The following is a 55692-nucleotide window of genomic DNA, read 5'->3' on the forward strand; positions in this document are numbered from 1 at the left end:
TGGCGTAATACAGCGCGTCGCCACGCTGTTGCCAGGCGGGGAAGGCCGAGAAGAAGACCAGCGTGGTGGCGTGAAACAGGAAGATTGCTTCGTTCGTATAGGCAGGCCAGGCCAGACGCAGCATGGTGGGCCAGATGATCCGACGGAACCGCGACCAACCCGACATGCCATAGGCATCAGCGGCCTCGATATCACCCTTGGGGATCGAGCGCAGAGCGCCATAGAAGATCTCACCGGTATAGGCGGCGGTGTTCAGGAACAAAACGATCAACGCCCCGAGCCATGCCGACGTCAGGGCGTCGAACATCGGGTAAGATTTCTTCAGCGACAGGAAGAAGAAATAGGCAAAGAAGAACTGGATGAAAAGCGGCGAGCCGCGGAAGATAAAGATGAACCACTCGGACGGTTTGCGCAGCCACTTGTTTGTGGATGCTTTGCCCATTGCCACGGCGGTGGCCAGAAAGAACCCGGTGACCAGTGCCATGATGCCGAAATAGATATTCCAGATCATGCCTGAACCGATCAGGGTGAATTGCTCGCACAGGGTAAAATCGTTGCGCGGCAGTAGCCGCTCGCCAAGGCCCAGGGAACGCAGGCCGTAATCTTGGATGGTCTGGATGCAGCTCATGCGGTGGTCTCCTTGCGCAGAAGCTCTCCGCCTGATGTGGCCTGTCCGTGGGACAGACGGCGCATCAGCTTTTCAAGCCCGATTTCCGAGACGCGGGTCATGCCGAGGTAGAAGATCAGCAGAGCCAGGAAATACCACATGCGCCAGTCGCCATGGGGGTATTGCGTGAATTTCGTGGTCTTGGTCCCGCCCAATTCACGGGCCCAATAGACGATGTCTTCGATGCCTAGCAGGAATAGCAGTGGGGTGGCTTTGATCAGCACCATCCACAGGTTCGACAAACCGGGCAGGGCGTAAACCCACATTTGCGGCACGAGGATGCGCCAGAATGTCTGGCTGGGGGACAGACCATATGCGGCTGCTGTTTCCAGCTGCGCATGGGGAACCGCCCGCATGCCACCGAACAGCACGTTGGCCGCAAAAGCGCCGAAAACGATCGAGAATGTGATGACTGCAAGGAAGAAACCATAGGTCTCATGCACAAATTCCGGCGCGGTGCTCAGCGGCAGTTTTGCCGACTGGCAAACGATGAAGTCGTTGCCCTGGCGGATCGGGTCCGGCCAATCGGGGCAAAGGATCTTATGGCGGGTCCATTCAAAAGCCTGATCCAGAGCGATCACGAAGAACATGAAGAAGGCGATGTCCGGCACACCCCGTACAATCGCGATATAGCCTTTGCCCAGCCAGCTGACGGGAGGGATATGCGAGCGGGCGGCCATGGCACCGAGGAACCCGAAACTCAACGCTACGGGCGCTGTGACGGCCAGCAACAGCAGGACCTTCAGGAACGACAGGTAGAACGACCAGTGTACGCCGTTGGTCAGGTAGCAGGAAAACCAGCGGAACGTGCCCAGCGTATCGGGATCAGTGCAAAACGAGAAAATGGCGGGCCTCTTGAGGTGCTAAGGCTCAGGGGCGGCGCGCCCCGGTATTGGGGCGCACAACCTGATTCAGATCAGAAGGTCGAGGACACTTCCCATTTGGTGATCAACTCGTTCAGGCTGCCGTCGTCCTTCATGGACTGGATGGCAGTGTTGAGCTTCTCTTTGAGATCACCGTCCGACTCGCGCACACCGATGCCGACACCACCGCCCAGCGGGACATCTTCGGCGACAAAGCGCAGGTCCGCGTCTTCATCTGCAATCGGCGCAAGGAAAGACTTATCGGCCAGAACGGCGTCAGCTTCGCCATTGCGCACGGCTGCGATGGTTTCTTCGGGGCTGGCGAACTCGACCAGAGTTGCGCCGGATTCAGCAATGTAACCTGCCTGAATGGTGCCGGTCTGTGCCGCAACAATGCCGTTCGCGACATCTACGTCGTCGGAGGTTGCAACATAAGCCGACGGATCCGGAGGCGTGTAGTTCTGAGTGAAATCAATCACTTCGTCGCGCTCGTCAGTGATCGACATGCCCGCGATGATGACGTCATAGTTGCCCGACACCAGGTTGGGAATGATCGAATCCCAGTCGTTCTTGACCCATTCGCATTCCAGGTTTGCGCGCTTGCACAGCTCGTCACCCAGCTCACGCTCAAAACCGTCGATCTCGCCGGCGTCATTGATGAAGTTCCACGGAGGGTAGGCGCCCTCGGTGCCCATGCGGACCGTATCGGCCATGGCCATACCGGCGCTCAGCGCCAGTGCTGCTGTGGTCAGAATCAGGTTTTTCATTGTTACTCCCCTTTTTGGTTCTGTCCTGAATTTATGCCGCCATGGTGGCGGAGAGAAAACCCTGAAGTCGCGTGGATTCAGGGGTCGTAAAGATGTCTTCCGGCAGGCCTTCTTCTTCGATGAGGCCTTGATGCAGGAACACCACATGGCTTGAGATATCGGCAGCCATTTTCATATCGTGTGTCACGATGATCATGGTGCGGCCTTCTGCGGCCAGATCCTTGATCACTTTGATCACTTCCTGTTCCAGTTCGGGGTCCAGCGCCGAAGTCGGTTCGTCGAACAGCAGGGCCTGAGGCTCCATGCACAGGCCGCGCGCAATCGCGGCGCGTTGCTGCTGACCACCTGACAGTTGCGCGGGATATGCGTCGCATTTGTCGCCGATGCCGACCTTTTCCAGATACATACGGGCGCTGTCTTCAGCCTCGGCCTTGTCGCGGCCCATTACGGTCACGGGGGCCTCCATCACGTTTTGCAGGATGGTCATATGGGCCCACAGATTGAACTGCTGAAACACCATCGACAGGTTTGTGCGAATGCGTAGGACCTGTTTGGGATCGGCCGGACGGCGGTTATGTGCGTTGCCAGTCCAGCGGACAGGTTCGCCCTTGAACAGAATCTCGCCCTCTTGGCTGTCTTCCAACAGGTTGCAGCAGCGCAGAAGCGTCGATTTGCCAGAACCGGACGAACCGATAAGTGAGACGACATCACCGCGTCTGGCGGTGATATCCACCCCTTTCAATACCTCAAGATTGCCAAAGCTCTTGTGTAGGTTCTTGATCTCGATGACCGGAGTGGAATCTGTCACGGGTGGTCCAGCTGCTATTGGTGTTGGTGCGGTACTAGGGCTGAAATTTCAGAGCAATGCAATGCGCAAATGACACGGAACGGGCCACAAACTGTCAAAATGACCAGACGTTCTGACCAAAGTGGTCACGGATCGATCAATTTGGCAGCCTCAGGGGACGGGTCGGGAACGGCAAGGTAATGCTCGGCTGGAATGTCGATCAGACCACGCAAGTGCAGCATCTTTTGGTCGGCGGGGGAAAGATCGTTGATGGCTGCACGAACCGCCTTTGCAATTTGGGGCGCATCCTGACCATTGGCCGTGATGTAGGGCAGGGCGGGCGAAGGTTCGGTTGCTGCGACCTCGCGAAGCTCAGCCCCCAAATTCGAGTGTTCCTTGAGTAATTCCCACGTAAGCGCATCCAGCGCGGCATAATCCGCGCGGCCTTCCGCAACAGCGGCTGCCGAAAGGGCATGACCGCCAGTTTCCAGCACGGAACTTGGAAGGCGGCTGTGACGTGACAGATGGACCATGGGCGCAGCCCAACCGGACTGAGAAAGCGATTCATTGTAAGCAAAGGTGCCGTCGGCAAGCTGGTCCAGATCGCGGGTATCGTCTCTTCGGGCCACGATAACAGACCGGTAGTACCCGGGCGGACAGCCTGCCAGACCGTAGTCCGGCGTGCCGACAAGCTGAACCTTCCCATACAATCGGGTGCGGTAAGGCATGCCACACGTCTGAGAAAAAACTAGGTCGGGGCTATGCCAGACATCCCAAACGTCAGCGCCACGTGTCAGATGCGCGGGGCCAAATCCAAGATGCGCCCGAATCGACGACCAGAACCGATCATTGGCTGGTTGCAGCGCGGGCATGTCATACATGCCCAGCATTGCAATCACGATTTGGCTGCCTTTTGCCGGGCCAGGGCAGAATCGACATCGCTGACACCCAGCAGGCTGACCACCAGACGCAACAGCGAATCTTCTTCGCCGGTCCGATGCCCATCGGCCAGTGCGACCGACCACATCGCCTGAACCACGGCCAGACGATCTTCGTAAGCGACAGCCTCTTTGATCGCGCGGGTAAAGCGGACGGTATCGGGGGCTTCGGCTTCTAGATCCTCGGCGCTGGCGCGAAGGGCTGCGGCCTCAAAAGGGGACAGGCCATAGCGTTCCGCCGATATCCGGTCGATTCGTGCCATCTCCGTGTCGGCATAGTCGTTGTCGGATCTGGCGATGCGCACCAGAAGGGCCGTTAGGGCCAAACGGGCGTCGTTATCGGCAAGTGGGTCGGGCTGCGGCTGCGTGAGCCGGGAAAGAAAATCGCTGAACATGAATTGGTTATAGAAGCGGACTACTTCTGTTCCAAGCGCGTTTGTACCCGTTCATGCGCTTCTTGGCTGTCTTTAAAGCTCAGGCCCATGGCGATGCGGGCTTCTTCGACGATCTTCATTTCGCCTTCGTCCGAATTGCCATCGGCCAGAACGACCTCCCACAAAGCGTCCAGCGCGGCCAGACGTTCCTGCAGGTCGGTTGTTTCGCGGATCAACTTGCCGAATGTATCGGTGTCTGGCGCGGCGGCGTGCAATTTTTCGCAGGTGGCGCGGACTTTGGCGGCCTCGATCGCGTTGTGCTGATAGAGCCGCGCAAGAATACGGTCGATCAGGCTGATTTCTTCCAGCTTGTAATCCCGATCCGCCTGCGCCACGCGCACCATCAAAGCACCCAAGGCCAGTTCGGCGTCAGGATCGGGCAAATGGTCGTGCTGTGGCGGGCGAAACGCCTGTAGGAATTTTTTCAACATGTCGCGAGGTTATTCCATATTTTGTGGCCCGCCAAGCGCTGACTACCCGTCATAGCCGTGAATGGTCACAACTTTGCCGGTATCCGCTTGTATCGGTATCTACCCGCTGGCTAGGCGCCTGACTGCAGCGCCTGTTTCGCTTGTTCCTGCAGCCAGCCCAGCATCTTCCGGTACGGCACAGGCCCATAACTGATCCGGGCGACGCCCAGTGACGCAAGCGTCGCGGTATCCGGGGTCCCGGGCAGGGCAATGATATTCACAGGTAGATCAGTCGATTCGCAAAGCCGGGCGATCATGTCCTCATCCTTGAGGCCGGGTGCAAAGAATCCGCTGGCACCCGCGTCGGCATAGGCTTTGGCGCGTGCCATCGCATCGTCGAGCATCGCCTCGTCATGCGTTTCCGGCGCAGCCTTCAGGAAGATGTCCGTTCTGGCGTTGATAAAAGCAGGGACGCCAGCGACGTCGCACCCTTCCCGCATCGCACCAACGCGAGCCGCCTGGGTTTCGATGTCGTATAGGTCTTTGGTGCCGACAATCTGGTCTTCGAAGTTGAAGCCGACGACACCTGTTTCAAGTGCACTTTGGACATTGGCGATGATTCCCACCGCGTCCTCGGCATAGGCCCCCTCGAAATCCAAAGAAACAGGAAGGTCTACGGCGCTGACGATTCGGCCGGCGTTGTCCAAAGCGACATCCAGCGGGATGTTCTGGCCGTCGCCAAACCCCTGCGCCATTGCAACGGGTGCGCTGCCGGTCGCCAATGCCATGGCGCCTGCATCCCGCACGGCACCGGCGCTGCCAGCGTCCCAGATGTTAAAAAGGATGACCGGATCGCCCTTTTTGTGCAGGGCCGCAAAGGTTTCTGCGTTTTGGATTTGATCGGTCATTTGGGCCTCTCCTGTCATCATTTGCCCAACAGTAACCACGTGGAACTGTGCGCGAGTAGTATTTTTTGGCCCCACGCCGTCACTTTGCGGTGACGAAAGAAAATGGGCCAACAATTGTTGGCCCGAATCCTGCGACATGGTGAGATCAGTTGAAGAGGATTTAGTCTTGGCCGGCAGTGCCTGATACGTATCTGGCGCTGAACGCCGACTCGCCTAGCCGCTTGAGAAGTGACAACTCGGTCTCCAGCCATGCTTTGTGGCCTTCTTCCTCCAGCAAAATTCGTTCAAACAATGTTCGGGTTCCAACGTCGCCAGCCTCGGCCGCCTGTGCTGCGGCTTGGGTGTAGAAATCGATGGCTTCCATTTCATCCTTCAGGTCTGCGGTAAACATCTCTTCCAGGTCGTCCGCCGCCTTTGGGTTTTTCTGAAGCTCAAGCTCTGGCTTTGCGCCAAGGAAAAGAATGCGTTCGATATAGGCATCAGAATGCCCCAGTTCTTCCTGCATTTCCCCGCGCATTTTTTCGGCCAGGATGTCCAAGCCCCAGTCATTCAGCACATGCGCATGCAACTGGTACTGATGCGCAGCTGTCATTTCCATGTGAAGCGCTTGTTGGAGGTTTGTTATCGTTGTCGCATTGCTCATCGGAATACTCCTGAATCTTTGAACTGCATCAAATTACGCGGCACGCGGGCCTGCTTGTTCAAATAGTTAGGAGGTTACACCCCACAAAACAATGCGGGGTGACAGTCCGACACAGATAGCTCTTAAACGAGGCGAGAGGTGTCTTTCGCTGCACGCACGAAGTCGCGGAACAGCGGATGCGGTTCAAATGGTTTGGATTTCAGTTCCGGATGGTACTGGACGCCGATGAACCAAGGGTGGTCAGACCATTCGACGATTTCGGGCAGACGACCATCGGGCGACATGCCCGAGAAGTTCAGGCCAGCTTTTTCCAGCTTGTCGCGATACTTGATATCCACCTCATAGCGGTGGCGGTGGCGTTCTTCGATATTGGTGCCGCCGTACACCTCTGCCACTTTCGAGCCATCGGCCAGTACCGCGTCATAGGCGCCCAAACGCATGGTGCCGCCTTTATCGTCACCGACCTTGCGTTCGACCTTGTGGTTGCCCTGAACCCATTCTTTCAGGTGATAAACAACAGGCTCAAAACGTTTCTTGCCTGCTTCGTGGTCAAACTCTTCCGAGCCCGCCTCGGTGATGCCAGCGGCATTGCGGGCAGCTTCGATCACAGCCATCTGCATACCAAGGCAGATTCCCAGATAGGGCACTTTGTGTTCGCGCGCGTATTGCGCGGCTTTGATCTTGCCTTCGGTGCCGCGTTCGCCAAATCCACCAGGAACAAGGATCGCGTGGAAGCCTTCCAGATGCGGGGCTGCGTCTTCGGTATCAAACACCTCGGCATCGACCCATTCGACCTTTACGCGAACCCGGTTGGCCATACCGCCATGGGTCAGCGCCTCGGCAATCGATTTATAGGCGTCTTCAAGCTGCGTGTATTTGCCGACGATGGCGACTTTGACTTCGCCTTCGGCATTGTGGATGCGGTCGCTGACATCTTCCCATTTTGTGAGATCAGGCTTGGGGGCAGGGCTGATCTGGAACGCATCCAGAACCGCCTGATCCAGACCTTCGCGGTGATAGGCCAGCGGGGCGTCATAAATCGTTGACAGATCCTGTGCCGCGATCACGCTGTCCGGGCGCACGTTACAGAACAACGCCAGCTTTTCGCGTTCTTTGACCGGGATCGGACCCTCGGAGCGACAAACAAGAATGTCAGGGGCCAGACCGATCGAGCGCAGCTCTTTCACCGAGTGCTGGGTCGGCTTAGTTTTCAATTCGCCCGAGGCTTTGATGTAGGGCAGCAGGGTCAGGTGCATGAACAGGCATTGGCCGCGCGGCTTGTCCTGGCTGAACTGACGAATTGCTTCAAAGAAGGGCAGGCCTTCGATATCACCGACGGTGCCTCCAATCTCGCACAGCATGAAATCGACCTCATCCTCACCGATCGAGATGAAGTCTTTAATCTCGTTGGTGACGTGCGGAATCACCTGAATGGTCTTGCCCAGATAGTCACCGCGGCGCTCTTTCTCGAGCACGTTGGAATAAATCCGACCTGAACTAACCGAGTCGGTCTTGCGGGCCGCCACGCCGGTGAATCGTTCGTAGTGACCAAGATCCAGGTCGGTTTCGGCCCCGTCATCGGTCACGAACACTTCGCCATGCTCGAACGGCGACATCGTGCCGGGGTCAACGTTCAGATAGGGGTCCAACTTGCGCAGACGCACCGAATACCCTCGGGCCTGCAACAGCGCGCCCAAAGCCGCCGAAGCCAGTCCTTTGCCCAAAGACGAAACCACACCACCAGTGATGAAAATAAAACGCGCCATGTTTTCGGCTGCTCCCGTGAGACGTCAAAATCAGCTGCCCGACGGTTCCGAAAAACCGCTGCACCACGGGACTTCACATATAAAGGATTCGCGCCAATAGCGCAAGAGAACCGCAAGATGCTGTTGCAGTTCTCTTTCAGGTTTCTAGGTTTTGTGGATCAGTTGGCTTGTGGGATCAGCGGCGCGTTGTCGCCATCTGCCGGAGGCAGCAGATCGTCAGCCGACGGAACCGCAGGTGTGCTTTCCTCGGTTGGTGCCGGGGCCGGAACGCCCAAACGGTCGATCACCGAACTGCCCGAGGATTTCTGTGCGGCCAGAATGGTCAGCGTGATTGAAGTCACGATGAAACAAGCAGCCAGGATCCACGTCACCTTACCCAAAGCAGTCGCTGCGGCGCGTCCGGTCATGGCGCCGCCACCCCCGCCGCCCATGCCAAGGCCACCGCCTTCGGACCGCTGCATCAGAACGACGGCGATCAGGCCCAGAGCCAAGAGGAGGTGGATAATGAGAACGACGTTTTCCATGGTGTTCCTGTACAGCGTGGCGTGTATCGCGTGGTACTTATGCAAGTTTTCCAGCGGGGGCAAGGGAGGAGTTGGCATCAAGAACGGTGATGTTTCAGATCACGGCAAAGGGACTGGACAGCATGGCCGCACCTCGCGCAGGCTGCGGCCATGCCACATGATGATCACGACTACCCGCACACCCTTTTGCCACCTGATCCTGCGCTGCGGGTAAAGGCGCTGGAAACGATTCTGACTCGCAAGGGCCTGATCGATCCGGCGGCGCTGGATGAAATTATTGATACCTATCAGAACAAGATCGGCCCGCAGAACGGCGCGCGGGTCGTCGCCAAAGCCTGGACTGACCCGGACTTCAAAGCCGCGTTGCTGAAAGATGCCACATCGGTTGTCGCCGATCTGGGTTATTACGGGCGTCAGGGCGAACACATGGTTGTCGTCGCAAACACACCTGAACAGCACAACATGGTCGTGTGCACCTTGTGCAGTTGTTACCCGTGGCCGCTGCTTGGTATTCCGCCGGGTTGGTACAAATCCGATGCCTATCGGGCGCGGGCTGTGCGTGAGCCGCGCAAGGTTCTGGCTGAGTTCGGGGTGACCCTGCCCGAGACGTCCTCGGTTCGCGTTTGGGATTCGACGGCCGAGGTGCGGTACCTTGTGCTTCCGATGCGGCCAGAAGACACGGATGGCTTAACCGAAGACGAGTTGGCGGCACTTGTCACACGCGACAGCATGATCGGAACCGGCCTGCCAAAGGTGCCGTCATGACCAGAGTTCACGATATGGGGGGGCGGTTCGGCGATGGACCTGTGCACCCCGAACCCGATGATGCCCCGGTTTTTGCTGAAGACTGGCATGCGCGGGCATTGGCAGTCACGCTGGCTGCTGGATCGCTGGGCCAATGGAATATTGATATCTCACGTCACGCGCGCGAGAGGCTCTCACCCAAGGACTACACGCGATTTTCTTATTATGAGAAATGGATTTCAGCCCTGACGGACCTGCTGGTCGAAAGCGGCGTGCTGACCGAAGAAGACCTACGTGGCGAGGCAGACAAAGAAGAACACCCGCTGGCGGGCCGTAAGATGAAGGCCGAAGCGGTTGCTGGTGTGCTGGCCAGTGGTGGTCCTGCAGATCGGCCCTCGAACGTGCCGGTGGGATTTGAAGTGGAGCAGGAGGTCGTTACGACCCGCCCCGCTGCCAATCGCCTTGTCGACGGCGGCCACACCCGGTTGCCCGTTTATGCTGCCGGAGCGAAGGGGCGCGTTCTGATGGTACACGGAACGCACGTTCTGCCGGACTCCAATGCCCATAGGCTGGGCGAAGCACCCGAGCCGCTTTATGCGGTTGTGTTCCCGGCGTCTGAACTTTGGGCCAACCCGGAACATCCCAATGACGAAGTGGTTCTGGATCTTTGGCAAAGCTATCTGGGCCCCGCATGAGTGAATGCATTTCGCATACGGCACCAGAACCTGTTTTTGCCGAACCATGGCACGCGCTGGTCTTTGCTGTGACGGTCGCGCTGAACGAGGCCGGACAGTTCGATTGGTCAGATTGGGCTGCGCGCTTCTCGGCCACCCTGAAACGGAACGGTTTAGATCGTGAACTGAATGGCGGGGACGATTATTTTACCGCGTGGCTGGAAACGCTCGAGGCCCTGTTGACCGAACAGGGGGCCACAGCCCCAGGTGATATCAGCCAATTGCGCGACAAGTGGGAAGAGGCCTATCTGATGACGCCCCACGGACAGCCTGTGCGACTGACCAAGGGATAGGGGGCTTTGCCCCCTCGGCCTGCGGCCTCACCCCTAGGATATTTTTGGCCAGATGAAGAGGCGGATCAGCACTTGAGCGGATTGTTTAGGCTTTGGGGCCCGGTGAATGCGCCGAAGTCAGTTTTGGTCCAGCCATTTTGGTAGGAGACGCTGATAACGCGTGTCCAATTGCCGTTGGCGAGGATCAGTTCCGGAGTGCCGCCGCAATCGCGCAGACCGCCGGAGATGAAATCTTCTCCAATACGGTGATTGGTGAGATTGGGCAGCGATGCGATTTCGGTCAGCTCGCCGTCTGCAAATCGCCATATGCGCAGGGTTTTGGCCAAGTGAGGGCGATCGACATAGGCGATCTCGACGTTGCCGTCGCCATCCATATCGGCCGCGCCGACCGGAGCGAGCCAGCGAAAGCGGGTTCCGATGTAGGGCGTAGCGGCAATCAGGCCGCCGCCATTGTAGATTGCAAGCCGTGCACCTTTGTCACGATGGCTTTCAACCACCAGAGCTTCGCGACGGCCATCGTTGTCAATATCAATCAGGCGCGGTCGGATATCTTCGAAAACGCGCTCTTTTGGCAGCCGGATTGTGTATTTCGCCCATTCCGGCGCATATTGCAGGATCAGGGCGCCGTATTCAATCTGATCACCGAGTACCCCGTGCGGGTATCGCGCAGTGGGTTCGGAGTACTCTGCCGAACCCAGCGGCTCATACTGCCATGGCTGCTGAGATCTTGTCTGACTCGGAAAGATTCCAATTGCGATCGCGGCAGCCGCGATCGCTTTGAAAAGCATCAGATCTGCTTTTCGGGCATTTGAACAACCAGCCCGTCCAATTCGTCAGTGACCTTGATCTGGCAGGTCAAGCGCGAGCGGGCCGGGTCGGGTTCAAAGGCGAAATCCAGCATGTCCTCTTCCATGTCGTCCTTGGCCGGAACCTTCTCGACCCAGTCGGGGTGGATATAGACATGGCAGGTCGAACAGGCGCAGGCGCCGCCGCAATCGGCCTCGATGCCGGGGATATTGTTGTCACGGGCCCCTTCCATGACGGTCAGGCCGCTGGCGACTTCGACTGTATGTTCGGTACCGCCGTGCTCGACATAGGTAATCTTTGCCATTGCGTGCGTCTTCCTCTTTCGCTTGTCGAATTCTTCCATAGTGAAGGCATTTAGGTCTTTCCAGCCTCATTTGCGACTCGTCACGCCGCCTATGGACTTTCCTTGCATTTGTTCTATTTTTGTTCTCATGATTGCGTTACCTACCCGCCCTGTGTCTTCGGACCGGAACTGGCCGCGCCCGCCCGCGTGTCTGCCCGCCAACCGGTTGAACGACCCGCCCGAGGGCGCGCTGGTGGCGGTCGCGGGGCTGGTGATCCTGCGGCAGAGGCCCGGGACGGCCAAGGGGGTGATCTTTGTCACGCTCGAGGATGAGACCGGTATCGTGAACGTGGTGGTTTGGCGCAAGATCTATGAACGTTTCCGCCGGGCGGTGATCTCGGGGCGGCTGCTGCGGGTCACGGGCAGGATGCAGCGGGCGCATTCGGTGACCCATGTGATCGCGGAAGAGGTCGAGGATATCTCGGGCATGCTGGATGTGCTGGTGCGGGGGGAGGGGTAGTCCGTCAGCGGCAAACGGGTCCACTACGGCGGCGCGCTGTGTCAAAATGGAAGTGCCCTTTGTGATAGCGGTCGGCGTCAGGCCCCAGCACGGTGCCAAACAGACCGCAGGCGCCTGCGTGCAGCTCGTGAATAACATCGCTCGTATCTTCCGCTGTCCATCCGTCGCGTACGGTGATCACGGTGCCATCCGTGAGTATGAAGGACGAAATATCAATTGCGCGACCCCGGGCATGTTCCGATATCCGAGCGCGAGGCTGATTGTTTTGCGTCTTGCAGGCATAATGGCCAGAAAGACGTAGCCCTTTCAGGCCGCCGCCTTGATCAGCAAAGGCCGGTTTGGCCGAATTCTCCAGCCAAGTCTTTAGTGTGACGGCCGTTTCGCAATCCATCAGGGCAAACTGACTGAGGAAAACGTCAGAAACCATGCGGATGCGCACCGGTTCCACAATACCGCATCCCCGGTACTTTCCCCTAAATGACTTTTGGGCCTCGCCCACAATAGTCCAATCACCACACACTGCACCGCGATCGCGCATCCGTTCGCGACCGACCTCGATCTGACGGAATTTGCAGGGCCGCAACCGTGGCCTAAGCGACACAGTCAGCTCTCGTTTAGGGGGCGCAGGTGAAGTGTCTTCCTCCAAGAGTACGTCCAGTTCAGCAGACGGTTCATACGCCACAAGCTCGTGCGCTTGAGCAGGTTCTTCGCAATCCGGAGCGGCACTCGCCATACCTGCGCATAAAACAAACAAAGGGGCCAATACTCGCATAAAGTAACTCGTTCCCTTTCAGGTTCGACCGTTTTTACCATGACCGGCCACGATACATCTATTGAGGCGCGGATCGGCGGGGTTTTGCAAAATACTTTTCCTATTAAGGCCCGAGTATAGCAGGGAATTCCATTCACTTAAACAAATTGCTCTGCGCTTGCTTGGTCCCGCTATTTGAGCGTAAATCGGCGTGTAGCGGGCGTATTCGGTGGCTCATGTGATTGCGGATGAGATCGAGGATATCTCAGGCATACTGGTACTGCTGGAGCGGGGAGAGGGTAGGTCTGTTTCCCGATAACGCGAAGCCTTGCTGCTGCTTTGCGACCGCAAAACTCACGTTCCGAGGAGCGCCGCTATGCGCTCCTAAACCCACCCGCGAGTCTAAGCGCTTTTCCGCCACTTTGACGCCGGTTGGTCGACTCTCCGCTGTCGGGCGGGTACTGGCAAGCGTCTTTGCGCGTCGGTCTTTGTCAGAACTTAGACTTGATTGCGCACTACTCAACGTCTTCTAAGAGACAGCCCGGATGCCCAACGTAACACGACATGGATCGCTCAAAAAAGCCGCCTTGCGGGATGAGAGCCAGATCTCCGATCAACTGGCTGAGCTCAGGGAGTTCACGCGCTCAAAGGGATATGTACACACTGCCAGAATGATCGAGGAGGCATTGAGCGCTTACTCCTTGGAACGCAGGCACTTTGGGACCGCAAAAAAATACCTCTCAAAATTGCAGCAACTCAAGGGCATCGAATTGTCACGGTCGGCGGAAGAAACAGGCCGAAAGCAGCATCCGGTTCCAAACTTTCGCTCCGTGCGGTCGAAAAAACCGCATGTCTTGCCTTTCGATACGGCGGAGCGAGCCAATGGCCCAGTTCAGAAAGCAAGCCCAAAGCAAAGGAAAGCGACTTTTGTCCTAACAGCCCTGATGCGCGTTGACGACAGGAATGTTGCGGCACTGCGCAGTAAGCTTTGGAAAGGCAAGCCGGTGCCTTTCCATGCGGAGCCTGAATTCCAATTTCGCTAACGATACTAGCCGTAGCCAAAGCACCAATGACGGAAGATCATTGTGGGTCCAAGTGGTTTTTTGGATGCATCACCGCTTAAACAAAACCCCCTGTGCCTGCTTGTCCCGGTGGTCCCCACGTAACTCTGCATTCAGCGCGCGCCCAGTCTGGACGCCGGGGCGAGCGCTCACCATCTCAAGCCAGCGGGCGAAGTGGGGTTTGTTCTCCAGCACCTGCTGCTGACCCTCCCACAGGCTGGCCCAGCCCCAGATTGACATGTCGGCGATGGAATAGAAATCGCCCGCGACGTATTCGTTTTCAGACAGCCGACGATCCAGCACCCCATAAAGGCGCGCAACCTCTGACCGGTATCGGTCTTTGGGGTAGGGCAGGTCCTGTGGCGGGTTCAGTTGCGGCGCGTATTTCAGGAAATGATGCGCCTGACCAGCCATCGGGCCGACGCCGCCCATCTGCCACATCAGCCATTCCTCGACCGCGATCCGGTCACGCTCGGTGTTGCCGTAAAAACGACCTGTCTTGCGGGCGAGATACATCAGGATCGCTCCGCTTTCGAACACCGAGATAGATGTGCCATCCGGGCCGTCCGGGTCAACGATGGCAGGCATCCGGTTGTTGGGCGCAATTTTTAGGAACTCTGGGTCGAACTGATCACCCTTGCCGATATTGATTAGGTGAGTGGTGTAGGGAAGGTCCATCTCTTCCAAAGCGATGGACACCTTCCAGCCATTCGGCGTGGGCCAGAAATACAGATCGATCATGGTGCCTCCTCAGATTGAGGCGATCATGCGGTATTCTGCGCAATCGGCAAGAGGCGGTTACGAAAGCGTGACACAGGGCAACCGGGCTTGACGGCCAAGAATGCGCGGCGTATTTGCATCGCAGAAGCTACGTGGCGATTTGTTACCGGATTGCGGGCCACGCTAAACAACACCGCTAAAAGGTCAGGATGAAAGGCCCCTTTCGCTTGACCGCGTCTGGGGTTTTTTTGATGCCCTTGCCAGACAAGGGACGAGAGGAATGAGATGAGCGAGAGCTGGAACAAACGCACCCAAGCCGTCCATGGCGGCATCCGTCGCAGCCAATACAACGAAGTCAGCGAAGCAATTTTTCTGACGCAGGGCTTTGTCTATGAGACAGCAGAACAAGCCGAGGCGCGGTTCATCGAATCCGGCCCGGATGAGTTCATCTATGCCCGCTATGGCAACCCGACCGTTTCGATGTTCGAACAGCGCATCGCGGCGCTGGAAGGTGGCGAGGACGCGTTTGCCACAGCATCCGGCATGGCTGCGGTGAACGCGGCGCTGACCTCCATGTTACAGGCGGGCGACCATGTGGTGTCGGCCAAGGCATTGTTCGGGTCCTGTCTGTATATCCTCGAAAACATCCTTTCCCGTTATGGTGTGGACGTCACCTTTGTTGACGGCACCGGTCTGGACGCCTGGAAAGCGGCGATCCGCCCCGAGACCAAGGCGGTTTTCTTCGAATCCATGTCAAACCCGACGCTTGAGGTCATTGATATCGAGGCGGTTGCCAAACTGGCCCATGCGGTTGGCGCGCTTGTCATCGTGGACAATGTGTTTTCCACCCCGGTTTTTTCGCGCGCGATCGAACAGGGGGCGGATGTCGTGGTCTATTCCGCGACCAAACATATCGACGGGCAGGGGCGTGCTTTGGGCGGTGTCATCATTGGTACTAAGGATTTCATCCGGGGTACGGTTGAGCCCTATCTGAAACATACCGGTGGAGCGCTGAGCCCGTTCAACGCCTGGGTCATGCTGAAAGGTCTGGAAACGATGGCACTGCGCGTTAACGCTCAGGCCCAGACGGCACAGTCCATTGCAGAAGCGCTTGAGGGGCATCCGGCGCTGGAACGGACGCTTTATCCGGGTCTGAGAACCCATGCGCAAAACGCATTGGTCCAAGCCCAGCTGGGCGGCAAAGGCGGAACTGTTCTGTCGCTGGACATCAAGGGCGGCAAAGACGCGGCGTTTGCGTTCCTGAACGCGCTGACGATCCCTGTCATTTCGAACAATCTGGGCGATGCCAAGTCGATTGCGACACATCCGGCCACAACAACGCACCAGCGTCTGAGTGACGATCAGAAGGACGAATTGGGCATCACACCCGGCCTGATCCGCTTTTCCGTCGGGTTGGAGGATGCGGGCGATCTTCTTGCAGACATCAAGCATGCGCTGGACGTGTCGCAACGTTAACTAACGGCAGCGGTTTACTGACAACCGGGTCGAAACTAGGTGAAAATGACGTAAGTCATGCGATTTTCGCCGAATTTCGATCCGGGCTGTGTTTTTCAGCGTATAAAGTTACACTGGAAAGCAAGTCGAACACGAATAAGGTTCGGCGACCAACCGAGGAACCCGATCGATGAACGTGCACGCCCGCGACATTGAGGACACGCCCGACAATGACGAAGCCGCAGCCGCTCTGAAGACCCTGCGCAAATGGGCCGAGTCCGCAACCGAGGCCGAGATCAGCCAGCTCGACCCGGCAATTGCGCGCCTTGTGCCCGGTCTGGTGCCCGTAAACTATCCGTCCCTGTCGCGCGAATACCCCGAGGGGTTCACCGTTGACAGCGCGTACCGCGCGACCTTGCCGGATCTGCAGAATGGCCCGTCCAGTCTGATCCGGGGCGCAAAGCAGCAAATCCAGCATGTTGGTATCTCGAACTTCCGTCTGCCGATCCGATTTCACCGCAAGAATGGCGATGATCTGGCGCTTGAGACATCGGTTACTGGCACTGTCAGCCTTGATGCCGAAAAGAAGGGCATCAACATGTCCCGGATCATGCGCTCGTTCTACAAGCACGCCGAACGGACATTCAGCTTTGAGGTTATGGAGGCCGCGCTGGATGACTACATGACCGATCTGGACAGCTTTGATGCGCGCATTCAGATGCGGTTTTCTTACCCCGATCGGGTGCAAAGCCTGAGGTCCGGCCTGGAGGGGTACCAGTATTACGACATCGCGTTGGAGCTGGTCGAACAGGGTGGTGTGCGCCAGAAGATCATGCATCTGGACTACGTATATTCCTCAACATGTCCCTGTTCGCTGGAACTCAGCGAGCACGCACGCGCAACACGTGGACAGCTGGCCACACCGCATTCGCAACGCTCAGTGGCGCGGATTTCTGTTGTTGTAGATTGCGACACGGATTGCCTTTGGTTCGAGGATCTGATTGCCATGTGCCGCCGTGCCGTTCCGACAGAAACGCAGGTGATGGTCAAACGCGAGGATGAACAGGCCTTTGCCGAGCTTAATGCGGCCAATCCGATCTTTGTCGAAGACGCTGCCCGTTTGTTCTGTGCTGAATTGCTGGCCGCCGATCACCATATCGGCGATTTCCGCGTGGTCGCAAGCCATCAGGAAAGCCTGCACAGCCACGATGCGGTGTCGGTTCTGACCAAAGGTCCGACCTTTGTGTCACCCAGCCTGGACCCGCGGCTGCTCACCACCCTGTTCCACGTTGGGTGACGGGGCAGGGTGGATCAATAAAGTATCATTTTTAGACCAAGAGCGGTTTTCCGCCGCAGCGCGGCAATTCGTGCTGCATTTGCACGGTCCTTCAAGTAACACTGGTGTGGAATGCAGCCGTGGCAGGCGAATTTCTGTTCGTGCGTCTGCCACTCTGAAAGGAAGCTGAGACGTGCGACGCTCAGGACTTCGTGACTGCTTGATCCGCCCGAAAAATCGGGACGGGCAGCTCAATTCACTCTTTTGCAGGCTGCATCGCTTTCAGAGGAGAACTAAAGTATGAATCCAATTTCCCAACCGCTGGAATTTCAGGCTGCGGCCATCCGAATGGCCGGCTATGCGGTTAGCAACCAAATGAAAATTATGCAGATTTTGACCCGTTCGGCGATGGAGCTGCCGTTTGTGTCGGTTAGTGCCTTGCACGCGTCGGCTGCTGCTCCGGCCCCGGCTGCACCCTCGGCAAAACCCGCGCCCAAGGCCAAATCGGTTGCCAAGGCAAAACCTGCGGTGGTGGCCAAGCCCAAGCCTGTAGCCCGCAAGAAAGCCGCCGCAAAACCTAAGGTCGAATCACCCAAGCCCACCGCGCCCAAAACGGTGGCTGCAGTAACCAAACCCACCCCGGTAGCAGCCAAATCGGCCGAAGTTGCAGAAAAGCCTACCGCCAATCCTGCCGTCGCCAAAGGGCAGCCAGCGGCCAAACCCGCAGCGGCAGCCAAACCAAAGCCTGCCGTTGCTAGAAAAACACCTGCGCCAAAACCGGCAGCGGTTGCCAAGCCGAAACCTGTGGCAGCGAACACCACTGCGCCAAAGACACCGGCCAAACCAGCCGCACCCAAGCCGGTCGCGGCGAAACCTGCACCCGCCAAGCCGGTCGCGGCGCAGCCTGCGCCTGCAAAAGCCGTTGCCGCAAAGCCCGAGGTGGCACAGGCAACTCCGGCGCGTCGCCCGCGCGCCCCGTCTAGCCCGCCCGCGATGCCAACAACGGCACGCAAAACGGACGGGTAAAACCCGACACCGGCTTGACACAGTCGTGCAGGCGCGCCAACGCTGCGCCTCATGACGGATATGCGCCCGGTTGGATATGTGATTGGCCTATTGGTAGCCATTCTTGGGGCGACCATGCTGCTGCCTATGCTTGCGGACTTCATCGAAGGCCGAGGCGAGTGGCACGTTTTTCTCGAAAGCGGCGTCATCACGATTCTGACCGGCGTCGTTCTGGCAATGAGCTGCTCGAACGGAGTCGGCGAAGGTCTGACGATCCGTCAGACCTTTTTACTGACTACAGGGGTCTGGGTCGCACTGCCATTTTTTGGCGCCATTCCGTTTCTTTTGGGCGAGACCGAACTGCGCTTTGTCGACGCGTATTTCGAGGCGATGTCGGGCCTGACGACGACAGGCTCGACAGTGATTTCCGGCCTCGATAACCTGCCACAGGGGTTGCTGCTTTGGCGTGGCCTGCTGCAATGGTTGGGCGGCATCGGCATCATCGTCGTGGCCATGGTTTTCTTGCCCGAGCTTCGCGTCGGAGGGATGCAAATCTTCCGCTCGGAAGGATTTGAAACCATGGGGAAAATTCTGCCGCGTGCGCAAGAGATCGCGGGCCAGATTTCCCTGATCTACGTCTTTCTGACGATTGTTTGCGCGCTGGTCTATGCAGGTCTGGGGATGGGCTTTTTTGATGCCGTGGTGCACGCCCTGACGACGATCTCAACGGGCGGGTTTTCAAATTATGACGCGTCCTTTGGCACGTTTTCCGGCCCAGCAGAATATGCGGCCGCTGTCTTCATGATCCTCGCTGCACTGCCTTTCGTGCGCTACGTCCAATTCGCCAATGGCAATACGAGGTCCATTTTCCGCGACAGCCAGATACGGACCTTTCTGGCGACCATTCTGGTGCTGGTGGTCATTATGGCGGTCTTTCTGACCTCCGTTTTCCCGCATCATTGGGAACAAGCTGTTCGGGAATCACTGTTCAACATCACCTCGATCATTTCGGGTACAGGGTATGCCAGCGTAGATTACATGGGCTGGGGCAGTTTCCCGATCATGATGTTCTTTCTGATCGGTCTGATTGGCGGCTGCGCGGGTTCAACCGCCTGTTCTATCAAGATCTTCCGGTATCAACTGCTGTTTGCTTCGATTAAGACCCAGATCCGCCGCATCCGCTCACCTCATGGTGTTTTTAAGCCGCAATATGATGGCCGTTCGATTGGTCCGGACGTTCTGACCTCAGTCATGAGCTTCTTCATGTTTTTTGTGCTCTCGTTGGGCGTGCTGGCCTGGGCGCTGGCACTGACGGGATTGGATTTCATAACTGCCGTCTCCGGTGCAGCCACAGCGCTGGCCAATGTAGGGCCGGGGCTGGGGGATCAAATCGGACCGGCCGGCAACTTTGCAGGGCTCAGCGACACCGCGAAATGGCTGCTTTCAATCGGTATGCTGGTAGGGCGGCTTGAGCTTTTGGCCGTTTATGCACTCTTCACTGTCCAGTTCTGGAGGAATTGATGAAAAGACCCCTTGGTGCGCAGATTTCGCATATGCTGCGGGATCGCGGAGTGGATGTGATCTTTGGTATTCCCGGCGTGCACAATCAGGAAATGTATCGCGGGATCGAAGAGGCCGGAATCACCCATGTGCTGGCCCGGCACGAGCAGGGGGCAGGGTTCATGGCCGACGGCTATGCCCGTGCGACCGGCAAGCCGGGTGTTGCATATGTCATCACCGGACCGGGGTTGTGCAATATCATGACACCGATGGGGCAGGCCTATACGGATTCTGTCCCGATGCTGGTGATGTCCTCGTGCCTTGATGAAACGCAAGGCGTGCACGGGCAGTTGCACCAGATGAAAGACCAACGCGCTGCGGCTGAAACCGTGACTGACTGGTCGCATCAGGCGAATACCGCTCAGGCCGCTTATGGTCTGGTCGAGCGGGCGTTTGAAGAGTTTGAACTCAGCCGTCCACGTCCAAAGCACATTCAGGTGCCGATTGCACAGCTTGAGGCCGATGCTGATCCCGCACCGTTTCCCAACCAACCTGGTTTGCGCTCAAAAGTTCTGCCGCCGGACTTGGCTCCGGTAATGTCCATGCTGAACATCGCACGGCGCCCGTTGTTTATTCTGGGTGGTGGTGCGCGGTCGAATCTGTGGCGGCAAATCCTGACGCAGTTGGGTGCGGCCTGTTTTACCACGTATGCCGGGCGCGGAATGGCGGGGTTGGGCTATGCCTTGGACTACGGAGCCATGTTGCCACGACCGGGCAGCGCCGATGTTATCGCTTCCGCCGACCTTGTGGTCGTCGTGGGCGCGGAATTGGGCGAGGTCGACCTGTGGCGAAATGCATTGGGCCACACGGGCAATCTGGTGCGTATAGATGTGGACCCGAAGGTTCTGTCCGATCACCATCGCGCCGCAGTGAAATTACAGGCTGACGGGGAAAGCTTTGCCCATGCACTTTGGGCGGCTATCGACCATGTTAAACCTTCGACGGGCTGGACAGCGGAGGAAGTCGCTGACACGCGCCGCCGTTGGCGGGCCGAAGTGGATGCGGAACGACCGGGTATCGTCCCGGTGCTGGATGCCCTTCGCGCGGCGATGCCCGGCGACACCATGATCTATTCTGACATGACCCAGTTCGCTTATGTCGCCAAAGAGGTTTGGGATATGGGCTATCCCTATCACTGGCACCATCCGACCGGATTCGGCACGCTTGGCTATGCGCTGCCGGCCGGAATTGGCGGGGCTGTGGCGCGCCGAGGTAAGCCTACAGCGGTGATCGCCGGGGACTACGGTTTTCACTATACGATGCAAGAGCTTGGTGCAGCAGTCGAACTGGGCCTGTCTCTGCCGATTATTCTTTGGGACAACGGAAAGCTCAAAGAGATTGAGGACAGCATGGTCCGAGGTCAGATCGCCCCAAATGCGGTTGTCGCGCGGAACCCGGATTTCTGCAAACTCGCCGAGGCCTTTGGCGCGTTGTCCTCTGCGCCCTCCAGTTTGCCCGAGATGCAAGAGGCGGTCCGAGCCGCCTTTACGGCCCCGGTCCCGACACTGATCCGTGTCACGCCGGATATCCTTTAGCCAACAAAAAAGCGCCGCTCGGACGAGCGGCGCTTTGTGCGATTTGGCGCAGAGATCAATCCCAGCAATGAACCAATACGGTCATTCCGGTCGCCCGGCGGCTGAGTTCATTGGGCGAGATTTGCGCTGTCGGCTGACCCGATTGACCGGACACGCCCGCCTTGGCCAGAACTTCGTTCAGACTGTTGGCCGTTGCAGCAAGGCTGACAGACGCGGGCAGGGTGCGTCCTTCGGTCGGGGTTGGCAGCAGCATGCCAACAACCTGGCCATTGCCGTCAAAAACCGGTCCGCCCGCATCGCCGGGCTGGGCCGCCAATGCCAGACGTTTCACGCCGTCTTCTCCGTTCAGGCCGCGCACATCAGCGATCTGACCAAAGGTGAGTGTCGGTGCGCCCAAGGCGCCTTCATACGAGAAGCCCGACACCGCGATCTCAGATTGAATACGCGGCGCATCGGCGCTGAATTCTGCCACGTTGACCGGAACCAGATTGCGGCTGGGGCGCAGAACCGCCACGCCCAGATCTGCATCAGACGAGGCGAGCTGGAACTCCTGATCGTCATCAAGCGTGATGCGTGTGCAGCTGTCAGCGGCCTCAAATACGGTAAGGACCGTGCCGCTGGTATCAGCGAAGAAGCCCGAACGGGACAGGCGCGGTGTGCGTACCTGCAGTCCGGACACCAGATCAATCCGCTGCTCGGCATTGGCACCCGCTGCGGCGTCCAGCACCGTGCCAGTTGCGGTAAAGCTGGTCTTCATTGCGGCCAGCACTCTGGCGCGCCGGGCATCGTCACCCTCGGGCCAAACCAGTGCAAAGCCTTTGATCTGGCCATCGTCCAGCCGTGCTTCGCTATAGGTCACGATCCCATTACCGCGCCCTTCCAGCGTAAAGCTGTCGCCGCGCAGTTGCCGTGGGCCATCGAGCGGAACGATTTCCAGCGATTGCAGCACCTCATAAAGGGCGCGCAGCGTGGCTTTGTCGCCTTTTTGACTGATCAACAGGGCCTTGGCGCCCAGATCGGTTGTGCTTTTGAAGTGAACAAACGGGGCCTCATAACGGTCGAATGCGATGACACCCAGCGGCAGATCCAAATCGATACCGGCCTGCGGGTCGGAGTGACGCTCCATCCCAACGCTCAGAAGGGGGGCATTAAAATCGTCAATCAACGCCTTGCGCTGTGCGGTCGTCAGAACGCCGGTTGCTTCAAAGCCGTTGAACCGTTGCCAGTCGCCCATGGAGCGCCGCGTGCCTTGGCCAAATGCGCCATCGATCGTTGAATTGTAAAAACCCGCGGCCTGCAGGGCGGTTTGCAAATTCATGCGTTCCTGCGTGCTTAGAAGACGTTCGCTTTGCAACGCTTGTGAGCGTGTCTCGTCAGAGGCCTGCGGTGTTACGCCAACAACCGGCTGTTCCGGCTGAGGTTCAACTGGTGGCGTCACGACGCCCCGATCCAGAATGTTCTCTCCGACCGGCCAGAATTGCTGACCCAGTGCACTAGAAAACGCGATATAGCTGTCCGCAGGGATTTGCCCCTCGGCGCGGTAAACGCTTAGAACCTGTTCCGCATCTGTGCGCAAATACGGCCCGATAACAATGGCATACCAGCCAGAGTTCAATCGAAACCCGTTTACGTCCGGCAAGGTACCGGCATAGGCCCGCGCACGTTCCTGCGCTTCGCGCAGCGAGGGCTGCGCTTCGACCTGCACCCAGACACCTGCGTCCTGCTGTGCAAAAACAGCGCGCGCGCCGATGAGAAAAAGAAACAAAATTGCCGTAAATATGCGAGTCATTGTCTGCCCGTGTCTGCAGTGTTTTATCTTTGCCGGACCCTACGCGAAACAACGTACCGAAAGCCATGCCCGGAATACGGGGAATTTCCAGTGTGGCTGCGCAGTGACAGCATAGGCTTTGCCGCCCGTTGACGCCCAACGGCCCCTTGCATAGGAAGGACAAAACCCAACGGAACCGGGCGCAGTGGCGTCCAAAGGGAATGTCATGACCGACCAGTCCAGCGCACCACGTTCTTTTCAAGAGATTATCTTGCGGCTTCAGACCTATTGGGCCTCAAAAGGCTGCGCCATTCTGCAGCCCTATGACATGGAGGTTGGTGCAGGTACGTTCCACCCGGCGACCACCTTGCGCGCGCTTGGGTCGAAAACTTGGGCCGCAGCTTATGTGCAGCCTTCGCGCCGCCCTACGGATGGGCGCTATGGTGAGAACCCCAACCGGTTGCAGCATTATTATCAGTATCAAGTGCTGATCAAACCCAGTCCGCCGGATTTGCAGGGCCTGTATCTGGGCTCGCTTGAGGCGATTGGCATCGACATGACCCTGCATGACATCCGGTTTGTCGAGGATGATTGGGAAAGCCCCACCCTTGGCGCATGGGGTTTGGGTTGGGAAGTTTGGTGTGACGGCATGGAAGTCAGCCAGTTCACATACTTCCAACAGGTCGGTGGCCATGATTGTGCGCCGGTCTCGGGCGAGCTGACCTATGGCTTGGAGCGCCTGGCGATGTACGTGCTTGGCATCGACCACGTGATGGACATGCCATTCAACGATCCGCAGTCACCAAGCCCGCTTTCCTATGGCGACATCTTCAAGCAGACCGAAGAAGAATACGCCCGCTGGAACTTTGACGTGGCCAACACCGAAGTGTTGTTGCGCCACTTCGAAGAAGCCGAGGCTGAGTGCGCCGCCATTCTGGCACAGGAGCATGACGACCCAAAAACTGGCAAGCGCATCATCATGGCGCACCCGGCCTATGATCAGTGCATCAAGGCCAGTCACGTGTTCAACCTGCTGGACGCGCGGGGTGTGATCTCGGTAACCGAGCGTCAGGCCTATATCGGCCGCGTGCGGGCTTTGGCGAAGCAATGCGCAGACGCATTCCTGCTGACCGAGGCCGCCGGGTTCCAGGCCTAATGCGCCGCTCAGGCCAGTCCGGGCAGCAAGACCTTAAGGCCAGCCGCGATCATGCTGATTGCGATGGCCGACAGGATCATGCCCATGAACCGGCTCATGATAACACGAGCATTGTCAGACAGACGTTTGGCAATGGCTGCGGCGTTCCAGAATGTCACGAACAGCAACAGCAAGACGGCCAGGAAAACGCCAGCGTAAACAATGGCATCTACCGGTTTATGGATGTGACTTGCATACAGGATCAACGTGGTAATTGTGCCCGGTCCGACAAGGATCGGAAAGGCCAGCGGATAAAAGGCAACCGTATTAGGTTCAGGATAGGATTGCCGTTCCCCCTCGGTTCCGTGATGCGACGTGCTGGGCTTTCCGTTCAGCATATTCAGGCCAATCATCAGAACAACCAGACCACCCGCGACGCGCAGGTCATCGACGCTGATGCCGAACAGGCTGAGCGTTTGACTTCCCACAGCCGCAAACGATGCGCCGAGGATCAGGCAGTAGAGCGCCGTCTTTGTAGCCACTTTGCGTTGCTCAGCCGAGGCAAGGCCGTCGGTGACGCTAAGAAACACTGGCAGGTTCGTGATTGGATTCATGATCGCAAAAAGCGCTCCGAAGAATCCTACGGCAAGGGTGCTGTCCATTTCAAAAGTCTCTTTCCGGCCTGTAATCAATTGGAACCTGTCCTATTTTTACCGATCGTGAAAGAGGCATCGTGAGCAAAAGGAAAAGACAATGACAGGAAAAGTGCTTGCGATCATAGTGCTGATCTCGGCGGCAGTAGCCGGTTTTGGGATGTATTACCTGCAGATCTACGGATTTTATTATGACGTGGAATCCAAGCCCGGGCAGGATGTCATGTTGATGACGGAAGGGGCCGAGGCGCCCACGCCTATATCCTACAGTGCGTTTCAGGCGATTGACGCGGACAGCTCACCCATCCGCTACCGTGCCTGTTTCGAAACGGATATGACGCTTGCGCAGATTGAGGAAAACTATGTCGCGGTCGAGAATGCAGAGCCGCTGACCGCGCCCGGATGGTTCGATTGCTTTGACGCCGTGGCGGTGGCGGATGCCCTGAAATCAGGCGAGGCCAAAGCCTTTCTGGGCGCAAAAAACATCCACTTTGGCGTTGACCGAATTGTTGCCGTTACAAATGGCGGCAAAGGCTATGTCTGGCACGCGCTGAACAATTGCGGCGAAAAGGCCTATGACGGCACCGTGATTGGCGAAGAATGCCCGGACCGGCCACAGAATTGAGGATAAGATGACCGCCGAGACCCTCCAGATACCTGATTTCCTGACCGCTACGTTGGGTTTTGCGGTGTATCTTTTGGGGGTAGAGATCAATGCGCGCGTCGCCGCATTGCGCCAGTTTAACATTCCCGAACCTGTCACGGGTGGCCTGCTGGCCTCACTGGTCGTGCTGATATTGTATCTGGCCTTCGATCTTGAGCTATCCTTTGACCTTGCCACACGGGATTTTCTGTTAGTGGTGTTCTTTGCGGGCATCGGGTTAAACGCGCGACTCTCTGACCTGATATCAGGCGGCAAGCCTCTGTTTTTACTTCTGATCCTGACTTTGGCGACGATTGTTGCGCAAAACGGGATCGGGGCAATTGGGGCGTCTATGTTCGGGTATCCGGCGCAGGCTGGGGTTCTGTTCGGCTCGGCATCTCTGATCGGCGGGCACGGAACTGCGATTGCCTGGGCCCCCGAGGTTGCCGAGGCCACCGGCCTGGACGGCGCAACTGAGCTAGGCGTTGCCGTTGCAACTCTTGGGCTTGTTCTGGCTGCTTTGGTTGGTGGACCGATAGCGCGGCTTCTGGTCGAAGGGCGCAACCTCAGCCCTGCACGCCCCGACGAGGATCACACAGTGGGGCTTCCCACTGACGGCGATGACGTGTCCAGCAAAATCGATCATCTGTCGATCATGCGCGTTCTCCTGTTCCTCAACCTGGCGATCATTGCGGGGTATTCGCTGGGCGAGGCGATCAGCGCTGCCGGTTTGAAGCTGCCGCTGTTCGTGCCTTGTCTCATCATGGGCATCGTCATCGCGAACCTGCGCGCATGGCTTGCACCCAGCCGCCCACCAATTGAACGCACCCCCTCGCTGGCGTTGATTTCGGAATTCTCGCTGGGTGCGTTTTTGGCCATGTCATTAATGAGCCTGCAGCTTTGGACCATCGCGGAACTCGGCCTTGCCATTGTGGTCATCATGTCGGCCCAGACCTTGTTCGCAGTGGCATTTGTGATCTGGGTTCTGTTTCCTGTCATGGGCAGCAATTACCGTGCCGCCGTTCTGGCCGCCGGTTTCGGAGGCTTCGCCCTAGGCGCCACCCCGACCGCTATTGCAAATATGACCGCTGTCACCAAACGATATGGCCCATCGCCTATTGCTTTTATCGTATTGCCCCTTGTATCCGCATTCTTTGTGGATATCGCTAATGCCATCGTCATTCAGACGATCGTCAATTTCTAAGGACCGAATATGCCCGACCTGCTGATCGAATTGTTTTCCGAGGAAATCCCCGCGCGCATGCAGACTCGTGCCGGCGAAGACCTGAAAAAGCGGATCACCGATGGTTTGGTCGAGGCTGGTTTGACCTACGCATCTGCTGCTACGCTGACAACGCCGCGCCGCCTGACGCTGGCGGTCGAAGGGTTGCTTTCGGAAAGCCCCATGATCCGCGAGGAACGCAAGGGTCCGAAAGTCGGCGCGCCGGACAAAGCCATCGAAGGTTTCCTGCGGGGCGCAGGTCTGACCCGCGATCAACTGGAAGAGCGTGAAACACCCAAAGGCGCGGTTTATTTCGCCACCGTCGAAAAACCGGGCCGTCCCGCTGCCGAGATCATCGCCGAGGTACTCAAGGCGACGATCCGCAACTTCCCCTGGCCGAAATCCATGCGATGGGGCAATGGCGGTCTGCGCTGGGTGCGTCCGTTGCACTCGATCCTGTGTATTCTGACCGATGAGGCTGGCGCGCAGGTCGTGCCGATGGAGATCGAAGGCATCAAGTCCGGCGATACCACGGAGGGTCATCGTTTCATGGCGCCGGGTCGGTTCGCCGTGTCGTCCTTTGAGGATTACGCCGCCAAGCTGAAACGCGCATTCGTTGTGCTGTCGCCTGCAGAACGCGCTGAGCATATTTGGAACGACGCCCAGAACCTTGCTTTTGCGGCGGGTCTGGAAGTAGTCGATGACAAGGGCCTGCTGGCCGAGGTCGCGGGTCTGGTCGAATGGCCAGTTGTCCTGATGGGGCGGATCGACGACGAGTTTCTGGAACTGCCTCCCGAGGTTCTGCAGACCTCGATGAAAGAGCATCAGAAATTCTTTTCCGTGAAAAACCCCAAGACGGGCCGGATTGAGCGGTTCATCACTGTTGCGAACCGTGAAACCATCGATAATGGCGCGACCATTTTGGCAGGGAACCAAAAGGTGCTGTCGGCCCGTCTGGCCGATGCCAAATTCTTCTGGGAGAATGACCTGCGCGTTGCCAAAACGGACATCGCCCAATGGACCCGCGCGCTGGAGAATGTGACCTTCCACAACAAGCTGGGAACTCAAGCCGAGCGGATCGACCGTATCGCGGCGCTGGCCCGCGAACTGGCCCCTGTGACCGGAGCGGATGCCGATCAGGCCGAGAAAGCCGCGCGTCTGGCCAAGGCTGATCTGAGTTCTGAGATGGTCTATGAATTCCCCGAACTTCAGGGGCTTATGGGCCGGTATTACATTGAGGCCGCCGGTGAAGATTCCGCCGTAGCCGCCGTAGCGCAGGACCACTACTCGCCGCTTGGTCCGTCGGACGATGTGCCGAATGCGCCGCTCTCGGTGACTGTCGCACTAGCTGACAAACTGGATACGCTGACCGGGTTCTGGGCGATTGATGAGAAACCTACCGGGTCAAAAGACCCGTTTGCCCTGCGCCGCGCGGCGTTGGGAGCTGTTCGGTTGGTGCTGAATAACGATTTGCGTTTGCCTTTGGGCGATACTACCGCGGCTGCATTGAACGTCTTGTTGAAGGTGCCGGAATGGCAAGCGGCCTTGCTTGGGGCCAAGGCCGAGCAAGCGCAGGCTGATGCAGAGGCAGCAGAGGCCGCCGCCAAGAGCGTTCATGATCTGGCACATCAAGTAGAAGCAGCCAAAGCTATCATCGAGGCCGTGCCATCAGATTTGCTCTCTTTCTTTCACGACCGCCTCAAAACCTTCCTCCGAGATGAAGGCATCCGTCACGACATCATCGACGCCTGTATCGAGATGGACGGCAATGACGATCTCAACCTGCTGGTCAAGCGCGCCCGTGCTCTGAACGCGGTAATCGCGACCGAGGATGGTGAGAACCTCGTGCAGGGTTTCAAACGCGCCAACAACATTCTGACCCAGGCCGAGGAAAAGGACGGCGTAGAGTATTCATATGGCGCAGATATCAAGTTTGCGGAGACCGACAGCGAAAAAGCTCTGTTCGGCGCATTGGAAGCAGCACAGGCCAAGATCGACCCGGCGCTGAAAGCTGAGGATTTCCCCAGTGCGATGTCGGCCATGGCCGACCTGCGCGGCCCGGTGGATGCGTTTTTTGAGGATGTTCAGGTCAATACCGACAATGACATCCTGCGCCGTAACCGCCTGAACCTGCTAAGCCAGATCCGTCAGGTCTGCTCCAGTGTTGCTGATCTGAGCCGCATCGAAGGCTGATCCAGAACGCCCTTGCGCCATTGGTGCAGGGGCTTATGCTGCGGTGAAATCAAAAGGTGCCGCAGTGCAGAATAATCCGCATACTACGCTTATCACGTCCGAAGCGCCCGTTGCCGCCAACACGCATGGCGGGCGGGCGAAATGTCTGCAACGTCTGGTTCGTCTGGAACTGCCGGTTCCACGAACGGTCGCGTTGTCATTTGATGCGGTGCATCAGATATCGGACGGGCAGGTGCCGGATTTAGCTGCTGTTCTTGAGCAGTTTGAACAGGCCGCGCTGCTTTGTGTACGGCCCAGTTCCGAAGATCCCGATTGGGGCGGCCCGGGTGCTATCCTGAACATCGGCATGAATGACGCGCGCTATGTCGATCTGTCGGATTCGATGGGGGTCGAGGCCGCGGCTGCGTTGTATCTGCGCTTTGTCCAAAGCTATGCCGTTCATGTTGCGCGGCTGGACCCGGATGTGTTTGACGAGATCGATGCAGACGGCCGTGAGGGGCTGCAGGAATCTCTGAGGGCTTACGAAGACGAGACGGACGAAGCCTTTCCACAGGATCGCGGAGAGCAGCTGATTGCCGTGCTGCGTTCGATGGCACGCGCATGGGAGGGCACCTCGGCCCGATTGTTGCGTCAGGCCAAGGGTGCGCCAGCGGATGCCGGTCTGGGGCTGGTGATCCAAGAGATGATCCCCGGCGTCGGGCAGGGGGAATGCGGATCGGGCGTGCTCCAACTGATTGATCCGACCACTGGATTGCCTCAGATAACCGGCCGGTATCTGAGCCAAAGTCAGGGGCGGGATGCGCTGGGGGAAGGCGTCGCGGCGCTCTATCTGGAAAAGGATCCGCGCGGAAAGTCTCTGGAGGAGGTCGCGCCCAAGGCATTTGCGGACCTCAAAACGCATGCGGCGCTGATGCGGGTCAAGCTGCGCGAGGAAATGCAGGTCGAGTTCGTGATTGAAAACGGCCACGTTCACATTTTGGATGGTGTCCGGGTTCAACGCAGCGCACGCGCGGCGATGCGGATCGCTGTGCGCCTGGCCGAAGACGGGATCATTCCGCCGCAAGAGGCTGTAATGCGGGTTGATCCACATTCCCTGAACGAGCTGTTGCACCGGCAGGTTCACCCTGATGCGGAACGGGACACCCTGACCACCGGAATTGCCGCCAGTCCGGGTGCTGCGACCGGCAAGATCGTTTTCACCTCGGCGGAGGCTCAGGCAAGCGCCGCGCGGGGAGAGCCGTGCATTTTGGTGCGCCGCGAAACCTCCCCGGAAGATGTGCGCGGTATGCATGCCGCCGTCGCGGTCCTGACGGAAAAGGGCGGCATGACTAGCCACGCGGCCGTGATTGGTCGGGGTTTGGGCCTGCCGTGCATCGTCGGCGCGTCCGAGATGCGGTTTCAGACAAAGAAAAAACAGCTGATGGCTCCCGACGGGCGGGTTTTCAAAACAGGCGACACATTGACCATCGACGGTAGCTCGGGTCAGGTGTTGGCGGGGAGGCCGACGATGCTCGAGGCCGCACTGGATGATTGTTTTCAGACGCTGATGGGTTGGGCGGACGCAGAGCGAGACATTGCAATTCGCGCCAACGCGGACACACCCGCAGACGCACAAACAGCGCGGAACTTCATGGCGCAAGGGATCGGGTTGTGTCGGACCGAGCACATGTTCTTTGACCCCGGTCGTCTGATCGTAATGCGCGAAATGATCTTTGCGCAGACCTCATCCGGTCGCGAAGCGGTGTTGGAACGCTTGTTGCCGATGCAGCGCGATGACTTCGCGCAGCTTTTCCGGATCATGGAGGGACAGCCTGTATGTATCCGTCTGTTCGACCCACCGTTGCATGAGTTTCTTCCGACCACGCGCACCGGCCAACGCGAACTTGCCGAAGCGCTAGACCTGCCTGTCTCAGATGTCGAACGCAGGGTCGACGCCATGACCGAATATAACCCGATGCTGGGCCTGCGCGGCGTACGTCTGGGTGTGACGGTTCCCGAAATCTACGACATGCAGGCGCGTGCGATTTTCGAGGCGACGCTTGAAGCCAGCAAAGACGGAGCGCCGGTGGTGCCCGAAGTGATGATCCCGCTGGTATCCGCCAAGCGCGAGGTCGAGCTGGTTAAGGCGCGCATCGATTCTGTGGCAGCAGCCGTCGCCGGTGAACGCGGGCAGGAATTTGAGTATCGGCTAGGCGTGATGGTAGAAACCCCTCGGGCCTGTTTGCGGGCAGCTGAGATTGCGCCACAAACCGCGTTTCTGAGTTTCGGAACAAACGACCTGACGCAGATGACCTATGGCCTGTCCCGCGATGACGCAGGCCGGTTCATGTCGGCTTATGTCCGGCAGGGTGTCTTTGTCGAAGACCCGTTTCATGTGTTGGACGCGGACGGAGTTGGCGAATTGCTTAAACTGGGGGCTGAACGCGGCAGGCAAGCACAACCAGAAGTCACATTGTCGGTTTGCGGCGAACATGGCGGTAACCCCGAATCAATCGCCATTTGCCGAGAATTGGGCTTTGACTACGTGTCCTGTTCGCCCTTCCGGGTGCCCGTCGCTCGGCTGGCTGCCGCTCAACTGGCGATTTCGTCCAGACTTGGGGGTTGACAGAAGGGCAGCACTCTAGAATTAGTAGGTAACAGAAAGCGCCGTCGTCAAATATTGTTGACGAAACGGCGATTTTCCACTTGCTTTTCCGTCAGAACTGGACGTCGCCGTTTGAATTCGGTAATAGCCTCATCGCGCCCGCCGGGGGAGGGTCTGGCGCTAATTGTGCCTGTGCGAGGTTATCTGATGCTACGATACATATTGGCTGTTGCCACATTGGCAGCAACCGTGCTGCCGAGTGTTTCCGTCGCCGAGAGGGAAGCCACCGAATCTGCTAAACGCGAACTTGTAACCCGGAGCGAATTGCCCGGGCAAAAGTTCCGTGATTACTTAGGCCTGTTTAAGCCACGTAAAGAACCTGTGCTGCAACAGGTGTCCTATTCCAAGGATTGGCTGGATCAACTGCCGACTGCCGCTGGTGACGAGAACTTCAAATGTCTGGCTGAGGCGCTTTACTTTGAAGCGCGCGGCGAAAGCGTTCGCGGTCAGTTTGCCGTGGCCGAGGTGATCCTGAACCGGGTCAAAAGTAGCCGCTTTCCAAGTTCGCTGTGCGGGGTGATCAAGCAGGGAACCGGTAAGAAGTACCAATGCCAGTTCACCTACACCTGCGATGGTCAGAAAGAAGTTATCCGCGAGAAAAGAGCCTATGAGCGTGTGTCCAAGGTTGCCCGCGCGGCGATCGACGGCGTTGGCGTCGGGCTGACCGAAGGGGCGACCCACTACCACACCAAAGCGGTGCGTCCGTCATGGTCGCGTGTCTACAAAGAGACCGCTCGGATCGGGGTCCACATTTTCTACCGCCACAACTATCGGACCGCGAGCAACTGATTGACGCACCCGCGCTGGAACCTTGATGGCGCGGGGCGTTTTCTGCCTTATGTAGCGGGCCAGGAGGTCCGCCATGATGTTATCCCGCAGACGGTTTCTGCAAACTTCGACCGCGCTTGCCCTGCTGCCAAAGGTAGCGCATGCGGTCAGCTCTGATCTGGTCGCGCAAGAAGCGGTGCAACAGATTGCGCCTGACGGATATCCAGCTACGCCGGTTTGGACCTATGGCGGTCGCGTTCCCGGTGTCGACATCCGATTGCCTCAGGGCGGGCGCGTCAGTCGCAAGCTGATAAACAATCTTCCTCAACCGACGGCGGTGCATTGGCACGGGATCCGAATCGACAACGCGATGGATGGCGTGCCCGGGTTGACGCAGGACGCTGTCGAGACGGGCCAATCCTTCGACTATGACTTTGTTGCGCCCGATGCGGGAACCTATTGGTATCACTCGCATAACCGGTCTACCGAACAGGTCGCCCGAGGTCTCTATGGACCCCTGATCGTTGAAGAATCTAGCCCGCCGGATGTTGATCAGGATCTGACGGTGATGCTGGACGACTGGCGGCTTGACCCTGAAACCGCGCATATCGTGGACGACTTCGACAATGGGCACGACCTTAGCCATGCGGGGCGGCTGGGTAATCTGGTGTCCGTCAACGGCAGCTTTGATCCGGCTTACCCTGTTGGATCGGGGGAACGATTGCGATTGCGTCTGATCAATGCATCGAACGCTCGGATATTTGATTTGGCGTTGGACGGGCTGGCAGGTTGGATCGTGGCACTGGATGGCATGCCGCTGGCAGTTCCATTGCCTGTAGAGGATAGCTTCCCTCTTGCGCCCGCACAACGGGTGGACCTTGTCGTGGATGTGACGTCCGCGTCCGGGGATGTCGCGGGTCTCGCCAGTATCGAGCGGGATGGCGGTTATGGCTTGGTACGCTTTCAAGTTTCCGAAACGTCCACATCGCAAAGGCAGGGTATTGAACCATTGCCTGCGAACAATACGCCTGAATTTCAGTATGATCAGGCGCCGCTGCATCGCATGTCCCTGCAGGGCGGTGCAATGCGATGGCTGGAAGGAGCCAAGCTTGGCGATCAGGACCTGACAGGCCGTGAGCTGGCTCAACTGGGTCGGTTCTGGGCGTTGAACGGATACGCAGAACGACCCAAGGATCCGTTTTTGGATGCGCGTCTGGGGCAGGTGCACCGGATCGAGTTTGTGAACGAAACTGCTTTCCCTCATGCCATGCACCTACATGGTCACCACTTCCGGCTCGTCCTGCCGGATGGCAGTTTGGGGCCCTGGCGCGACACCGTGCTGGTGGACCGGGGCCAGACCCGTCAGATCGCGTTGGTCGCGGACAATCCGGGAGACTGGCTGCTGCATTGCCATATGCTGGGACACGCTGCTTCGGGTATGATGAGCTGGTTCCGCGTAACCTGACGCCGCATTCGATGGCTGGAAAGACGCATGTTGCGGTGTTATACGCCCGCGCATCGTTTATTTTGGGCAAATACGTCCACAAAGCCCGAAAAGGTCCGCCTGTATGAGCTCTGAAATCCGTCTTGCCTTTGCGCACCCGTCCGAGCGGTCCGAAGCGACCGCTGCCCGGGGGGCGTTGGATCGTATTTCTCTGCGTGACCATATCGTCGAGGTTGAAATCGGCGCGTTTCAGGCCGAGCGTGGAACGACCCAGCGTATCTGTTTTAACATCGTGGTCGAGGTTCGCCCGCTGACCGATCCCATCGACGATGACGTGGATCGCATCCTGTCCTATGACCGGGTGACTGAGGCGATCGCGTATGAGCTTGCGGCGGAACGTCTTAACCTGCTTGAGACTTTGGCAGACCGGGTGGCCGAGCGAATTTTACTTGAGCCGCAGGCCGTAAGAGCTTTTGTCAGAATAGAAAAACTTGATCGAGGCCCAGGCGCTTTGGGTGTCGAGATTGTGCGCGGAAAAGACAAGGTTCATCACGACGTTGTTGAGGAAGAACGCCCGCATCCGCGTTTGGCTTTTCTGTCGAACGAGGCCATTGCCTCGTCCAATCTGACCGGGTGGATCGATCAGTTGGAAAACCGCGAACGTCCCCTAATCCTGTGCGTCGGTGCGGCGGATATGCCGGTTTCCCAGACTGGCCACGCGATGACCCAACGCCGAATTGATCTGTTGGCGATTGAACAGAACGCCTGGGTTCTGGCTGCCCGCGATCACCGCTGCGTTGTCGTTTCAACGCGGACTGAGCTGGATTGGGCCATGAAGAATGGCCAGATTTGCGTCTGGGCACCCTCAAAAATCGTGCTGGATGCTGTTGACGGCCAATCGGCGGCACCTTCGGATGCGGTCGCGCTGGCGGCATGGTTTGCTGCCACTTTTGAGGCGAGTGAGATGATGGTGATCGGCGGCGCGCTGCCCGACGCCCCTGAAACCCCTTTGCGTGCGATCTCGGTGGATCAGGCACAACTGTGACCGCTTATTTTCGACCTCTGGTTCAGCATGGTCCGAACCGTCCGCCGGGTTCAGTGCCGCTAGCTGGCCAGCCGCTTTGGTTTACCCATGTTGAACGGTTAAGCCGAAAAGAACGTCCAATGATCATTGCCGTGCAGGATGTACCAGGTGATGCGCTGGACCGACTGACGCGTCCGCGTGCCGATGTTGCGGGCCTTGCCATGGATCGCCCGCACATTATGGGCATTCTGAATGCGACCCCAGATAGTTTCTCGGATGGCGGTGTGCACAATTCGGTCAGCGCGGCCCAATCTGCGGCTGAACAGATGGTTTCACAAGACGCAACCATTCTGGATATCGGCGGAGAATCGACCCGGCCCGGCGCAACCTTCGTGGCCGAAGATGAAGAGATCGCGCGAACCCGCCCCCTGATCGAAGCGATCAAATCCCGCACTGATGCGTTGATATCCATCGATACGCGCAAATTCGCCGTCGCCAAAGCTGCGTGGGAGGCCGGAGCAGGGCTGATCAACGATGTAACTGGATTTACCTTTGACGCACAGCTTGCGCCGTTTTGCGCGCAAGTTGGCGCTCCGGTTTGTGTGATGCATATGCAGGGCGATCCGGGCACGATGCAGGACAATCCGACCTATGACGACGTTCTGCTGGATGTCTACGATTTCCTTGAAGGGCAGGTGGATCGTCTCGAAAACCTCGGATTGGATCGGGATCAGATTATCATTGATCCGGGCATAGGGTTTGGCAAGACCGAGGCACATAACCTGGCCTTGCTGCAGGGGATCAGCCTGATTCATGGTCTAGGTTGCCCGATCCTGTTGGGCGTGTCCCGAAAAGGTATTATCGGGCAGATTGGCAAAGAGCCGCGCAAGGACGCCCGCGCGCCGGGATCAATCGCCGTCGGGCTGGCTGGATTGTCACAAGGCGTTCAAATTCTGCGCGTGCACGATGTTGTAGAAACCGCTCAGGCCTTGCGCCTTTGGGCCGCCGTCCGGTAAGCCGGAGGCAGGCAAGAAATGACGGAGTGACATTATGCGCAAGCTGTTCGGAACCGATGGGGTGCGGGGGACCGCCAATACCCATCCAATCACGGCCGAAATGGCATTGCGCATCGGGGCCGCCGCTGGCCGTTACTTCCGCCGCGATCAGTCTGGCGTGCACCGCGTTGTGATCGGTAAGGATACGCGCCTGTCCGGTTATATGGTGGAAAACGCCCTGACGGCCGGGTTGACCTCTACCGGAATGAACGTGTTGCTGCTTGGGCCGGTGCCGACGCCCGCCGTCGGTCTGATGACACGGTCGATGCGCGCGGATCTTGGGGTGATGATCTCGGCCAGCCATAACCCAGCCGAGGACAACGGCATCAAGTTCTTTGGTCCGGACGGATACAAGCTGTCCGATCAGGCGGAACTCGATATTGAAAAGCTGATCGAAGAAGGTGTCAGACCTGCGCAGGCACGGAATATCGGCCGTGCCAGACGGGTGGATGATGCACGGTTCCGATATGGTGAGCGCGTCAAATCCTCGCTGTCGCGAGACTTGCGTCTGGACGGGCTAAAAGTTGTTGTTGATTGTGCCAATGGGGCCGCGCACCGCACGGCGCCCGAGGTTTTGTGGGAATTGGGTGCCGAGGTGATCCCGATCGGCGTCACGCCGAACGGTAAGAATATCAACCTCAACTGTGGCTCGACCAAACCGCAGATGGCTGCCGAAACCGTCGTGGCCCACGGTGCAGATGTCGGGATTTGTCTGGATGGTGACGCTGATCGCGTTGTCATGATCGACGAGAATGGCCAAGTCGCGGATGGCGATCAGTTGATGGCGCTTTTGGCAACCAGTTGGGCCGAGGCAGACCGCCTGAATGGCGGCGCGCTGGTTGCAACGGTGATGTCGAACCTTGGCCTGGAACGTCATCTTGAAAGCCATGGTCTGCGTCTGGAGCGCACCGGCGTCGGGGACCGCTATGTCGTTGAGCGGATGCGCGAAGGCGGGTTCAATCTGGGCGGCGAACAATCAGGCCACATCGTCATGAGCGATTATGCCACCACCGGTGACGGCCTTATGGCAGGCCTCCATTTCTTGGCGGAGTTGGTTCATACAGGTCGCAAAGCATCGGAATTGTCTGTGCAGTTCGAAACCGTACCGCAAATGCTGAAGAACGTGCGCTATGGAGAAGGACAAGCCCCGCTTGAGGCCGCCAGCGTGCAGGCTGCTATTTCTGACGCCGAGGCGCGGCTGAACGGGCAGGGGCGATTGCTGATCCGCAAGTCGGGTACGGAACCTCTGATCCGCGTCATGGCGGAATGTGAAGATGACGCGCTGTTGACCCAGGTTGTCGACGGCATCGTTGCCGAGGTCGAGGCCGTTACAGGCTAGCGCCCGGTTAGCATCTTTCGCAGGCTGAACCACTGACTGATGGCCAGCCCGGTCAGGATCATAGCCAGCGCCACGAAAAAGCGCAGCGGCAACGCCTCGGACAGCACCCATGCGCCGAACACCATCGACCAGATTGGCACTTGGTAGTTAACGAGTGTCATGAACACCGACCCGGCGCTGCGAATGACGGAAACCCGCAGCAATGTGGCAAATGCCGTAGGGACCAACCCCAAAACGATGATGGCAATGCTTGGGCGGGTACCTTCCCATGTGGGGACGCCTTCGGTCACGAACATGATTGGCAGCAGGATTACTGCGCCGACCAGCAGGGTCAGGGCGGCCAGTACCACCGGATCAATGGGCGGACATTGACGGGTGAAGATCGACGCGCAGGAATAGCATAAAGCGGCCCCGATGCAGGCCAGTTGCGCCAAAGGTTCCGACCCGTGGCCGAGTTGCGCCAAGCCGGGGCCGATCAGCACCAACGCACCGCAGAATCCAAGGGTCACGCCCACCAGTTTTCTCAGGTTCAGGGGCTCGTCCGAAAAGAAATGCGCCAGCGGCAGCACCATCAGAGGGATTGCGGCCATGGACAGACCCGCGAAGGCGGACGGTACGTATTGCTGCCCCCAGCTTAGCAGAACAAAGGGCAGGGCAGACGACAAGATACCGATCACAATGACCGAGGTCCAAAGGGCAGCTGATCCGGAAGGTAGCTTACGGTTTGTCGCGGCCATCAACGCCAGCAACATCACGGCACCCAACGTCGTGCGCGCGGTGGCGACGGTGATAGGTCCGTACCCTTCCAGTGCCATGGCAACGACCATGAACGTCCCGCCCCAAATCAGGCCGAGGGTGATAACGCCGCTCCAATCGCGGGATGTAGGGTGCTGGACCATCTGCGTCTCGGCTTAGGGCTTGGACAAAAAAGGGCGGCCTAATGGGCCGCCCCTTCGCATTCGCTTGGCAGGATCAGTTCTTTTCCTGATCGACCAGCTTGCCGGCGGAAATCCACGGCATCATGTCGCGCAGTTTCTTACCGACCTGCTCGATCTGATGCTCATCATTGTGGCGGCGAGCCGCTTTGATGGTCGGCTGACCAACAGCGTTTTCCAGCATGAAGTCACGCACGAATTTGCCGGTTTGGATGTCCGACAGCGTCTCTTTCATCGCTTTCTTGGTCTGCTCATAAGGCAGGATCCGTGGGCCAGTCACGTACTGGCCGTATTCGGCAGTGTTCGAGATCGAGTAATCCATGTTCGCGATACCGCCTTCATAGATCAGGTCAACGATCAGCTTGGTCTCGTGCAGACACTCGAAATAGGCCATTTCGGGTGCATAACCTGCCTCAACCAGAGTTTCGAAACCACAACGGATCAGTTCAACGATACCGCCGCACAGAACGGCCTGCTCACCGAACAGGTCGGTTTCGCACTCTTCGCGGAAGTTGGTTTCGATGATGCCCGAGCGGCCGCCACCGATGGCCGAGCAATAGGACAGGCCGATTTCCAGGGCCTTTCCGGTCGCGTCGCTGTCAACAGCGACCAGGCAAGGCACGCCGCCGCCTTTGACGTATTCGCCGCGTACGGTGTGGCCGGGGCCTTTGGGGGCCATCATGATGACGTCGATGCCTTCTTTCGGCTCGATCAATCCAAAGTGCACGTTCAGGCCATGGGCAAAGGCAATGGCAGAGCCCGGCTTGATGTTGTCATGCACGTATTTCTTGTAGGTCTCGGCCTGCAGTTCGTCGGGCATGGTGAACATGATGACGTCGCACCAGGCTGCCGCTTCGGCGATGCCCATGACTTCCAGACCCTCAGCTTCGGCTTTTTTGGCGGATGCCGAGCCTTCGCGCAGAGCGACGACAAGGTTCTTCGCGCCTGAGTCGCGCAGGTTCAGTGCGTGAGCGTGGCCTTGGCTGCCGTAGCCCAGGATTGCTACTTTCTTGTCTTTGATCAGGTTGATGTCGCAATCGCGATCGTAATAGACGCGCATGTCGCCGGTCCTTTCTGGTTAGATTGCCGAGGGTTTTACCTGCCGGATGTTGTATTGGCGATAGGGTTGCACTTGAGTATTTGTGAAAAAGATGAAGAATAATTCGTGTAACGACAAAAATTCGAAAAATTCATGCTTGATGATATAGACCGCCGAATCCTGCGCCACTTTCAGGCTGATCCCAGCCTGACTGCTGCGGAACTGGCCGAGCGTTGCCGTATCAGCCAGGGTGTCTGCTGGCGCCGGGTCGAAAAGATGCAGGCCGCCGGGATCATTCAGGGGCAGGAGGCCGTGATCGATTGGGCGGCGCTTGGGTATGCGGTCGAGGTTTCGCTGCGGGTCACGCTGGACAAGACGCAATCGCGCGCGTTTGACGAATTTACTGCCGCCGCCCGACAGGTGCCCGAGGTGATCGAATTGCAGACATTTCTGGGCAGGGTGGATGTGCGGCTGTCGGTGATTGCCAGGGACATGTCACACTACCAACAACTCTACCGTGACCGCATTCTGACCCTGCCGCATATCGCGGATATTGAGGCCTTGATGCATATCGCCAGAGTTAAAAGCGAAGAGGTTCTGCCGGTATGACCGATTTGGATGAACTGGACCGACAAATTCTGTGCGCGCTGGCGCAGGACGCATCGCTTAGTGCGGGGGCGTTGGGGCGAAAGCTCGGCCTGTCACAACCGGCGACATGGCGGCGCATCCGCCGACTGGAAACCTCGGGCGTTATCAAGGGTCGCCGATTGCGCCTGAATGCCGAGGCGTTGGGATTTGGCGTGACGGTATTCCTTGGCGTAAAACTGGCGCGCAAGGGTCAGGTCAGTCTGGAGGATTTTGAGCGTGCCGTCAGTGCGATTCCCGAAGTTCAGACAGTTGAGCATGTGCTGGGTCTGTACGATTATCGCCTGCGGGTGGTTGCCCGCGACCTGTCGGATTTTGAGCGGGTCCTACGCCGTCGGATCATGACCTTGCCCGGCGCAGGAGATGTCGAAGCCAACGTCCTGCTAAGTGAGGAACGTTTGCCGGGACCGATCGGATAAGCCCGTTCAGTACCGCGTGCGGATGCAATATCCCGGATGGTGCGTCATCCGGGCAAATGCCATCGGATTTCCATTCTTCCAGGTCGTGCGCTCTAGCTGGATCATCGACGTTCCGGGGGTGGTTCCCATGAATTCCGCCAATCGTCCGTCCGCGGAGATCGCGCAAAAGGAGACCTCAGCCTCGGTAAACGGAGAGGCGTTCAGTAGCCATTCATGCGGGCCGTGGTCGGTCAGATCGGCATGTTCGATTTCGGGCACCGCATCTATGTTGATCCAGCGTTCTTCCAATTGGAAGGGACGGTTGTCTGCATAATGCATGCAGATGACTTGCAGGACGCGAATGTCAGCGGATACACCGATCTGCGAAGCCAGCCAACCGGGGCTTGCGACCACGTTACGTTCAACCAGCGAGTACCGATAGGTTGCATTTTGGCTTTCAACCGTTTGACGAGCCAAAGAAAATTCCAGCTTTGCATGCTTGCTGGGTTCCTTTTTGACCCGGGTCCCGCTTTTGCGTTTGCGCTCGACAAAGCCCTGATCAGAAAGCTCGCGCAGGGCACGGTTCACTGTCGCGCGTGCGCAATTGAATTCCTCGGCAAGCTGTGTTTCGGTTGGCAGAAGCGATCCCTGCGGCCAAATGCGGCTTTCGATCCGCCGTTTGACTTCGTCCCGTACAACTTGAAAACTGATCCGCTTATGCGCATTCACCTGTCGAAATACCTTTCTTCTGCAAAGTGAGTGCATCTGGTCAGAAACACGTCAGAGTGTAAAGGGCGGCTGACACTAATTGGCGTCATTTCTTGCCAGATTCGACCAACAAAATATCATTTGAGTGTTTTGTTTTTAGTTTCCTTAAGCCAGATATTCGGGTTCAGTACGGGTCTCGGCAAATTAACCCGGGTCGTGAGGCCGCTGACGACAATTTGAAAGGACAAACCATGCCAGCGCTATTGGACACCGTCGATCCCTCTGGGCTCGAAGAGTTCTCGGTCGTGTTTACGGATCGGTCTCTGAACCACATGTCAGTTCAGTTTCAGCAGGTGATGCGCGACATCTCGGGCTTGCTGAAGGATGTATATAATGCGGATGGCGTTGCCATTATCCCTGGTGGTGGCACCTATGGGATGGAGGCCGTTGCCCGACAATTTGCGCGCAACGCCAATGTACTGGTCGTGCGGAACGGGTGGTTTTCCTACCGTTGGAGCCAGATCATCGAATCCGGTGATCTGACGGCGTCGGCGACGGTTCTCAAGGCTCGTGAAACCGGCAATTCCAGCCCGTCGCCCTTTGCCCCCGCACCGATTGACGAGGTTGTTTCAACAATCCGTGAACAGCGTCCGGATGTTGTATTTGCCCCACATGTGGAGACCTCGGCCGGTGTCATTCTACCCGATGATTACGTGACCGCCATGGCCGCCGCGGCGCATGAGGTTGGGGCGTTAATGGTGCTGGACTGCATCGCGTCGGGATGTGCCTGGGTCGATATGAAGGCCACCGGCGTGGACGTTCTGATCTCGGCGCCCCAGAAAGGGTGGAGTGCATCGCCCTGCGCGGGCCTTGTCATGCTATCTGAGCGTGCCGAAGCGCGGTTGGAGGAGACTACTTCGGACAGCTTTGCCGTTGATTTGAAAAAATGGCGGCGGATCATGCAGGCCTATGAAAATGGCGGGCATGCGTATCACACGACCATGCCCACGGATGCGTTGAAGGCATTCCGCGATACGATGGTCGAGACCCGCGATTATGGGTTCGACAAGCTGCGGGACGCCCAATGGGCATTGGGCGATGGAGTGCGGGCGTTGCTACGGGACAAGGGCATCGTCTCGGTAGCAGCGGACGGATTTGGCGCGCCGGGTGTCGTGGTCAGCTATACGGCGGACCCGGATGTTCAGAATGGCAAGAAGTTTGCCGCTTTGGGCATGCAGATCGCAGCAGGTGTGCCGTTGCAATGTGATGAGCCTGAAGGGTTCAGCACCTTCCGCCTTGGTCTGTTCGGTTTGGACAAATTGTATGACGTTGACGGCACCATCGGACGGCTCAAACGCGTGCTGGATCAGGTTCTGTGAAACCATTCGGGCCTTAGCGTACGCCGAGGCCCATTTGCATCAGGGTCTTGCGAACAGCCGGCAAGGAATAGAGCGCATTCAGCCCCATTGCCCGCACGTCCCTTAGCGGCCGCGCTTCGATCATCGAGGCACGGTTCAGTAGGTCGATGCCTTTGACCCGCATCTCGATCTCGGTATGGCGGGCTTTGTGATAGGCATCTAGCATCTGCGCATCGCCCAGACCTTCGGGGCGGGCCTGCGCCAGTTCCAGCAGGCTGCTCAGATCACCCAGCGACATGTTCAATCCTTGCGCTCCAATTGGCGGCACCACATGGGCGGCTTCGGCCATTAGTGCGACTCGCTCGCCTGACAGACGTTCTGCTGACTGGCTTATGATCGGCCAGATGGTCCGGCGCGAAGCCAGCTTCAAGGGTCCGAACAACCCACAGGACCGTTCGGTCATCAACGCTTCAAACGCCTCGGGCTCGGTGTTGAGCAATTCAACCGCGCGGGGTCCGCGCTCCATCCACACAATTGCCGATGACGGTTGTCCCTGCCAATCGGGCAGGGGGACCAGGGTGAAGGGCCCACCTGAGCGGTGAATTTCGGTCGAAACATTGTCGTGCGGGATGGGATGTGTGACTGCAAAGGCCAATGCTTTCTGGCCATAGCGCGTGGTATTGACGTTGATCCCAGCCGCCTCGCGTATGGGAGAGTTGCGCCCGTCAGCGGCGACCACCAGTTTGCAACGAATGCGGCTGCCTTCACTCAGGCCGACACGCGCTTCGGCAGTGCGGGTGAACAGACTGACAGTGCCAGTACCGGGGCGGAAATCGACATTGGGCAGTTCGGCCAGCCGTGCCACCATCTCGCGCCGCAGCAGCCAGTTGGGCAGGTTCCAGCCGAAGGGCAGATCCGAAATATCTGCGGCGTTGAAATCGCGTACCACGCGGGGTTCAGGAACATCTCCGCCTGCGTCCACAATCCGCATGATCTGTAAGGGGGCCGCGTGTGGGTCCAGCCGTTGCCACAGCCCGCATTGCTCTAACAAGCCGTGCGCCGGTTGCAAAAAGGCGGTGGTCCGCAAATCAGAGCCGTCCACGTCGCGCTCGGTTATCGGGGGCGTCGGGTCGACGCAAATGACGTCGAACCCGGCGGTTCCAAAGGCCGCCGCAGCGGTCAGACCAGCGATTCCGCCGCCGGAAATCAGGATGTCACAGCTGTCTTTCATGACCTTGGCCTCCGAGTGTTTGGCAGACCCTAGTTCGGTTCTGCATCGGGCGCCAAGTGACATCCTGTCCCGCGTGTCAGCCGCGTGAAATCAGGATGAGGATCAGGAACATCACCGGCACCATCATCACGGCTGGGATGTACAGGCCCGGTAAACCGAACAACAGGGCAGAACAGCCCCACATGCTGAAAATCGCAGCCGCTGTATAACCCCAATCTGCGCCCCTTGCATGAGCGGCATCCTTTGCCAGCCAGCCAAACAGGGGAACTGCAAATAACAGGCGCTGCCAGATGGGCAGGCGTCCGGGCATCTCGATCGCGCTCATGGGGTCTCCGATTCTGTTCGTCGCTGAGGCGCATATAGGGTCGATGATGCACCTGCAGAATGTGCAGATCGTCGCAGTGTGACAGCCTATCGCAGGCGGGACAAAAACGCAGTCAGATCGTCGGTGTGATGGTGTATGTGATCGGCCTTATGCGGCTCGGGCGCGACGTGAACTGTGCGCATTCCCATCGCGTGCGGAGCAGCCAGATTGCGCGGATCATCTTCAAACATGGCCGCCTTGTCGGCGTCGATGCCATCCTGTGCAAAGATCGCCTCGAACGCGGCCTGTTTAGGTTTTGGAAGATAGCCCGCGTGTTCTACGCCATAAACCGCATCGAACAAACCGCTGAGACCGCGTGCTTTTAGCACACGTTCGGCATAAGGCGCGCTGCCGTTGGTGTAAACGATGCGACGGCCAGGCAGGCACCGGATGTGGTCGGCCAACTCGGCGTCGGGGTCCATGTGGCTCATGTCCACCCGATGCACGGCGTACAGATAGGGTTCGGGGTCCAGGTCATGCTCGGCCATCAAGCCGGCCAGCGTGGTGCCGTATTCCCGCCAATAGTGCGAGCGCAGACGATCCGCCTCGGCCCGGTCGACGCCAATGGCCTGCACCACGTAATCCGTCATCAGAACCTCGATCTGGTCGAATAGTTGCATATGAGGCGGGTACAGCGTGTTGTCGAGGTCGAACACCCATTGGGTGACGTGCGAAAAGGAAGGTTTGACCATGGGTTGGGTTTAGGCCGCCATTCACAGGTTTTCAATGCTACACTTGATTGCACGGGCCTGAGGCGGATAGACATGTTCGAACGAGGAGAAAAAACACCCCATGCCGCAATCCCGTCAGCCCAACAAAGACGCCTATAGCCTTATTCTCGAAGCGATTGATGTGGGCGTTTACAAGCCCGGCGACCGATTGGTCGAAAGTGAGCTAGCAGAACGATTTGGCGTGTCTCGTACACCTATCCGCGAAGCGTTGCAGCGACTTGAGACGCAGTCCCTGCTAGAGCGTGACGGACGATCACTGATCGTGGCCTCATTGGATCACAACCAAATGGCCGAACTTTATGTGGTTCGGCGCGAATTGGAAGGGTTGGCCGCAAAGCTGGCCGCGAAACACGCCACCGAAGAAGAGATCAAAGTGCTACAGGACATGGTCGCCGCTGACGATGCGCTGGTGAATGATCCAACGGCACTGTCGCGGGCCAACCGGCGGTTTCATGAACAGATCCATCTGGCTTCGCACAACCGGTATCTGGTGCAGCAGTTGAATCTTGTGCACCGCACAATGGCTCTGATGGCTACGACCTCGCTTGCCGTTCAGGGCCGTGGCGAGATTGCGCAAAGTGAGCATAAGGGCATTGTCGAGGCGATCACCGCAAGGGATGAAGAGGCGGCAGAGCGCGCGCTGAAGGAACATATCTCGGTGGCCTTCATGACCCGGCTGAAACAGGATGCGGTGCTGCGCGAGAAATGACCGTCAGTGCGGCTGTACTTCTTCGCGGGCCTGCCCATGCTGAGTTTTGTCCCAGAAGAACGGGTTGCTGGCCAGTTCCCACAGTGCTTTGTAGGCGGCTAGAACGCCCAACGGAAAATACAGCGGCATTGTTGGAACCCACGGCATCAGGAACCGTCTCTCCGGCGCTGCCACGGCCAGCATTCCAACGATCAGATTGGTGATCTCGGCCAACAGAAACAGGCTGATGAGTGCGTAGAAGGCCCAATCAGACAAAAGCGGATCGAACGGGCCAGGCAAGCCCAGTGTCGCCAACCAGAACAGCCATAGAACTGGTGCCAGTAGAAACTGGCCAATAGTGCCCAAGAAGAACGCCTGAACGCCAAGAAATCGCTTGAACCCGATGTCGCTTATCAGACGCCGCGGCGCACGCATGTGCACCAAATAGGTCACCATGAACCCCTTCAGCCAGCGCGAGCGCTGCTTGACCCACGGCCAGGCACGAAAGTTTGCCTCTTCATAGGTGGTGGTATCGACCATCTCGGTTCGATACCCCGCACGGCTGAGGCGCACGCCCAGATCTGCATCCTCGGTTACGTTGTGGGCATCCCAGCCGCCAAGCTCCAGCAATTTATCCCTGCGAAAATAGAATGTTGTGCCCCCAAGGGGGACGACCAGACCCAGATTCGCAATGCCTTGCAGGATGATCCGAAACCAGCTGTTGTATTCGATGGTAAAGCAGCGTGACCGCCAATTTGTGCGCGGGTTGTAATAATCCAGAACACCTTGCAGGCAGACGACATCTTCGCCAGCCCGCGCAAAATGCCGGACCACCCGTTCGATCTGATCCGGTTGCGGGGCGTCCTCCGCATCCCACACACCCAGAATGTCCCCACGACAAAAATCCAGCGCGTAGTTCATCGCTCGGGGCTTTGTCGTCAGTCCGTTCAGTTCCGGGACTTCCACCGTTCTGATCCAGCTTGGCAGATCCACTCGGCTTAATGTGGTGCGCGTGACCTCATCTGAGGCTTCCAGTACCAGAATGACGTCCAACAACGCTTTTGGGTAGGTCAGGCGTTGCAGCCGCCTTATCAAAGCGCCTGCAATCTCTCGTTCTTTGTAAAGGGGCACCATCATCGATACGCGCGGCAATCGCAGTGGAACAGGCTCGGGCGTTGGGCACACTTGGCGGCATCTCATAAGATATGAGACCAAGCTCGCCATGCGCAAAACCATGAACAAGAGCAGTGAAACGGTGGCCGTGGTCAAAAGAGCAGCCAGACCAACCAGAGGAAAGGCTGCAAAAAAGAAAAGAAGTCCCGCAAGGGCCGCGATGGGACCCGCGCGCTTTGTCGGCGTCCACGATCGACAGCTCTGATCCTTGTCGACCCGGGTTTCCGCGCCTTTTGCCAAAGTTTCAGAAAATGCGCTGGCAATCGCGTGATCAATCTGACTGGCCGATGCAAGTACCGGGGCAATCGTGTGTTCAGTGTGGGACAGGGCGGCGCGCACCGCGGCAAAGCGGTTCGGATCTGCGGTCGCGATCAGCAGGATTGGGCCGATGCGTTGCCATGGGATTACATTATGCTTCAGCCAGAACTCGGCCGGTTTGATGTCACATAAAGTCGGGGAAGGAGGTGTGTCTTTCAGATCGGCAATTTGCAGGTTGGTCTGCTCAGACAAAGCATCCATGACTTCCTGACGGCTGATCCAGCCCTCTCCGACAAGGATCTCGCCCAGCGGGGCCTGTTGTCTGGATTGCAAATGCAGCGCCTTTTCGAGCTGCGCGGGGGTGATGCATCCACGTTCGAGTAAACAGGCGCCAAGGGGTTTCCGCGCCCCAACAGAAATCGGCGCGGCTCGCGCGAATTGCTGCAGGCTATGTTCAACCATAAAAAAACCCCTGACACGGTGACCCGCGTCAGGGTGGCTCAATCAAGGTTAACAGCGCGTTAACACTATACGATGAAGTGGTTAAGCCTGTGCTTTCTTGTCTGCCATTGCTTCGGCAAAGCGTTCGAACAGATAGTAGCTGTCCTGTGGGCCGGGCGAGGCTTCGGGGTGGTGCTGCACCGAATAGACAGGGCGATCAGTCATGCGGATGCCGCAGTTGGACCCATCAAACAACGAGCGGTGGGTTTCCACAACCCCGTCGGGCAGGGACTGGGCGTCCACCGCAAAACCATGGTTCATCGAGGTGATCTCGACCTTGCCGGTATCCAGATCTTTAACCGGATGGTTGGCCCCGTGGTGGCCGTGGTTCATCTTTACGGTATGGCCGCCCAAAGCCAGCGCCAGCATCTGGTGTCCTAGACAGATGCCAAAGACGGGCAGGTCGGTGGCGTCCAGAACCTCTTTGATCATAGGCACGGCGTATTCACCGGTGGCTGCCGGGTCTCCGGGGCCGTTCGACAGGAACACGCCATCGGGATTATGGGCCAGCACCTCGGCGGCCGTTGCCGTTGCAGGCAGAACCGTGACGTCGCATCCGGCCGAGGCGAGGCAGCGTAGGATATTGCGCTTTGCGCCAAAGTCCACGGCGACAACTTTATGAACCGGAGATTCCTGACGTTTGTACCCGTCCGGCCAGGCCCACCGCATTTCGTCCCAGCGATAGCTTTGGGCGCAGGTGACCTCTTTGGCCAGATCCATACCTTCCAGACCGGCAAAACCGCGCGCGGCGGCGACCAGTGCCTCGATATCAAAGTTACCGTCGGGATCATGTGCCAACGCGACATGAGGTGCGCCTTGCTGACGGATGGCACGGGTCAGGCGGCGGGTGTCCACACCACCGATGGCGATGCGGCCACGGCGGGCGAGCCAGGTTTTCAATTCCTCGGCCGAGCGCCAGTTCGATGGCTCGGTTGGATCCCATTTGACCACCATCCCGGCGGCAACCGGATCGCCGGTCTCATCATCTTCGGGGTTCACGCCGACATTGCCGATATGAGGGAAGGTGAAGGTCACGATCTGTCCCGCATAAGAGGGGTCGGTCATGATTTCCTGGTATCCGGTCATCGCGGTGTTAAAGCACAGTTCAGCCACGGTTTGGCCGGTGGCGCCGAAGCCCATACCGTAGAACAATGTACCGTCGGCCAATGCCAGACATGCGGTGGGCTTGGACGGGGCGTTCTGGGCCATGGCGCGACTCTCCTGCAAGGTAAACCGGCGCATACCTAAGGGGGTTGTACGCTCGGGTCAAGTCTGTTCGATTTTTACGCTATTGTTTAAAATCAATATGTTAGATACATTCGCCCCCTGTTGTATAGCGCTTTTTGTTTCGATATGGTCGGGGTTCCTTTGCCATGGGGATGGACAGAACATATGGATATGCGATCACGGGTGAACACTGCCCTGAAGCAAGCAATGAAAGACAAGGATGCCGAGCGTCTGTCGACGCTGCGCCTGATTAATGCTGCGATCAAGGACCGTGACATCGCCTCGCGCGCGTCTGACAACGAAGAAGCCAAAGGCTGCGGCGACACAGAGGTGCTTGAAATTCTTGGTAAAATGACCAAGCAGCGCAAGGAAAGCGCCCGTGCTTATGAAGAGGGCGGCCGGTTGGATCTTGCCGAACGGGAACTGCGCGAGGTCGAGGTCATCGAGGAATTCTTGCCCAAGCAATTGGACGATGACGAGGTGAGCAAGGCCATTCAGACCGCAATCACGGCCACCGGCGCCGGGTCGATCCGCGACATGGGCAAAGTGATGGGTGAGCTGAAAACCCGTTACACCGGCCAGATGGATTTCGGCAAGGTTGGCCCGATGGTCAAAGATCAGCTCTGCGCTGCGCCAGGCGGCAGCTGCTAAGCATTATTGTTTGCGAAGATGCTAAGGCTGCGCGACAGGTTCGCGCAGTTTTTTTGTGAGCTCATCAAACAGCGAAATCCGCTCTTCCTCAGACAGAAACGCGCCGATTTCAACTTCGCGGCCGTCACCGGTCAGTGTGACATAATTCGGGACCGGGCCGCCGCGCTCATGCATTTCGGGGCGCGCCCAATAGCGGTTGCACGACCACTCCTGCTGCCCCCGTTGCGGGTGATGCTGCACCAGACGGGCCTGCGATCTGGTCAAGGTCAACACCTCGAAAACGCTGCGTGCACGGTAATTGGACTGGATCGCGAACCACAGTCCCAGAACGGTCAACAGCATGAATGGCAGCAAACCCCACAGCAAAACCGACCCAAGAACAGCCATCAGGGGAATCAAGCCAAATAGAAAGACCGCCAACACCACACGCATCGCCCAGCGTGGGGGCAGAGAGTTATGCGGCCACAGGCGCAGCTCTTGCTCGGAACTTGAGGTTTGATTCCATCGATACGGCATGGTGCAAAAATAGCGCAACACCTGCCGGTGTCTAACAGGAAAGATCAGATGACGTGCCCAACTTTGGCCCAAGACAACGCGTCGTCCAGCCGGTCATCGCCCCAGAAAACCTCGCCGCGCACGACCAGGCTGGGGGCCCCGAAAACGCCCAGCTTTGTGGCCTGTTCGGTTTCGGTTTCAAGGGCCGAGATCGTGTCCGGGCTGCGGGCGCGGGCAAGGGTCAGGCGCGGGTCCTGCTGACACCGGTGCAGTGCTTCTGACAGCGCTGTTTCGCTGCCCGCCTCAATCCCTTCTTCGAACCAGATGCGGTACAGGTTTTGGGTAAAGGACTTGCCCCAGCCATCCGCCATACCCAGCACGGCAACCTGATTGGCCAGCGCAAGATCCGAGATCGGGTAGGGTGCTGGAAGCGTGGCGTGCAGGTGGTACTTTGCGGCCCGCCGCTCGATATCACGCCACATATATGCAGATTTGGCCGGTTTGCCCGCAAAAGGAATGTTCTGTTGTTCGGACATAACGGTACGCACGTTGAACGGTCGCCAATTGACGGTCGCGTCATGCTCATCACACCAATCATCCAGGCGCATGATCGTCAGGAAGCTGTATGTGCTGCCGATGGAGAACCAAAAATCTATTTCGGGCATCTGATGGCTCCGATCCCAGGGTTTCTGGATACATGATACCCTAAAATGGGCAGATTATCGAACGCACCCTGATATGGCGTTGCGGATGCGCCAATTCGGGTCGCTCTAAAACAGAACTTTTTCGATGGGTTGCGCGGGTTGAGGGGCAATACCGCAGTCGGTCATCTGCCGTAGGTCGATCTCGATGCTGCGACACAGGGCCGAGATTGGAACATCGGTCACATCCCCTTCGAATGGATCCTCCATCGAAGCGCTGACGCGCTCGGTGACAAAGAAGATCCAGCAGACCAGCGCCCCAACCGGCGCGAATGTCAGCCAGTCGAAGATAACAAGCTGCCATACAGAGATATCAGCTCCGGGGACAATTGATCGCTCATCGTTGAACGCCAGTGGCAGCATGAAGATGAAGATCCAACTGAAGACGCGACCGACTTCGGCAACCTGTCTTGGGAAAGGTGTGTTTTTGATCCGCTCACACTGGCCTTGCGTCGTCGTAAACCGGGCGAGGCGGTCCATCAGGGCGACGTGCCAATAGGGGTCAATGCCACGGCTGCGCGCCAACTCAGAAAGCTTTTCGCCCTGAAGAAACAACAGATAGGAGGCGCGATTGCTCTTGCCTTCAAGCCTTGGCAAGTCGCTTTGCAACTGGCGTTCACGCCAGCATTCGGGCTTTTGATGCAGCTCGGTGCGGTCAGAAATAGGTTTGTGTCCAAACATCCATGGGCGTCTGCTGCGTCCTGTCGGCGAGGGCTGGCGCAGCTGAAAGGCAAGCATATTGAGCCACGCGATGTGACGTTCGATCAGTTCGTCGCGCAGTGCGGGATCAATCGGTGTGCCGTCGGGCAGCACCAGATTGCTGATAGTGTTGCCCCAGTCCCGGCTGGCATTGACGATTTCGCCCCAGATGCTGCGCGCCTCGGACCAGCGCGCAAAGGCCGACGTGTTTTTGAAGCCCAGGAAGAACGCAACTGCAAGCCCGAGCATGGTGACGGGAGGACTGGGGTTCGAGATCAGCTCGATTGTCGTGAGTTCGTCCGCCAGAACAACCAGCAGCGTCCATGTCAGCACGATACAGATAAAGCCAAAGGAGCCTTTGACCATCTGTCGTACAGTAATTCCGTCGTGAAGGATCATGACCGACCGGGTCCTGCGCAATTGGCGATTGCAGATCAGTCTAACGGCTTATTCTCGGGCAAGTCTATGCCAGCGCTGTTTAATTCTTGAGGTCTGAAAATGAAAAGCCCCGCATCTGCGGGGCTTTGTCAATCTATGTTGCCGGGATTAGTGGGCGTGGCCTTTATCCCAGTCTTCCTGCTTTGGCAGCTGCTCGAACGTGTGCTCGGGCGGCGGGGTTGGCAGGGTCCATTCCAGCGTATCCGCGTATTCGTTCCAGGGGTTCGGCCGGGTCTCACGCTTGCCACGCAGCAGGGCGTAGATCACGATGCCGAAGAACAGCAGGAACGAGGCGAACGAGATGAACGCGCCAATCGACGATACATAGTTCCACTGGGCGAATGCCTCAGGGTAGTCGATGTAGCGGCGCGGCATGCCCTGACGGCCCAGGAAGTGCTGCGGGAAAAAGGTCAGGTTGGCGCCAATGAAGAACATCCAGAAGTGAACCTTGCCCCAGAATTCCGAGTACTGGCGACCTGTCATCTTGGAGAAGTAAAAATACATTCCCGCAAAGATCGCAAACACGGCACCCAAGCTCATCACGTAATGGAAGTGCGCAACCACGTAATAGGTGTCGTGATACGCACGGTCCACACCGGCCTGGGACAGAACCACACCGGTCACACCGCCAACGGTGAACAGGAACAGGAAGCCGAAGGCGAACAGCATCGGTGTCTTGAACTCGATCGAGCCACCCCACATGGTCGCGATCCACGAGAAGACCTTAACCCCGGTCGGCACCGCAATGACCATCGTGGCCAGCATGAAGTACGCCTGCTGACGCAGAGACAGGCCAACAGTGTACATGTGGTGCGCCCACACGACAAAGCCCAGCACACCGATCGCGATGATCGCCCAAACCATCGGCAGGTAACCGAAGACGGGCTTGCGCGAGAACGTCGCGATGACGTGGCTGATGATGCCGAAACCGGGCAGGATCACGATGTACACTTCCGGGTGGCCAAAGAACCACAGGATGTGCTGATACAGGATCGGATCGCCGCCACCGGCGGGATCAAAGAAGGTGAAGCCAAAGTTGCGATCCATCAGCAACATGGTGATTGCACCCGCCAGAACCGGCAGGGACAACAGAATCAGCCACGAGGTGACAAAGATCGACCAGCTGAACAGCGGCACCTTGAACAGGGTCATGCCCGGGGCACGCATGTTCAGGAAGGTGGTGATCATGTTGATCGCGCCGAGGATCGAGGAGGCGCCCGATACGTGCACGGCAAAGATCGCAAGGTCCATGGACATGCCGCCTTCGGTTGTCGACAGCGGCGGGTACAGAACCCAGCCAACGCCCGAACCGAGCTGATCGTTACCACCGGGGCTCAGCATCGAGGCCACACCCAGCGATGTACCAGCGACATACAACCAGAAAGACAGGTTGTTCATCCGTGGGAACGCCATGTCCGGTGCACCGATCTGCAACGGCATGAAATAGTTGCCAAATCCGCCGAAAAGCGCGGGGATGACCACGAAGAACATCATCAGAACACCGTGATAGGTGATCATCACGTTCCACAGGTGTCCGTTAGGGGTGCAGAGCTCGGCTCCGCTACCGAACAGTCGGAACCCTTCCAGGCACATATGCTGCACCCCGGGTTCCATTAATTCGATCCGCATGACAACAGTCATCAGAACTGAAATCAGACCGGCAAGTGCCGAGACGACCAGGTATAAAATCCCGATGTCCTTGTGGTTGGTCGACATGAACCAGCGCTGGAAAAATGTGCGCTGGTCTTCATGGTCGTGACCATGAATGGCTGCGTCTGCCATTATAGGTGCCTCCTGTTGCAACTGCACCGCGCAGTTGGACCTCTCCAACGCGCGGGATTCCTGCTGGTTTTAGATTGCGGGGGGACGACCTTCAATGGTCGAGTTTGATCTGGATCAAGATTAATTGTCGCGGGCAGGAGGGCGACCCGCGAAATTTTCACCAAATTCCGCATTCATCTGGGTATCAGCGCCCCGAATTCAAGGGGGCGGCTGGGAATTGCGTTCCCCGCTTGACCCGGGCCGGGGTGCGCCGCAGAACTGTCGGCAACGCGTCAATCGGAGAATTGAAATGACCGCCTATGATCCCGAGAATATTTTTGCCAAGATTTTGCGCGCAGAGATCCCTTCGAGCCGAGTATACGAAGATGACGATACGGTGGCCTTCATGGATATCATGCCGCGCGCGGACGGGCATCTGCTGGTGATCCCCAAAACCTCTTGCCGCAACATTCTGGATGCAACGCCTGCACAACTGGCGGCTGTGACCGCAACGGTCCAGAAAATGGCCAAGGCTGTCGTCGCAGCGTTCGATGCGGACGGGGTCACGATCCAGCAATTCAACGAGGCTGCCGGAGGGCAGGAGGTGTTCCACCTGCATTTCCATATTCTGCCGCGCCATGATGGTGTTGCTGTGCGGGCACCCGGAACGATGGGCGATTTCGACCTGATCGCGCAGCATGCCGAGAAGATCAAAGCTGCACTGAGCTGACTGGGAGACAGTTACTTCAAGTGCGCGTGTGGCCCCGCGCACTCACTATGATCGCCAAATGCGTGAAGCACGGCGCAGACATGGTCGTGCTTGCCATCGCAGGCTTTGGAAATTCGAGACAGTTCCGCCTCGAGGCTGCGCAGGCGGGAAATACGGTCCCGTAGGTCGGCCAGCTGTCTTTCGGCAATTTCATGCACTTGGTTAAGGTCGCCGCCAGACGCGCCTTCCAGAGACAGTAAACCTTCGATGTCGGTCAGCGGTAAACCCAGATCGCGGCAATGGCGAATAAAAAGCAGCCGTTTTAAGGCAGTGTCGTCGTACCGGCGCTGATTACCCGCTGTTCGATCCGGGCGCGGCAACAGCCCCTTGTCTTCGTAAAACCGGATGGTCGGAATCTTGACCTGCGTGTGACGCGACAGATACCCAATTGAATACATCTTTTTTCCTCAGGGCTCTTGAACCTCTAGTCACTAGAGGAATTACATGCAATTTGCAGTCGTAACAAGGGACACACATTTTAGATGGCACATGATCACTCTCATAAGGGGCACAGCCACGCGCACCACCACATAGACCCGGAGGCAGGGGACGCGCGCGTTGCTTGGGCCATTGCCGTCAACATGTTCCTGACGCTAGCACAGGTCATTGGGGGCATTTTTTCAGGGTCGCTGGCGTTGATCGCCGACGCCCTGCATAATTTCTCTGACGCCATCGCGTTGGTCATCGCCTTTTTTGCCCGCAAAATCGCCCGCCGACCTGCCGATCCACGCATGAGCTTCGGCTATGGCCGGGCCGAGGTCGTCGCCGCGCTGGTCAACTACACCACTCTGGTCGTGCTGTCGGTGTACTTGTTCTACGAAGGCGTGATGCGGTTTTTTGAGCCTGAGCCGGTTAACGGCTGGATGGTCGTCTGGATCGCGGCACTGGCTTTGATTGTGGACCTTGTCACGGCTGCGCTAACTTACTCGATGGCCAAGGACAGCATGAACATCCGGGCGGCCTTTCTGCACAACGTGGCGGACGCCTTGGGATCGGTGGCCGTGATCATTGCCGGCACCGCGGTGATCCTGTTCAACTGGACATGGGTAGACCCCGCCGTCACGATCCTGATTTCGGTCTACATACTGTGGCATGTCAAAAGTGAAATTGGCGAAACGATCCGCGTTCTGATGATGGCAGCGCCCCCCGAACTGGACCCGGAAGAGGTCGCCTCGGCCATCGAGGACATACCGGGTGTGTCCGAGGTTCACCATGTCCACTTGTGGAGCATGCAAGAGAGAGAGCCTGCGTTGACGGCCCACCTGGTCGTGGACGCGGCGGCCTGGTCCGATGCGGAAGGGGTGAGGGCCAGCGTCAGACAATCGCTCCGTGACAGGTTTGCCATTGGTCACGCCACGCTTGAGCTTGAGCAGATCGACCGCGCGTGTGTCGGGTCGTCTCGTTTTGGGCATACAGAAGAGAAACTATAGAGTGGCATGTGAATTGCCGCTCCGATTTGGGGTCGGAACGGCAGACTCGTTAACAAAAAATTTTCCGATTACTCAGGATGACCCAAGATCACCGGTTAACACACCACTCACTCTAAGAACGGTAAATCTATACTACCCGCAAACACGCGGGAT

General features: G+C 58.0%; 57 protein-coding genes and 1 riboswitch (1 of these 58 cut by a window edge). Of the genes, 26 read left to right on the forward strand and 31 right to left on the reverse strand.

Annotated features, from left to right (window positions below; genetic code table 11):
* The 11 genes from DK510_RS10235 to secG form a co-directional block, all read right to left on the reverse strand.
* Positions 1-628, reverse strand: the 5' portion of a protein-coding gene (locus tag DK510_RS10235) for an ABC transporter permease (RefSeq protein ID WP_109311985.1). The gene continues 179 nt to the left of window position 1, outside the view; only the first 628 of its 807 coding nucleotides appear in the window; it begins with the start codon at positions 626-628; its stop codon lies beyond the left edge, outside the window.
* Positions 625-1512, reverse strand: a complete 888-nt coding sequence (locus DK510_RS10240) for an ABC transporter permease (RefSeq protein ID WP_109311986.1) — start codon at positions 1510-1512, stop codon at positions 625-627. The genes DK510_RS10235 and DK510_RS10240 overlap by 4 nt, the downstream gene beginning before the upstream one ends.
* 71 nt (positions 1513-1583) lie before the next feature.
* A complete protein-coding gene (locus tag DK510_RS10245) occupies positions 1584-2297 on the reverse strand; it encodes a transporter substrate-binding domain-containing protein (protein ID WP_109311987.1) in 714 nt (237 codons plus the stop codon).
* Between the two features lie 31 nt (positions 2298-2328).
* Positions 2329-3105, reverse strand: coding sequence for an ABC transporter ATP-binding protein (locus DK510_RS10250; RefSeq protein ID WP_109311988.1), 777 nt, complete (start codon positions 3103-3105; stop codon positions 2329-2331).
* Positions 3106-3230: 125 nt separating this feature from the next.
* Positions 3231-3983 (reverse strand): phosphate/phosphite/phosphonate ABC transporter substrate-binding protein, encoded by a 753-nt coding sequence (locus tag DK510_RS10255; protein WP_109311989.1) that lies wholly within the window; start codon positions 3981-3983, stop codon positions 3231-3233.
* Positions 3980-4417, reverse strand: a complete 438-nt coding sequence (locus DK510_RS10260; protein ID WP_109311990.1) for a TerB family tellurite resistance protein — start codon at positions 4415-4417, stop codon at positions 3980-3982. Before DK510_RS10260 ends, DK510_RS10255 begins: the two co-directional genes overlap by 4 nt.
* Positions 4418-4437: 20 nt before the next feature.
* Positions 4438-4887 carry a TerB family tellurite resistance protein gene (locus DK510_RS10265; RefSeq protein WP_058276107.1) on the reverse strand — a complete coding sequence of 150 codons (450 nt, stop codon included), beginning with the start codon at positions 4885-4887 and terminating at the stop codon, positions 4438-4440.
* Between the two features lie 110 nt (positions 4888-4997).
* Positions 4998-5774 carry an isocitrate lyase/phosphoenolpyruvate mutase family protein gene (locus tag DK510_RS10270; protein ID WP_109311991.1) on the reverse strand — a complete coding sequence of 259 codons (777 nt, stop codon included), beginning with the start codon at positions 5772-5774 and terminating at the stop codon, positions 4998-5000.
* A gap of 160 nt (positions 5775-5934) precedes the next feature.
* On the reverse strand, positions 5935-6417 hold the full coding sequence (locus DK510_RS10275; RefSeq protein WP_109311992.1) for a bacterioferritin: 483 nt from the start codon (positions 6415-6417) through the stop codon (positions 5935-5937).
* A gap of 122 nt (positions 6418-6539) precedes the next feature.
* Positions 6540-8183 carry a CTP synthase gene (locus tag DK510_RS10280; RefSeq protein ID WP_058276105.1) on the reverse strand — a complete coding sequence of 548 codons (1644 nt, stop codon included), beginning with the start codon at positions 8181-8183 and terminating at the stop codon, positions 6540-6542.
* Between the two features lie 158 nt (positions 8184-8341).
* Positions 8342-8707: a preprotein translocase subunit SecG gene (gene secG, locus DK510_RS10285; RefSeq protein ID WP_058276104.1), complete on the reverse strand. Its 366-nt coding sequence runs from the start codon at positions 8705-8707 to the stop codon at positions 8342-8344.
* A gap of 150 nt (positions 8708-8857) precedes the next feature.
* On the opposite strand from secG, the gene nthA reads away from it, so the two are divergent.
* From nthA to DK510_RS10300, 3 genes are read left to right on the forward strand one after another with little or no spacing between them, the layout of a single operon-like run.
* Complete coding sequence (nthA, locus tag DK510_RS10290) at positions 8858-9472, forward strand: nitrile hydratase subunit alpha (protein WP_109311993.1); 615 nt, start codon at positions 8858-8860, stop codon at positions 9470-9472.
* Complete coding sequence (gene nthB, locus DK510_RS10295; RefSeq protein WP_109311994.1) at positions 9469-10146, forward strand: nitrile hydratase subunit beta; 678 nt, start codon at positions 9469-9471, stop codon at positions 10144-10146. Before nthA ends, nthB begins: the two co-directional genes overlap by 4 nt.
* Positions 10143-10478: a nitrile hydratase accessory protein gene (locus tag DK510_RS10300; protein ID WP_109311995.1), complete on the forward strand. Its 336-nt coding sequence runs from the start codon at positions 10143-10145 to the stop codon at positions 10476-10478. The genes nthB and DK510_RS10300 overlap by 4 nt, the downstream gene beginning before the upstream one ends.
* 65 nt (positions 10479-10543) lie before the next feature.
* Here the strand turns inward: DK510_RS10300 and DK510_RS10305 are convergent, their stop codons facing one another.
* Positions 10544-11266 carry a VCBS repeat-containing protein gene (locus DK510_RS10305; RefSeq protein ID WP_109311996.1) on the reverse strand — a complete coding sequence of 241 codons (723 nt, stop codon included), beginning with the start codon at positions 11264-11266 and terminating at the stop codon, positions 10544-10546.
* On the reverse strand, positions 11266-11589 hold the full coding sequence (locus tag DK510_RS10310) for a 2Fe-2S iron-sulfur cluster-binding protein (RefSeq protein ID WP_058273927.1): 324 nt from the start codon (positions 11587-11589) through the stop codon (positions 11266-11268). Before DK510_RS10310 ends, DK510_RS10305 begins: the two co-directional genes overlap by 1 nt.
* Positions 11590-11716: 127 nt before the next feature.
* Here DK510_RS10310 and DK510_RS10315 point away from each other — a divergent pair, with 127 nt between their 5' ends.
* Positions 11717-12088 (forward strand): OB-fold nucleic acid binding domain-containing protein, encoded by a 372-nt coding sequence (locus DK510_RS10315; RefSeq protein WP_109312182.1) that lies wholly within the window; start codon positions 11717-11719, stop codon positions 12086-12088.
* A gap of 4 nt (positions 12089-12092) precedes the next feature.
* On the opposite strand, the gene DK510_RS10320 is transcribed toward DK510_RS10315, so the two are convergent.
* The gene (locus DK510_RS10320; protein WP_109311997.1) at positions 12093-12860 is read right to left on the reverse strand and encodes an extensin family protein; all 768 of its coding nucleotides are present in this window, start codon (positions 12858-12860) and stop codon (positions 12093-12095) included.
* Between the two features lie 524 nt (positions 12861-13384).
* Between DK510_RS10320 and DK510_RS10325 the strand changes: the two genes are divergently transcribed.
* The gene (locus DK510_RS10325) at positions 13385-13882 is read left to right on the forward strand and encodes a hypothetical protein (RefSeq protein ID WP_160116498.1); all 498 of its coding nucleotides are present in this window, start codon (positions 13385-13387) and stop codon (positions 13880-13882) included.
* A gap of 69 nt (positions 13883-13951) precedes the next feature.
* Here the strand turns inward: DK510_RS10325 and DK510_RS10330 are convergent, their stop codons facing one another.
* Positions 13952-14641, reverse strand: coding sequence for a glutathione S-transferase N-terminal domain-containing protein (locus DK510_RS10330; RefSeq protein WP_109311999.1), 690 nt, complete (start codon positions 14639-14641; stop codon positions 13952-13954).
* 121 nt (positions 14642-14762) lie between these two features.
* Positions 14763-14840, forward strand: a riboswitch (SAM riboswitch).
* Positions 14841-14905: 65 nt separating this feature from the next.
* Here DK510_RS10330 and metZ point away from each other — a divergent pair.
* The gene (gene metZ, locus DK510_RS10335; RefSeq protein WP_109312000.1) at positions 14906-16096 is read left to right on the forward strand and encodes an O-succinylhomoserine sulfhydrylase; all 1191 of its coding nucleotides are present in this window, start codon (positions 14906-14908) and stop codon (positions 16094-16096) included.
* A gap of 169 nt (positions 16097-16265) precedes the next feature.
* Positions 16266-17372: a GTP cyclohydrolase FolE2 gene (gene folE2 / locus DK510_RS10340; protein WP_109312001.1), complete on the forward strand. Its 1107-nt coding sequence runs from the start codon at positions 16266-16268 to the stop codon at positions 17370-17372.
* 335 nt (positions 17373-17707) lie between these two features.
* Here the strand turns inward: folE2 and DK510_RS10345 are convergent, their stop codons facing one another.
* A complete protein-coding gene (locus DK510_RS10345; protein WP_109312002.1) occupies positions 17708-18430 on the reverse strand; it encodes a hypothetical protein in 723 nt (240 codons plus the stop codon).
* Here DK510_RS10345 and DK510_RS10350 point away from each other — a divergent pair.
* Together DK510_RS10350 and DK510_RS10355 are read left to right on the forward strand one after the other, a co-directional pair.
* Positions 18429-19877: a TrkH family potassium uptake protein gene (locus DK510_RS10350; protein ID WP_109312003.1), complete on the forward strand. Its 1449-nt coding sequence runs from the start codon at positions 18429-18431 to the stop codon at positions 19875-19877. The two genes, DK510_RS10345 and DK510_RS10350, sit on opposite strands and share 2 nt — an antisense overlap.
* Positions 19877-21451 carry a thiamine pyrophosphate-binding protein gene (locus DK510_RS10355; protein ID WP_109312004.1) on the forward strand — a complete coding sequence of 525 codons (1575 nt, stop codon included), beginning with the start codon at positions 19877-19879 and terminating at the stop codon, positions 21449-21451. The genes DK510_RS10350 and DK510_RS10355 overlap by 1 nt, the downstream gene beginning before the upstream one ends.
* A gap of 55 nt (positions 21452-21506) precedes the next feature.
* On the opposite strand, the gene DK510_RS10360 is transcribed toward DK510_RS10355, so the two are convergent.
* A complete protein-coding gene (locus tag DK510_RS10360) occupies positions 21507-23240 on the reverse strand; it encodes a serine protease (protein ID WP_109312005.1) in 1734 nt (577 codons plus the stop codon).
* A 205-nt stretch (positions 23241-23445) separates the two neighbouring features.
* Here DK510_RS10360 and DK510_RS10365 point away from each other — a divergent pair, with 205 nt between their 5' ends.
* Positions 23446-24375: a glycine--tRNA ligase subunit alpha gene (locus tag DK510_RS10365; protein WP_109312006.1), complete on the forward strand. Its 930-nt coding sequence runs from the start codon at positions 23446-23448 to the stop codon at positions 24373-24375.
* 8 nt (positions 24376-24383) lie between these two features.
* Here the strand turns inward: DK510_RS10365 and DK510_RS10370 are convergent, their stop codons facing one another.
* On the reverse strand, positions 24384-25016 hold the full coding sequence (locus DK510_RS10370) for a MarC family protein (protein ID WP_109312007.1): 633 nt from the start codon (positions 25014-25016) through the stop codon (positions 24384-24386).
* Between the two features lie 91 nt (positions 25017-25107).
* Between DK510_RS10370 and DK510_RS10375 the strand changes: the two genes are divergently transcribed.
* From DK510_RS10375 to glmM, 9 genes are all read left to right on the forward strand, one after another.
* Positions 25108-25632, forward strand: a complete 525-nt coding sequence (locus DK510_RS10375) for a DUF6446 family protein (RefSeq protein ID WP_109312008.1) — start codon at positions 25108-25110, stop codon at positions 25630-25632.
* Positions 25633-25639: 7 nt separating this feature from the next.
* Entirely contained in the window at positions 25640-26854 is a 1215-nt protein-coding gene (gltS, locus tag DK510_RS10380) for a sodium/glutamate symporter (RefSeq protein WP_109312009.1), read from the forward strand.
* Between the two features lie 9 nt (positions 26855-26863).
* Complete coding sequence (gene glyS / locus DK510_RS10385; RefSeq protein WP_109312010.1) at positions 26864-29065, forward strand: glycine--tRNA ligase subunit beta; 2202 nt, start codon at positions 26864-26866, stop codon at positions 29063-29065.
* Between the two features lie 43 nt (positions 29066-29108).
* Positions 29109-31670 (forward strand): putative PEP-binding protein, encoded by a 2562-nt coding sequence (locus DK510_RS10390; protein ID WP_109312011.1) that lies wholly within the window; start codon positions 29109-29111, stop codon positions 31668-31670.
* 186 nt (positions 31671-31856) lie between these two features.
* A complete protein-coding gene (locus DK510_RS10395) occupies positions 31857-32498 on the forward strand; it encodes a cell wall hydrolase (RefSeq protein WP_058277625.1) in 642 nt (213 codons plus the stop codon).
* 73 nt (positions 32499-32571) lie between these two features.
* A complete protein-coding gene (locus tag DK510_RS10400) occupies positions 32572-33942 on the forward strand; it encodes a multicopper oxidase family protein (RefSeq protein WP_109312012.1) in 1371 nt (456 codons plus the stop codon).
* A gap of 103 nt (positions 33943-34045) precedes the next feature.
* The gene (locus tag DK510_RS10405) at positions 34046-34966 is read left to right on the forward strand and encodes a dihydroneopterin aldolase (protein ID WP_109312013.1); all 921 of its coding nucleotides are present in this window, start codon (positions 34046-34048) and stop codon (positions 34964-34966) included.
* Complete coding sequence (folP, locus tag DK510_RS10410) at positions 34963-35961, forward strand: dihydropteroate synthase (RefSeq protein WP_109312014.1); 999 nt, start codon at positions 34963-34965, stop codon at positions 35959-35961. Before DK510_RS10405 ends, folP begins: the two co-directional genes overlap by 4 nt.
* A 34-nt stretch (positions 35962-35995) precedes the next feature.
* Positions 35996-37339: a phosphoglucosamine mutase gene (gene glmM, locus DK510_RS10415; RefSeq protein ID WP_109312015.1), complete on the forward strand. Its 1344-nt coding sequence runs from the start codon at positions 35996-35998 to the stop codon at positions 37337-37339.
* On the opposite strand, the gene DK510_RS10420 is transcribed toward glmM, so the two are convergent.
* On the reverse strand, positions 37336-38238 hold the full coding sequence (locus DK510_RS10420; protein WP_109312016.1) for a DMT family transporter: 903 nt from the start codon (positions 38236-38238) through the stop codon (positions 37336-37338). The two genes, glmM and DK510_RS10420, sit on opposite strands and share 4 nt — an antisense overlap.
* 73 nt (positions 38239-38311) lie before the next feature.
* Complete coding sequence (ilvC, locus tag DK510_RS10425; RefSeq protein WP_058273912.1) at positions 38312-39334, reverse strand: ketol-acid reductoisomerase; 1023 nt, start codon at positions 39332-39334, stop codon at positions 38312-38314.
* A 132-nt stretch (positions 39335-39466) separates the two neighbouring features.
* On the opposite strand from ilvC, the gene DK510_RS10430 reads away from it, so the two are divergent.
* Both DK510_RS10430 and DK510_RS10435 read left to right on the forward strand, forming a co-directional pair.
* Positions 39467-39922 (forward strand): Lrp/AsnC family transcriptional regulator, encoded by a 456-nt coding sequence (locus tag DK510_RS10430; protein WP_109312017.1) that lies wholly within the window; start codon positions 39467-39469, stop codon positions 39920-39922.
* Positions 39919-40377, forward strand: coding sequence for an Lrp/AsnC family transcriptional regulator (locus DK510_RS10435; RefSeq protein ID WP_109312018.1), 459 nt, complete (start codon positions 39919-39921; stop codon positions 40375-40377). Before DK510_RS10430 ends, DK510_RS10435 begins: the two co-directional genes overlap by 4 nt.
* Before the next feature lie 6 nt (positions 40378-40383).
* On the opposite strand, the gene DK510_RS10440 is transcribed toward DK510_RS10435, so the two are convergent.
* The gene (locus tag DK510_RS10440; protein ID WP_200833231.1) at positions 40384-41085 is read right to left on the reverse strand and encodes a GntR family transcriptional regulator; all 702 of its coding nucleotides are present in this window, start codon (positions 41083-41085) and stop codon (positions 40384-40386) included.
* 230 nt (positions 41086-41315) lie between these two features.
* Here DK510_RS10440 and DK510_RS10445 point away from each other — a divergent pair, with 230 nt between their 5' ends.
* Complete coding sequence (locus tag DK510_RS10445) at positions 41316-42443, forward strand: aminotransferase class V-fold PLP-dependent enzyme (RefSeq protein WP_109312019.1); 1128 nt, start codon at positions 41316-41318, stop codon at positions 42441-42443.
* Between the two features lie 13 nt (positions 42444-42456).
* On the opposite strand, the gene DK510_RS10450 is transcribed toward DK510_RS10445, so the two are convergent.
* The 3 genes from DK510_RS10450 to DK510_RS10460 all read right to left on the reverse strand — a co-directional run bounded on the left by DK510_RS10450 (position 42457) and on the right by DK510_RS10460 (position 44709).
* Positions 42457-43653: a UbiH/UbiF family hydroxylase gene (locus DK510_RS10450; RefSeq protein ID WP_109312020.1), complete on the reverse strand. Its 1197-nt coding sequence runs from the start codon at positions 43651-43653 to the stop codon at positions 42457-42459.
* Between the two features lie 76 nt (positions 43654-43729).
* Entirely contained in the window at positions 43730-43978 is a 249-nt protein-coding gene (locus DK510_RS10455) for a hypothetical protein (protein ID WP_109312021.1), read from the reverse strand.
* Between the two features lie 86 nt (positions 43979-44064).
* Positions 44065-44709 carry a pyrimidine 5'-nucleotidase gene (locus DK510_RS10460; protein WP_109312022.1) on the reverse strand — a complete coding sequence of 215 codons (645 nt, stop codon included), beginning with the start codon at positions 44707-44709 and terminating at the stop codon, positions 44065-44067.
* A gap of 100 nt (positions 44710-44809) precedes the next feature.
* Between DK510_RS10460 and DK510_RS10465 the strand changes: the two genes are divergently transcribed.
* Positions 44810-45457 carry a GntR family transcriptional regulator gene (locus tag DK510_RS10465; RefSeq protein WP_058273905.1) on the forward strand — a complete coding sequence of 216 codons (648 nt, stop codon included), beginning with the start codon at positions 44810-44812 and terminating at the stop codon, positions 45455-45457.
* A 3-nt stretch (positions 45458-45460) separates the two neighbouring features.
* Here DK510_RS10465 and DK510_RS10470 read toward each other — a convergent pair whose 3' ends face one another.
* Positions 45461-47329, reverse strand: a complete 1869-nt coding sequence (locus DK510_RS10470) for a glycosyltransferase (protein ID WP_109312023.1) — start codon at positions 47327-47329, stop codon at positions 45461-45463.
* 81 nt (positions 47330-47410) lie between these two features.
* Positions 47411-48577, reverse strand: coding sequence for a glutamine-hydrolyzing carbamoyl-phosphate synthase small subunit (gene carA / locus DK510_RS10475; RefSeq protein ID WP_109312024.1), 1167 nt, complete (start codon positions 48575-48577; stop codon positions 47411-47413).
* Between the two features lie 183 nt (positions 48578-48760).
* Between carA and DK510_RS10480 the strand changes: the two genes are divergently transcribed.
* Entirely contained in the window at positions 48761-49246 is a 486-nt protein-coding gene (locus tag DK510_RS10480) for a GatB/YqeY domain-containing protein (RefSeq protein ID WP_109312025.1), read from the forward strand.
* Between the two features lie 21 nt (positions 49247-49267).
* On the opposite strand, the gene DK510_RS10485 is transcribed toward DK510_RS10480, so the two are convergent.
* From DK510_RS10485 to ctaD, 4 genes are all read right to left on the reverse strand, one after another.
* The gene (locus DK510_RS10485) at positions 49268-49762 is read right to left on the reverse strand and encodes a DUF2244 domain-containing protein (protein WP_109312026.1); all 495 of its coding nucleotides are present in this window, start codon (positions 49760-49762) and stop codon (positions 49268-49270) included.
* A gap of 44 nt (positions 49763-49806) precedes the next feature.
* The gene (locus DK510_RS10490; RefSeq protein ID WP_109312027.1) at positions 49807-50406 is read right to left on the reverse strand and encodes a 2-hydroxychromene-2-carboxylate isomerase; all 600 of its coding nucleotides are present in this window, start codon (positions 50404-50406) and stop codon (positions 49807-49809) included.
* A 105-nt stretch (positions 50407-50511) separates the two neighbouring features.
* Positions 50512-51540, reverse strand: coding sequence for a bestrophin family protein (locus DK510_RS10495; protein WP_109312028.1), 1029 nt, complete (start codon positions 51538-51540; stop codon positions 50512-50514).
* A 147-nt stretch (positions 51541-51687) separates the two neighbouring features.
* Complete coding sequence (gene ctaD / locus DK510_RS10500; RefSeq protein ID WP_109312029.1) at positions 51688-53361, reverse strand: cytochrome c oxidase subunit I; 1674 nt, start codon at positions 53359-53361, stop codon at positions 51688-51690.
* Positions 53362-53650: 289 nt separating this feature from the next.
* On the opposite strand from ctaD, the gene DK510_RS10505 reads away from it, so the two are divergent.
* On the forward strand, positions 53651-54070 hold the full coding sequence (locus DK510_RS10505; RefSeq protein ID WP_109312030.1) for an HIT family protein: 420 nt from the start codon (positions 53651-53653) through the stop codon (positions 54068-54070).
* A gap of 11 nt (positions 54071-54081) precedes the next feature.
* Here the strand turns inward: DK510_RS10505 and DK510_RS10510 are convergent, their stop codons facing one another.
* Positions 54082-54507: a MerR family transcriptional regulator gene (locus tag DK510_RS10510; protein WP_109312031.1), complete on the reverse strand. Its 426-nt coding sequence runs from the start codon at positions 54505-54507 to the stop codon at positions 54082-54084.
* An 84-nt stretch (positions 54508-54591) separates the two neighbouring features.
* Here DK510_RS10510 and DK510_RS10515 point away from each other — a divergent pair, with 84 nt between their 5' ends.
* Positions 54592-55539 carry a cation diffusion facilitator family transporter gene (locus DK510_RS10515; protein WP_109312032.1) on the forward strand — a complete coding sequence of 316 codons (948 nt, stop codon included), beginning with the start codon at positions 54592-54594 and terminating at the stop codon, positions 55537-55539.
* Positions 55540-55692 lie beyond the last annotated feature (153 nt).

It is taken from the genome of Ruegeria sp. AU67 (assembly GCF_900312795.1).
Taxonomy (GTDB): Bacteria; Pseudomonadota; Alphaproteobacteria; order Rhodobacterales; family Rhodobacteraceae; genus Ruegeria; species Ruegeria atlantica.

What these genes read in the sequence shown, in the direction of transcription:
- DK510_RS10245 (WP_109311987.1), bottom strand. Translation starts at nt 2,297, where the DNA reads ATGAAAAACCTGATTCTGACCACAGCAGCACTGGCGCTGAGCGCCGGT.
- DK510_RS10260 (WP_109311990.1), bottom strand. Translation starts at nt 4,417, where the DNA reads ATGTTCAGCGATTTTCTTTCCCGGCTCACGCAGCCGCAGCCCGACCCA.
- DK510_RS10265 (WP_058276107.1), bottom strand. Translation starts at nt 4,887, where the DNA reads ATGTTGAAAAAATTCCTACAGGCGTTTCGCCCGCCACAGCACGACCAT.
- DK510_RS10270 (WP_109311991.1), bottom strand. Translation starts at nt 5,774, where the DNA reads ATGACCGATCAAATCCAAAACGCAGAAACCTTTGCGGCCCTGCACAAA.
- DK510_RS10275 (WP_109311992.1), bottom strand. Translation starts at nt 6,417, where the DNA reads ATGAGCAATGCGACAACGATAACAAACCTCCAACAAGCGCTTCACATG.
- DK510_RS10280 (WP_058276105.1), bottom strand. Translation starts at nt 8,183, where the DNA reads ATGGCGCGTTTTATTTTCATCACTGGTGGTGTGGTTTCGTCTTTGGGC.
- secG (WP_058276104.1), bottom strand. Translation starts at nt 8,707, where the DNA reads ATGGAAAACGTCGTTCTCATTATCCACCTCCTCTTGGCTCTGGGCCTG.
- nthA (WP_109311993.1), top strand. Translation starts at nt 8,858, where the DNA reads ATGCCACATGATGATCACGACTACCCGCACACCCTTTTGCCACCTGAT.
- nthB (WP_109311994.1), top strand. Translation starts at nt 9,469, where the DNA reads ATGACCAGAGTTCACGATATGGGGGGGCGGTTCGGCGATGGACCTGTG.
- DK510_RS10300 (WP_109311995.1), top strand. Translation starts at nt 10,143, where the DNA reads ATGAGTGAATGCATTTCGCATACGGCACCAGAACCTGTTTTTGCCGAA.
- DK510_RS10305 (WP_109311996.1), bottom strand. Translation starts at nt 11,266, where the DNA reads ATGCTTTTCAAAGCGATCGCGGCTGCCGCGATCGCAATTGGAATCTTT.
- DK510_RS10310 (WP_058273927.1), bottom strand. Translation starts at nt 11,589, where the DNA reads ATGGCAAAGATTACCTATGTCGAGCACGGCGGTACCGAACATACAGTC.
- DK510_RS10315 (WP_109312182.1), top strand. Translation starts at nt 11,717, where the DNA reads ATGATTGCGTTACCTACCCGCCCTGTGTCTTCGGACCGGAACTGGCCG.
- DK510_RS10320 (WP_109311997.1), bottom strand. Translation starts at nt 12,860, where the DNA reads ATGCGAGTATTGGCCCCTTTGTTTGTTTTATGCGCAGGTATGGCGAGT.
- DK510_RS10325 (WP_160116498.1), top strand. Translation starts at nt 13,385, where the DNA reads ATGCCCAACGTAACACGACATGGATCGCTCAAAAAAGCCGCCTTGCGG.
- DK510_RS10330 (WP_109311999.1), bottom strand. Translation starts at nt 14,641, where the DNA reads ATGATCGATCTGTATTTCTGGCCCACGCCGAATGGCTGGAAGGTGTCC.
- metZ (WP_109312000.1), top strand. Translation starts at nt 14,906, where the DNA reads ATGAGCGAGAGCTGGAACAAACGCACCCAAGCCGTCCATGGCGGCATC.
- folE2 (WP_109312001.1), top strand. Translation starts at nt 16,266, where the DNA reads ATGAACGTGCACGCCCGCGACATTGAGGACACGCCCGACAATGACGAA.
- DK510_RS10350 (WP_109312003.1), top strand. Translation starts at nt 18,429, where the DNA reads ATGACGGATATGCGCCCGGTTGGATATGTGATTGGCCTATTGGTAGCC.
- DK510_RS10345 (WP_109312002.1), bottom strand. Translation starts at nt 18,430, where the DNA reads ATGAGGCGCAGCGTTGGCGCGCCTGCACGACTGTGTCAAGCCGGTGTC.
- DK510_RS10355 (WP_109312004.1), top strand. Translation starts at nt 19,877, where the DNA reads ATGAAAAGACCCCTTGGTGCGCAGATTTCGCATATGCTGCGGGATCGC.
- DK510_RS10360 (WP_109312005.1), bottom strand. Translation starts at nt 23,240, where the DNA reads ATGACTCGCATATTTACGGCAATTTTGTTTCTTTTTCTCATCGGCGCG.
- DK510_RS10365 (WP_109312006.1), top strand. Translation starts at nt 23,446, where the DNA reads ATGACCGACCAGTCCAGCGCACCACGTTCTTTTCAAGAGATTATCTTG.
- DK510_RS10370 (WP_109312007.1), bottom strand. Translation starts at nt 25,016, where the DNA reads ATGGACAGCACCCTTGCCGTAGGATTCTTCGGAGCGCTTTTTGCGATC.
- DK510_RS10375 (WP_109312008.1), top strand. Translation starts at nt 25,108, where the DNA reads ATGACAGGAAAAGTGCTTGCGATCATAGTGCTGATCTCGGCGGCAGTA.
- gltS (WP_109312009.1), top strand. Translation starts at nt 25,640, where the DNA reads ATGACCGCCGAGACCCTCCAGATACCTGATTTCCTGACCGCTACGTTG.
- glyS (WP_109312010.1), top strand. Translation starts at nt 26,864, where the DNA reads ATGCCCGACCTGCTGATCGAATTGTTTTCCGAGGAAATCCCCGCGCGC.
- DK510_RS10395 (WP_058277625.1), top strand. Translation starts at nt 31,857, where the DNA reads ATGCTACGATACATATTGGCTGTTGCCACATTGGCAGCAACCGTGCTG.
- DK510_RS10400 (WP_109312012.1), top strand. Translation starts at nt 32,572, where the DNA reads ATGATGTTATCCCGCAGACGGTTTCTGCAAACTTCGACCGCGCTTGCC.
- DK510_RS10405 (WP_109312013.1), top strand. Translation starts at nt 34,046, where the DNA reads ATGAGCTCTGAAATCCGTCTTGCCTTTGCGCACCCGTCCGAGCGGTCC.
- glmM (WP_109312015.1), top strand. Translation starts at nt 35,996, where the DNA reads ATGCGCAAGCTGTTCGGAACCGATGGGGTGCGGGGGACCGCCAATACC.
- DK510_RS10420 (WP_109312016.1), bottom strand. Translation starts at nt 38,238, where the DNA reads ATGGTCCAGCACCCTACATCCCGCGATTGGAGCGGCGTTATCACCCTC.
- ilvC (WP_058273912.1), bottom strand. Translation starts at nt 39,334, where the DNA reads ATGCGCGTCTATTACGATCGCGATTGCGACATCAACCTGATCAAAGAC.
- DK510_RS10430 (WP_109312017.1), top strand. Translation starts at nt 39,467, where the DNA reads ATGCTTGATGATATAGACCGCCGAATCCTGCGCCACTTTCAGGCTGAT.
- DK510_RS10435 (WP_109312018.1), top strand. Translation starts at nt 39,919, where the DNA reads ATGACCGATTTGGATGAACTGGACCGACAAATTCTGTGCGCGCTGGCG.
- DK510_RS10445 (WP_109312019.1), top strand. Translation starts at nt 41,316, where the DNA reads ATGCCAGCGCTATTGGACACCGTCGATCCCTCTGGGCTCGAAGAGTTC.
- DK510_RS10450 (WP_109312020.1), bottom strand. Translation starts at nt 43,653, where the DNA reads ATGAAAGACAGCTGTGACATCCTGATTTCCGGCGGCGGAATCGCTGGT.
- DK510_RS10455 (WP_109312021.1), bottom strand. Translation starts at nt 43,978, where the DNA reads ATGAGCGCGATCGAGATGCCCGGACGCCTGCCCATCTGGCAGCGCCTG.
- DK510_RS10460 (WP_109312022.1), bottom strand. Translation starts at nt 44,709, where the DNA reads ATGGTCAAACCTTCCTTTTCGCACGTCACCCAATGGGTGTTCGACCTC.
- DK510_RS10465 (WP_058273905.1), top strand. Translation starts at nt 44,810, where the DNA reads ATGCCGCAATCCCGTCAGCCCAACAAAGACGCCTATAGCCTTATTCTC.
- DK510_RS10470 (WP_109312023.1), bottom strand. Translation starts at nt 47,329, where the DNA reads ATGGTTGAACATAGCCTGCAGCAATTCGCGCGAGCCGCGCCGATTTCT.
- carA (WP_109312024.1), bottom strand. Translation starts at nt 48,577, where the DNA reads ATGGCCCAGAACGCCCCGTCCAAGCCCACCGCATGTCTGGCATTGGCC.
- DK510_RS10480 (WP_109312025.1), top strand. Translation starts at nt 48,761, where the DNA reads ATGGATATGCGATCACGGGTGAACACTGCCCTGAAGCAAGCAATGAAA.
- DK510_RS10485 (WP_109312026.1), bottom strand. Translation starts at nt 49,762, where the DNA reads ATGCCGTATCGATGGAATCAAACCTCAAGTTCCGAGCAAGAGCTGCGC.
- DK510_RS10490 (WP_109312027.1), bottom strand. Translation starts at nt 50,406, where the DNA reads ATGCCCGAAATAGATTTTTGGTTCTCCATCGGCAGCACATACAGCTTC.
- DK510_RS10495 (WP_109312028.1), bottom strand. Translation starts at nt 51,540, where the DNA reads ATGATCCTTCACGACGGAATTACTGTACGACAGATGGTCAAAGGCTCC.
- ctaD (WP_109312029.1), bottom strand. Translation starts at nt 53,361, where the DNA reads ATGGCAGACGCAGCCATTCATGGTCACGACCATGAAGACCAGCGCACA.
- DK510_RS10505 (WP_109312030.1), top strand. Translation starts at nt 53,651, where the DNA reads ATGACCGCCTATGATCCCGAGAATATTTTTGCCAAGATTTTGCGCGCA.
- DK510_RS10510 (WP_109312031.1), bottom strand. Translation starts at nt 54,507, where the DNA reads ATGTATTCAATTGGGTATCTGTCGCGTCACACGCAGGTCAAGATTCCG.
- DK510_RS10515 (WP_109312032.1), top strand. Translation starts at nt 54,592, where the DNA reads ATGGCACATGATCACTCTCATAAGGGGCACAGCCACGCGCACCACCAC.